The organism is Lunatimonas lonarensis, from assembly GCF_000390185.1.
Lineage (GTDB): Bacteria > Bacteroidota > Bacteroidia > Cytophagales > Cyclobacteriaceae > Lunatimonas > Lunatimonas lonarensis.
In genome coordinates this window covers 1-46,713 of record NZ_AQHR01000080.1, presented here as the reverse complement: position 1 = coordinate 46,713, position 46,713 = coordinate 1, and the positions used below count along the sequence as shown (strand labels likewise).

Below are 46,713 nucleotides of genomic sequence, written 5' to 3'. Positions count from 1 at the left end.
AAAATCAGAGCATCACGCTAATTTATTTTTAAGCTGAATTCCTGACGTGAGGGAGCTAATCCAAAAAAGTAATGTATACAGGCTTATTTACTTCCAAACTGATATCCGTAGGAGTAAGGATGCCGGTGGACTGGTCTCTCGAGAAGACCAACAGCAGGTTGCTGTTTTGGTTTCCCGCCAAAAGGAACTTGCCGTCAGGAGTGATATTGAAGTTTCTGGGCGCACTTCCTCCTGAATGAATGGTTTGAACGTGTTTTAATTTCCCATCTTCAATGGTTTCAAAAACGATCAGTTCGTTCGCATCTCCCCGATTGGATGCGTATAGAAATTTCCCGTCTGGAGAAATCCTAACTTCCGCAGCGCCTACATTTCCTTCAAACCCTTCCTGGAGAAGGCTGTGGGTCTCCAAGTGGGTTAGTTTTCCATCCTCGTACGCATAAACACCAATGGCCGCAGTGATTTCATGTACGAGGTAAAGTCTGTCTCCTGAGGAATTAAAGACCATGTGACGTGGGCCTGCACCAGGTGCTACCCGCAGCCTGAAAACGGGTGATTCCGTTAATGGGGACTCGTTTGTGGCATCAAAATCATACACTACTACCTCGTCCGTACCAAGGTCGGCAATCAGAACCCGGGGTTCACTGGGATGAAAGACCGCCGAGTGAACATAGGGTTTGGTTTGTCTTCTGGGATTGACGCTGCTTCCTGTGTGGGCGATCGTTTGGATAGGTTCCAGCAAACTGCCATCGGCACTTACGGGAATCACGGAGAAATTACCGGCAGAGTAATTGCCAACGATAACGAAACGTTCGGATGGGTCAAGCGTAACATAACAGGGGCCATTTCCTCCTGCGGATACGGTGTTCAGTTTGGTGAATTTGCCTTGCTGTAGCGAAAATGCGCTCACTTTTCCTCCGGATTCACCACCTGTTTCCTCTACACAGTAAACTCTATTTTGGGCTCGATTTATGATAACAAACGACGGGTTTTCCGGTTCGGAGGCCACCGCGTCGATGGAAAGGGAATCTTTTTCGCTATGAAAGGCGACGAGGTATACACCGTGTTCCGGTGCGTTGGTATAGGATCCCAAAAGAAATCGATAGGTTGTGTTCATGGTTTCTTTTTTGGTTTGGGTGACTTCGGTGTTTCCGCTTCCGCAGGCGGAAGCCAACAACAGTATGGCTAGGGTGTAGAAAGAAAGTTTCATAAGTGGTGTCTTTTCTTTGTTCAGCATTTGCCCCATAAAGATCGGGAGAATTTCGAGCGATTTATGAATTGGTTTTGGTGGGTATTTCTGATCGTTTTCGGTTCTACTGTTTTTCCGGCAGATCCGGTTTATCTTCACTCGAAAGCCGGTGGGTTTTCGGATTGTATTTTCCTTTTAGGTCGTCGTACTTTGAATCCTCCCAGAGCTTTACACCGGTGAAATAGGAAGCCCTGCCGATCATATGTGCGCCAACAGGAGCGGTCAACAACATGAAGAGGATGATGGCCAATACCCTGGAGGTGATGGCTGTATCTGTAAAATAAATAGCTGCTGCCCCCAAGATCAGGCCAATCCCAAGAGTGGCCGCTTTTGTAGTTACGGAAATCCGCAGGTAAAGATCCGGCATTTTCACCACTCCGACTGCCGCTAGTAAAATAAACAATGCACCGAGTGAGGTTAGTAAGTAGATGAAGATCTCATTCATTTTTTTCTCGTTTTTCAAGGTAATAGGAAAAAGCCACGGTACCCAGAAATGCGATCAACGCCAGGATCATGGCAATGTCCAAAAAGGAGGGCTGATCTGTCAGGATGCTGTATACGGCTATAATACCGATGCCGGTTGTAAGAAGCAGATCCAAGGCCACCACTCTGTCCGAAAGGGTAGGGCCTTTCAGAAAGCGCACGAATATGATCACCGTGCAAACAGCCAATACAGGTAAAATGATGTAATATAGGTAGTTGTATATCGTCATCTCAATATTTCTAAAAGTCTTCTTTCGAAGCCATTTTTTATATCCTCTATAAATTTGTCCTTGTCCCGTACGTGCATAGCATGTACATAGAGGACTTTCCGATCGTCAGACACATCAAGGCTGAGCGTTCCCGGGGTGAGGGTGATCAGATTGGCCAGGAGGGTAATTTCCAGGTCAGTTTTCGCCGTCAAGGGTATTTTGATAATCCCCGGAGACATAAGATGGCTAGGTGTGATCACTTCATAGGCTACCTGAATATTGGCTTTGACCAGTTCATAAAGGAAGAAGAATATGAAGCCTATCGTTTTCGGACCTCGCTTGAAGTAGGAATCTTCCCTTCTATTGGTACTTATCAGCCACATCAGGATAAAACTCAGTAGAAACCCGAATACAAAATTCTCAAAGCTAAAGGTTCCCGTGACCGCCAGCCAGATAAAGGATAGTAATAGGTTGCTCAAAAAGCGGGTTTTGATCATGGTGCTAAATTTAAGGGTTTTTACCTAAAACTGCATGAATGTAAGGCTCTGGATTCATCAATGAGTCAGCCACAGAGGTAGCAACCTGTATGATGTATTCCGCGCCAAGGCCAATAAAGAGGGAGACAGCGCTAAGAAATACGACCGAAGCAATCATAGCAAGCCGCTTAACAGGCCTGAGCTCATGGTAGTATTTCACACCTTTCTTTGCCGGAAGAACGGCTCCTTCTTTCCAGAAAACACCTGACCACACGTTTGCTATGATGACGAGCGTAAGTAGGCTACCCAATAGGATGAAAGCAACCGCGATATAGTTACCGGAAACAATCCCTCCTTGGATCAGGTACACTTTCGCCCAGAAGCCGGAAAGTGGCGGGATACCGACTAATGAAAACAACGGTATGGCCATCAGCAGGGACAGTTTTGGGTAGGTTTTGTAAAAATCCCCCAAAAGCCGAAGGCTGTAGGTGCCCTTGATTTTGAAAATAATTCCACTTACCATGAATAGATTCGTTTTGACGATGATGTCATGGGTAAGGTAGAAAACGACTCCAATGATGGCTACCTCCGTATAAATGCCCAACCCGGCCATCATAAAGCCGATATGGCAAATGATAAGGTAACTGAAGATTTTTCGGATATTGTTTTGGATGAGAGCACCAATCCCCCCTGAGAGTATCGTAAGCGCCGCAACGATCGTTATTACGGTGATCAGGAATTCATCTGGTATAAATATGAGGGTAAAAACACGAAGAAGCGCATAGATGCCGACTTTTGTAAGCAAGCCACCGAAAATCGCCGATATGGCAGGAGGAGGGGTGTGGTAGGAGGCTGGCAACCAAAAATACAAGGGAAAGATTGCCGACTTGATCCCAAAGCCGACCAAGAACAAAACGGCCGTCACATTGACCAATCCCCGGTTTTCCACCGCTGCCACTTTACTGGAGAGGTCTGCCATGTTTAGACTCCCGGTAAGCCCATACAGAATTGCGATAGCGGTGAGAAAGACAACAGATGCCAGCAAGTTCATCGTTACGTACTTGATTGCACCCTCCAACTGCGCCTTTTCACCTCCGATCGTAATTAGCACGAAAGAGGAAATGATGATGATTTCAAACCACACGTATAGGTTGAAGATATCCCCGGCCAAAAAGGCACCGTTTAGCCCCATTAACAGGAAATGAAAAATAGCAAAGTATCCAAATCTTACCCGGGCATTGCGGACGCTGCCTACTGAGAAAATCGATACGCCCAACCCAGCTATCGCGGTAAGCAGTACCATGAGCGCACTCAATGAATCCGCCACGAAGGTGATTCCATAGGGTGCCACCCAGTCACCCGCCTGCGTGGTAAGAATGCCATTGTTCCAAACGGATGCAAAAAGTACCCCGGAAATAATCAACGCAATAACGGAACCTACCACGCTGATTAACTTTTGCAGGTTTTTCTGTGTCCAACAGAACATAAGGAGAACAGCTAAAAAAAGCTGGAAGATGATCGGTAAAACAATGTAGGGATTACTCATAAATCTTCGTCGGTTGCGTTCATTTCATCCAAATCGTCCGTTTTGACTACCTTATAGGCCCGTTTCACCAAAATGATGGCAAAGGATTGGAGTCCGAAACTTATTACGATGGCGGTAAGTATCAGTGCTTGGGGTAGTGGATCTGCGTATAACCCTTCCAACATTTTCCCGGCTGAATCGATAATTGGAGGGCTTCCTTTGACCACCTTGCCCAGTAGAAAGATAAGCAGGTTTGCTCCGTTGCCCAACAGGATCAGCCCAATAATCAACTTTACCAGACTTCGCCTTAGAATCATATAGACTCCCGCGGCATATAACAACCCAATCAATATGACCAGTAAAATTTCCATCGCTATAGTCCTTCAGAAATGGTAAAAATGATGGTAAGCGTGACTCCAATGACCACCAAAAAAACGCCGGTATCAAAAAACAGGGCAGATCCTACCAATCCGATGACTGGAGTTGGCTCCTCAAACCAAAGGCCCGTCATGAAAGGTAGACCCAAGAGCCAAGGTGCGGCCCCCGCCATTAACGCCAAGGAGAGTCCTACGGGCATCAGGAAACCAGGATGGAACTTCAGAATGTTCTTTGTCTTATCCAGTCCATTGGCAAAGGAATGGATTACAAATGCTATGGACGCTATCAGCCCACCAACAAATCCTCCTCCGGGCAGGTAATGGCCCCGTAGCAGAATGAACACTGCAAAAAGCAACAATAAGGGCAGTAGATAATTGGATGCGGTTCGAAATATGATTGTCTTCATCGTCTATTCTTTTTCGATACTCTTTAATCTAAGTTTAAGCAGGGAAAAAACACCAAGGGCGGCAATTGCAAGCACCGTGATCTCTACCATCGTGTCAAAGCCTCGGAAATCCACCAAAATCACATTCACCACGTTCTTTCCTTTGCCCAACAGGTAGGCATTCTCTGCATAGTAGGTTGATATGTCCTTTTGGACGGTTTCATTCAGTACTTCAAGTGTCAGGATACTGATCAATGCACCGAAAATCAGCGAGAGTATGCCATCCCTCACCCTTGATCGGTTATCCGAGAGTTTCAGGTATTTCGGCAGGTTGTACAAAACCAGCACGAACAGAATCACCGTCAGGGTATCGATCGAAAACTGTGTCATGGCCAGATCTGGTGCGGAGTAGAACAGAAAGATCAAACAAAAACTGTAACCTACCACGCCTAGGGAGGCCACCGCCGTGAGGCGGGACTTGGAAAACACGGTAAAAAATATGGCCGCCGCCATGATAAAAACGATGATTGCCTCATACAGGGTGACCTCCGAGAGCATCCCGGTATTCACGTATAGCTCCACACCCAAAAACAGTCTATAGCCAAGCAAGATGACCAAAAAGCTAAGGATGGTAATGAGGTAATACCTCAGGTAGCCGTTTTGGAAAAAACCTGTCCACTTTTCCGCAAAGGTGACGAAGCCCCTGGCAATACCGCCCATTAGACTTTGGGGGGATAGTGCCTCCAGGCGGACAACGTTGGCGAAAAGCTTTTCAGATGGCTTTAACATCAGGTAGACGCCAATCCCAAATGCCAATGTGCCGCCACTTAGCAACAACACGGTGTTGAACCCATGCCAGACCTTGAGGTGAAAGGCAGGCTGTTCCAACGTAAGTGACGTAAATACCGGGCCCATCAAAGGTTCCGCCAAGCTTGGGATCACCCCGAAAACCAACCCCAAAGACCCTAACAGTAAAGGCGGAAACCACATCGACCATACAGGTAAGTGCACTTGCTGAAAAGCCGAGGGCAGCTTGCCCCAAAAGGGTTTGATGCCGGCCATAAAGCCGGCTACCAGCAAGGCCGAATTTGTTACCAGGGCCATTACCGTCAGCACTCCACCCAATGATCCTGCATGAAGCGTAGCTTCATATATAAGGTCTTTCCCAATGAATCCGAATGTTATGGGTACGCCGGCATTGGAAAGTGCCGCAAATAGCGCGGCAATGCCTACTGGCTTCATTACGTGTCTCAACCCGGACAACTTCGTGATGTCCCTTGTTCCGGTTTCGTGGTCTACGATACCTGTGACCAAGAAGAGGGTGGCCTTGTACAACGCATGCACCAAAATAAATACGCCTGCAGCCAATAGCGCCTCTTCACTTCCTATTCCCAGCAGGAAGACCAATACCCCTAATGCGGATATGGTGGAGTAGGCAAGGATGCTTTTTAGATCCAACCTAAAAATCGCATGGATTGCGGCGTAAACCATTGTAACACCACCCACTACAATAAGGGTACTGTTCCAATAGCCATCCCCTCCCAGGATCGGTGTAAACCGTGCCAGAATATAAATTCCAGCCTTGACCATCGTCGCAGAATGAAGGTAGGTTGATACGGGGGTAGGAGCTTTCATGGCTCCCGGAAGCCAAAAGTGGAAAGGAAACTGGGCTGATTTGGTGAAAGCTCCCAAGAAAAAGAGAATCAGGATTAATCCATACCACTCGCTACCTTGAATTTCAGTACCTAATGCAGAAAGATTCGAGATTTGGTATTCTCCTGTCAGGGCTCCTATTGCTACCATCCCGGCGAGTAAAAACAACCCGCCCATCCCGGTAATGGTCAACGCGGTTAGGGCTGACTTTCTGCTCGCATCACTTTCATTGTTGAACCCGATCAGGAAAAAAGAACTAATACTGGTAAGTTCCCAAAAGACAAAGAGGGTTATGATATTATCGGCCAAAACTACCCCCAACATCGACCCCATGAAAAGGGAAAGATATCCGTAAAACCGGTCGAGGTACACGTGTCCTTTCAGGTAGGAGGAAGTATACAGGAAGACCAAGGTTCCGATCCCTGTAATAAGAAGAGTGAAAAGCAATGAAAGGCCGTCTAAATGGAAATCCAATCCTACACCCAAGCTGGGAACCCATTCCCAAGATGTCTTTACGGTATTTCCGGCACTGACCTGAGGTAAATAACCCAAAAAGTAACAAAACAGCACAAAGGGAAAGAGCGAAATCCAAGCCGAACGGGTACCATTCAAACGCCTGATTATAAATGGCATACCAAGTGCCATGATAAAGCCGGAAAACACCACTAACAGCATGAAGATCGTATTAATAGGTTGGTTTTAAAGCGTTAAAAATAAGAAATAATTTCAAATGGGTGGGGTATATTGAGCAGGTTATTGTCAGTGAAGGATAAATTGATAGAATAAGGAACTGATTTTTAAGAAGCTAGGATTGGGGATTTCCATGGAATTTAAATTTGTAACCGCTAAAGTATGTTAGGAGAAAAAAAATGATCATTTTTGGGTAATTTGTAGTTCAAACCAAACCAAAATTCACGATGTCAAATGCATACGAGACGGAAGTCGCCAAGCGTTTTACCATATACAACAGTCTTTTTTTGGATTTGCCTTTTGACAATATATATAGGACTGGTACCCTTTTGCCAATTTTAACCAGTATCTGTCAAGCGGGTTTCGAAAAAAACCAGACGCCAAAGGAAATCATTCACCGATTTTTTGAGGAGCTGCTTTCAGACAAATCCGACAAGGAACGCCACGACCTCCTTTTCAAGATGGTTCAGTATATTGAAAGGCAAGTGGTACTTTTCGACTCCATCGAGGATGCCGCATTTGAGAAGATCAACGATCTAAAAGGAAAGGGTACCATGACAGCACTGATAGCACGTGCTGAAAATGACCACAAAAAAGCCGATCTGATCGAAAAACTAAAATCCTTCTCTGTTAGGCTTACACTTACTGCACATCCCACGCAGTTTTACCCGGGCAATGTCCTCGCCATAATCACAGACTTGGAGTCTGCCATCCGTACCAACGACCTTGGAATGATAAACATGCTGCTCCAACAGCTGGGTAAAACCGGATTTATCAACAAGGAAAAACCTTCGCCCTACGACGAAGCCGTCAGCTTGTGTTGGTTTTTGGAGAATGTCTTTTACCCTAGTATATCAGACGTGCTTATCCGGATGCTCAACAGACTGGAGATTCCCCTGCATGATTGGGAAAACCCCAACCTGCTTAAGGTGGGATTTTGGCCGGGGGGTGACCGGGACGGCAATCCCTATGTAACCCATGATATCACTACCAAGGTGGCCGATAAACTGCAAAATTCGATTCTCAAGTGTTACTACCGCGATATCCGAAAGGTTAGGAGAAGGCTGACTTTCCATCACGTAGAGCCCTTTTTGATACAGGCCGAACGGGGGATTTATGATTCGCTGTTCGGTGGTGACAAAAAATTCAGCTCAAAGGATGAGCTTCTTGCGTTGCTCTTTGAAGCTAGGGACGGCATCGTAAAATATCACGATGGACTGTTTCTCGATATTTTGGATGCCTTTATATTCAAGGTTCGGGTTTTTGGGTTTCATTTTGCGAGTATGGACATTCGTCAGGACAGCCGCAAGCACGACGATCTATGGGAGGGCATTATTCGGACATCAGAGGGCGAAAAGGCATTGGAGGAATTTTCGGGTATGTCTGAGCAAGAGCAGATCAAAAAGATTCAATCCTACAAAAAATTACCTGGTGTTGATGAACTGCCGGATGACTTTCATAAGGAGATGGTCAGCAGTTTCCAGGTCATCAATTATATCCAGAAAAACAACGGCCCAATGGGCTGCCATCGGTATATAATATCAAACAACCAATCTGCCAAGCACATGCTGGAAGTTTTCCAATTGGCTAAAATATTGGTAGGAGGGCAAAAGGGATTGCATTTAGATATTGTACCGCTGTTTGAAACGATCGATGACTTGGCGTCGGCCCCTGCCATCATGGAGCAACTCTACAGCAATCCATCGTATCGTGCGCATCTTAATCAACGAAACAATAAACAGACCATTATGGTCGGGTTCTCAGATGGCACCAAGGATGGTGGTTATATCCGGGCTAACTGGTCCATTTTAATGGCAAAAGAAGCCCTTACGCTTGCAGCAAGGGAGAAAGGGATAGATCTCGTATTCTTCGACGGTCGGGGAGGGCCGCCAGCGCGAGGGGGAGGAAATACCCACAATTTTTATGCTTCGCTGGGACCAAATGTGGAAAACAAAGAGATACAGCTTACCATTCAGGGACAGACCATTTCGTCCAACTATGGAAAACAAGTAAGCTGCACCTATAACCTAGAGCAGTTGCTCAGTGCCGGTTTGGAAAGCCATTTATATCCCAGCTCTGAAAATAGCCTCACCGAGGAGCAAAAAGCCCTGATCGAAGAAATGGCGGGTTATAGTTACGAGGCTTATAAGGAGTTGAAAGCCCATCCGCAGTTTGTAAACTACTTGGAACACGTCACTCCGCTCAAATTTTTCGGAATGACCAATATTGGATCAAGACCTGTCAAGCGAAGTAAGGGAGGAGGAATGAAGTTTGAAGACCTCAGAGCCATTCCTTTTGTTGGTGCCTGGGCACAGATGAAGCAAAATATTCCAGGTTTTTTTGGTGTGGGAAGGTCAATCGAGGAAATGGAAAAACGGGGCAAACTGGACGAGGTACGTAAATTGTACCAGGACAGCTTGTTTTTCAGGTCCCTATTGGGGAATTCCATGCAGTCGTTGGCCAAGTCATTTTACCCAGCTACAGCGTATTTGAAGGATAGTGAAACCTATGGAGGTTTTTGGAATACCCTTTTTGAGGAATACCAGCGTTCATTGGCCAATATCCTGAAGGTTTCCAATATGGCAAATCTTTTGGAGGATAACCAGTTGAGCAGAGAATCCATCGGTATACGGGAACGAATTGTGTTGCCGCTCATCACCATACAGCAATACGGCATTCAAAAAATACTTGAAGAAGGCAAGGAAGATGCGGCACTTCAAAAACTGATCCTTCGAACCATGTTTGGGATCATCAATGCGGCCCGCAACGCTGCATAAATCCGACATTGCCTACTACCAAAACCTCTCTGAATTATCGGAGAGGTTTTTTTATTTTGCGGAAAAAATTGTGTAGACCGTTTCTCAAAAAAGCGGTAATAAATACCTAGTATTACTATTTGTTCAAAAGTCGTATTCAACCCCTATTCAACACATCAAAAAAAATGGATTTAACGAGTCGATATTCCTTTAGTTTTCCTACCACGATCCGGTTCGGCACCGGTGTAATTGATGAATTGCCCGGGTATTTAAAATCACAGGGATTGCTAAATCCGCTGGTGGTAACCGATCCCTTGGTAAAGGAGCTGGATTTTTTCAAAAAAATCATATCATCCCTGCGGAATGCCGGTATCTCCGTGGAAGTGTGCGCTGAAATGCACAAAAATCCCGTTAAATCGGATGTAATTAAAGGAAAGGAACTATTTGTCAACACGGGCCGGGACGCAATAGTCGGTATTGGAGGCGGGGTTCCATTGGATGTGGCGCGTGCGATAGCCCTAAGTATCAACCACCACCGTGATCTATTTGATTACGATGATTTGATTGGTGGAGACAAATACGTAACCGAACCAATTCCCCATCTCGTGACAGTGCCGACGACATCGGGTACGGGAAGCGAGGTAGGCCGTAGCGCAATCATTGCCGAAGATGACACCAAAAAGAAGCGCATTCTGTTTTCTCCTAGTCTATTGGCGAAAATGGTATTTGCTGATCCGGTATTGACCATGGATTTGCCGCCATTTGTTACCGCAGCAACCGGAATGGATGCCCTAACGCATAATGTGGAAGCATTTCTTGCGAAGAATTTCCATCCACTTTGTAGCGGAATTGCCCTGGAAGGAATGAAGCTGATCAGTAATTCGATCGTACAGGCAACCCATAAGCCCGACTTGGAATCCCGTGCACAAATGTTAATGGCATCCATGATGGGAGCTGTAGCTTTTCAAAAGGGACTAGGGATCGTCCACAGCTTGGCCCATCCGCTATCCAGCCTTTTGGATACCCACCACGGGTTGGCCAACGCCGTGAACCTACCCTTTGGGATGAGGTTTAATTACGAGGGATTCGAGCAGCAGTTTGACCAAATGGCGTTTATGATGGGGCTTGGGGCCGAGGCCGGTGATAAGTTTGTGGATTACCTGTTTTCATTGAATCAACAACTGAATTTGCCTACCCGCCTTTCCGGAATAGGGGTAGAAGAGGCCCATTTGGAAACCTTGGCTGACCTGGCTTTTGCTGATTTTTGCCATCCCAATAACCCAAAACCAGTGTCAAGAGCAGATTTTAAAAGGTTGTACACAGAGGCACTATGATAAAGATAGGAATCAGTTCCTGCTTGATGTATCCTGATCCCGGTCGGCTGGTATTTGGCCCCAAGACCCTAAATTACCTCGAAAAGGATATGGCAAACTTTGTTTGCCAGGTAGGGGTATTGCCCGTGCTGATCCCTACGGTAGAGGATTCTTTTCTTTACCCTATCATGGATCAATTGGATGGGTTTGTATTCCAGGGAGGGACGGATTTGTCCCCGGCATCCTACAATGAAAAGCCGATAATCCCTGGCAAATGGTTAGGTGACCCGACGAGGGATGCCTATGAGCTTAAGCTGATGGAGTACGCGTTTCGACACGAAAAACCCATCCTGGCCATCTGCCGTGGGTTTCAGCTTTTGAATGTGTTTCTGGGAGGAACCTTGTACCAGGACATAGCTACTCAACGCCCGGATGCCATTCTGCACAGGGATGCCGATGCCTATGACCATTTGCGGCACGGTGTTTCCTTTCCCACAAATTCGCTACTTGGGGATATCTATGGCCATGACTCGGGGTGTATCGTTAATTCGGTGCATCATCAAGGCGTTAAGGATCTGGGCAGTGGCTTAGAGGTATTGGCAACCTGCCGCGAAGATGGGCTCGTCGAGGCTGTATCGTATACAAAGAGTACTCCGGGAAAGGTACTGGGCGTACAGTGGCATCCCGAGTTTTCTTACCAAAAACACGATGGTACCCTGGAATCCGGTAAAATCATCGAAATGTTTTTATCTCACGTAAAGGAAAATTTACATGCAAGTCATTAATCCGGCCAATGGGGCCATCGTTACCGAAATCCTCTCTGATAATGCAGAACAAGTAAGGGAAAAAATAGAAAAGCTGCGAAAAGGACAACCTGCTTGGTTTGAGTTGTCGGTAGAAGAACGTCTTGCTATTCTGTTAAAATTTGGAAAACTCGTCGAGGCGAACTTGGATGAGTTGGCGGTGATCCTGACACAGGAAACCGGTAAACCTCTACAGCAATCCATAAACGAAATACGCGGGGCCAACAACCGACTGGTTCATTTGGAGGCAAACGCGCTAAAATGGCTGGCGTCTGAGGATATGGTCACGGAAGGTGCTACCAAAGAGCGTATTGCCTACGAGCCATTGGGCGTAGTGGCGAATATTTCTGCTTGGAATTTCCCCTATAACGTGGGCTACAATGTTTTTCTATATGCATTGGTTGCCGGTAATTCGGTGATTTATAAGCCATCGGAGTTTGCATCCCTTACGGGAATGAAATTTAGGGAATTGCTTTGGCGTGCCGGTGTGCCGGAAAATGTTTTTGAATGCATCTTCGGAACGGGAGAGGTCGGTCAGCTCTTGTTGGAGGCTGATTTGGATGGGTATTTTTTTACGGGATCGTATAACACGGGCAAGTACATCGCGACCCAAGTAGCTCCCAAATTGGTTCCAGTTCAGTTGGAGTTGGGAGGCAAGGATCCACTCTACATTATGGATGATGTTTTCGATGTCAAACAAGCAGCCATAAATGCCGCAGAAGGAGCATTTTACAACAATGGACAGAGTTGCTGCGCTGTAGAGCGGATATACGTACATGAATCTGTTTACGATGAGTTTGTCAATTACTTCGTGGAGGAAGTGAAATCCTATAAAGTGGGAGATCCCATGAACAAAACCACCTTCATTGGCCCACTCACCCGGCAGCCTCAGGTAGGAATTTTGGAGGAACAGGTGCAGGATGCGCTATTAAAGGGTGCCGAGCTCAAGTGCGGAGGGTATTCGCTAGATCGAGAAGGGTATTACTTTGCGCCTACTGTCCTCTCAGCGGTGAACCATCAGATGGAAGTAATGAAAGAAGAGTCTTTTGGCCCGATCATTGGCATACAAAAGGTGGCGAATGATGAGGAAGCACTTTCGTTGATGAAGGATACCACCTATGGACTAACAGCGGCTGTTTTCTCTGCCAACAAGGGACGGGCGCTTGATCTTCTGGATCAACTTTCTGTCGGAACGGTCTATTGGAACTGTTGCGACCGGGTAAGTCCGAATGTTCCTTGGTCGGGTAGGAAGAATTCCGGGTTGGGGTCTACGCTTTCCTACCAAGGCATTCGTGCCTTCGTGCAGCCAAAGGCCTATCACCTCAGAGATTAATGTCCAAAATCGGGTGAGGGTTTCAAATGCCCCACCCGTTCTTTTTACCAAATGGTTACGTCAGGTTTTTAAAAGTTCATTTTTTGTTAATCGCCTTTTCCACCTTGATGTGAGTTTTTATGGTCAAATTTGGCCGTTCATCAAAAACAAAAAAATATTATTCTATAAAACAGAAAATCTACCATTGCAATCGTTTGGGAAAGGTGAAAATTTGTTAAATTTAATCCGTATATAATTGGCCCTAATTTCGGGATTTCTCCAACCCTGCCACATACAGGTTATCCGTATTTTTAGAGAATTTTCTGTTTGCTAAGACCAATTTTTATGTCCGCTTTTCTCTTGCAAGGAAGAATAAGCACTGCCTATTTAAATCTATTTTAACCCTATTTCATTACCTCATTTTCAACCCATTTACTATGAGAAATGTAGTACAAAAAAAAGGTAAAAGGCCGATCTACCAACTGTCGAAAATTTTTCTGATAGGTCTGCTTTTTACAGTTGCGACCAATTTTGGTCTTCACGCCCAAAGCCGGATGGTGAGTGGCAAAATCTCTGAAAGCGGTACCGGAGACCCGGTGCTAGGTGCTTCGATATTGATCAAGGGAACGACCCGGGGTACGGTATCCAATATCGAAGGAAATTATCAACTGGAAGTGCCTGGGCCTGAGTCGGTACTGGTTATTTCCTACATTGGGTTTACCACGCAGGAAGTTACCGTCGGCAACCAAAACGTAGTTAATGTGTCCCTCGTCTATTCTTCTGAGGATCTGAGCGAGGTGGTTGTGACGGCACTGGGTGTGGAGAGGGAAACAAAAGCCCTTGGCTACTCTGTGCAGGCCGTGGATGGTGACCGCTTTACCGAAGCACGGGAAACGAACATGATCAACTCACTCAGTGGACGTGTTGCCGGCGTGCAGGTAACCAATTCATCGAGTGGTATTGGCGGTTCGGCCCGGGTGACGATCCGGGGTGAATCATCCCTGAATATTAACGCAAACCAGCCACTCTTTGTGGTCGATGGGGTACCCATCAGCAATAGCTTGGTAGGAGCGTCGGGTTCCGGAAACTTGGAGGTTGACTACGGCAATGCAGCCGGAGAGATAAACCCCGACGATATCGCCTCGGTTTCTATTTTGAAAGGGCCTGCTGCGGCGGCACTCTACGGATCAAGAGCTGCAAATGGGGCCATTTTGATCACAACCAAAACCGGTAAAAATAAAAAAGGGCTGGGTGTTACCATCAACTCGAACACCACCTTCGAGTCTCCTTTAACCATGCCACAGTGGCAGGACAAGTACGGACAGGGTAATAACGGCCTGTTTTCTTTTGTCAATGGCCGAGGCGGAGGGTTAGCTGATGGGGTGGATGAAAGCTGGGGGCCTGCTATGGATGCCGGACTTTCCATCGCGCAGTTTGATTCGCCAAGAAATGTACCCGGATATAGGGGAGGGGATTTGAATGCTCCTGCGGGCAGTACTATTACGCCCACTCCATGGATTGCCCAGCCAAATAACATCAATGATTTCTTCCAAACCGGTGTAACCCTTTCCAACAACGTTGCCATAGCGGCCGGAAGCGATAAGTCCAATTTCCGGTTTTCCTGGACCAACCTTGATCAGACAGGAATAGTACCCAATACCGATCTGAAAAGAAACACCATTGCGATGAACGGTATGACACAGATCACCGACAAACTTAGCCTAAACACGACGATCAACTACCAGAACTCGGTCAGCGGAAACCGACCCAGCATCAGTTATGGTACGGAGAGCTTGATGTATCTGTGGATTTGGTATGGAAGGCAGGTAAATACCCGTAGCTTGCGTGACTATTGGATGCCAGGTCTGGAGGGTGTGCAGCAGTTCAACTACAACTATAACTACCACGATAACCCTTATTTTACCGTATACGAAAACACCAACGGTCAGAGTAAAGACCGGGTTTTCGGGAACGTAATGGCAAACTACCAGTTCACCGACAAACTTAGCTTGATGGTACGGACTGGCTTGGATTTGTTCAACGATCTACGGGACCGTAGGAGGGCGTTTAGCACGCAGCGATTTCCCCGCGGAAGCTACCGTGAGGACATGGTTTTCTTTAGCGAGCGAAACTCCGATTTTTTGCTGACTTATTCAGAAACCGGAAAATCAAATTGGACCTATACCGTTTCTCTAGGAGGAAACCAAATGGTACAGGAAAACCGTCTGCAGCAGACCAGGGCTCCCCAGTTGTTGATACCAAATATCTACAACTTTACCAATACCGCAGTAAACCTGCAAGTCAACCATTTCACCTCGGAGAAGCGAATTAATTCCATGTATGGATTTGGGCAAATAGGGTACAAGAACGTGTTGTTCCTGGATATCACCGGGAGGAACGACTGGTCCAGCACCCTGCCTGTGAACAGTAACAGCTATTTCTATCCTTCGGTAACCATGAGTGCTGTGATTTCCGATATGATAGAGATGCCATCTGCCATTTCCTTTTTCAAGTTGCGGGGAGCATTTGCAGAAGTGGGAAATGATACAGACCCCTACAGCCTGACGAATGTATTCAATCCCGAAATCGCCTGGGGATCTATACAGGTCAAATCGGAATCAAACCGTCTTACCAATGCAAGCCTGAAACCTGAGCGTACCGCTTCCTATGAGTTTGGAACAGATGTTCGGTTCTTAAAAGGCAGGTTGGGATTGGACGTAACCTATTACGATAACAGAACCCGTAACCAGATCATTCCGATCGAGTTGGACATCTCCACCGGGTATGCCAGTAGAATAATCAATGCAGGTGAGATCCAAAACCATGGGCTAGAGGTAATGGTAAACGGTACCCCTATTCAAAAAGCCAACGGCATAACCTGGAATGTTTCGGCTAACTTTACCCGTAACAGAAGCAGGGTGCTTGAGCTGACCGACGGTTTGGACATTTACTCCATGGTGGGCCGAAATGGTGCCAACATTCAGGCGCGTGTGGGCGAGCGTATGGGCAATATTTACGGAAGGGGATTTGAGCGGGTAGAGGATCCCAACAGCCCCTATTTTGGTCAAATCATACATAATACGAGCGGTACGCCCCTGACAGGTGCTGCTGTAAAACTATGGGGGAATTATAATCCAGACTGGATGTTGGGAATCCAAAATACACTGAACTACAAGCGTTTTTACCTTGGTTTCCTTTTTGATATCCGATATGGGGGCATTGTAGTATCCCGTACCAAGACGATTGGCTCAACCTCCGGTCAGTTGGCGGAGACTTTGCTTGGCAGGGAAAACGGCTATGACCTAAGCGTGGAAGGCAATGGCATCATAAGTCCCGGTGTGATCCGGACAGCCGATGGCTCCTTTATCCCAAATGACAGAAAAATCAGCTCCAGGGATTGGCACAATAGGTACTATGAGCGTAGCAATGTGGAGGCGGCCATGTACGATGCCTCTTTTGTGAAACTGCGAGAGGTGACCCTTGGGGTGAATATTCCGGCGGCGGCCATGAATAAGCTTCCGTTCCAGGAAGCCAAACTTTCCTTGGTAGGAAGAAACCTCTTTTTGTGGACCGAAAACCCACACTTTGACCCTGAGACCATGTCCATGTCTGGAGGAACACTTATTCCAGGAGTAGAGGATATGGCATTTCCTTCGACGAGGAGCATAGGGTTCAATCTTAACCTAAAGTTTTAATCGCTGAACGATGATGATCATGAACAAATTTCTAAAATATAGCAGTTTACTTGCTGCCGTAACCCTGTTTGTAATGACAGGATGTGACAAGGATTTTGAAGAAGTAAACCGTAACCCCAATAGTCCGGAAGTCGTGTCACCGGCTCTCCTGCTGCCTCATATCATACGGGTTGCCTCCAATGAGATAGTAGGGAAATCCTGGGGATTGGGTAATGTAGTGGTGCAGTATTCTGCTAAAATACAGTTTACCAATGAAGATAGGTACAATTGGGGTCCACAGGGCAACCCGTACAGCGTATTTTACAACGCCATGAGGGATGTAAACAACGTGGTAAATCTCGGGGAGGCTGCCGGCCAAAACAATTATGTGGGTGCCGCCTTGGTTATGAAATCCATGATGTACGCGTTTATGACCGACGCCTATGGTGATCTTCCTTTTACGGAGGCTACCAGAGCCAAGGAAGAGATCAACTATCCCAAGTTCGATCGACAGGAAGTAATCTACCAGGGGATTTTGGCTGATTTGGCTAGGGCCAATCAATTATTGGGATCCTCCAGCGAGACCATGGAAGGTGATATTCTCTTTGGTGGAAATGTCCTAAAATGGAAAAAGCTTGCCAATTCTCTTAGATTGAGGGCATTGATGAGGTTGTCCAAACGGATTGACCCATCTTCGGCCATGCAGTCAATTGTTGCAGATCCTTCCGGCAGCCCCATCATTACCGGAAACGAAGATAATGCAGCTCTGCAACATCTAGCAGATGTGCCGAATCAGCACTACCTTTTTACCACCCGTTCAGGATCCTTCGATGAATACCGACTAAGTACCACATTGGAGCGGGTGCTCAAGGACTACAACGACCCTAGACTCCATGTGTATGCACAGCCTACGACGGATTCAAGGGCAGGACTGGTTGGTAGACCACAGGATTACGCTGGCGTGCCAAATGGACTTGCCGATGAGGATGCATACGGTTATTCTCCCACCGGCGATCCCACAAAAGGAGGATCCAACTTCATTTCAAATATCGGTTTGTTGTTTTCCTGTCTACAGTGTTCTCCGTTCGCCTCACCAACCGGCTTTCAGACCATGTTGATGAGCTACTCGGAGGTGCAATTTATTCTTGCGGAGGCCAGGGAAAGAGGCTTCATTACAACCGGAAATGCCGAAACCTATTACTTAAATGGAATTCGTGCCTCCTTTGATTATTATGAGGCTAGACTGAGGGCTGCCAATCTGAACCCCATCGCAGACGTGACCCAGCCTGCTCCCGACTACTATCTTCAGGCACCAATAGCCTACACAGGCTCGCAACAGGAAAAGCTGGTGAAAATAGGTATGCAAAAGTGGTTGGCTTTGTTTTTTACCGGTATGGAGGGTTGGTATGATTGGCGTAGAACCGGCATCCCCACGGTAACTCCAGGCCCTGCGGCGTTTTTTGACTCTGTGCCCAGGAGGTTTATGTACCCTACCGGTGTACAGGCCCTCAATCGGGACAATTATCAGGAGGCGGTCGCGAGACAGGGTGCAGACGTAATCACTACGCGTGTTTGGTGGGATGCGCAGTAAGCTGCCGATCCTATAAATTGGTGTTTGATTTGGCCATGGGAAAATTCTCATGGCCATTCTTACATAGATGGTGTTGAGGCAATGGGTTACAAGTTGTACCTTACACTGCTTTTTCTACCCTAGAAAATAAAAAACATTAACCATTGTATCGAATGAAAGATTCAAGGAGAGACTTTCTTAAAAAAGCAGCAGTTTTCACTGGTGGAGCCGGTTTATGGTCTTCCTTTCCTGCTTCCATCCAAAAGGCGATGGCTATCAATCCGGAAACAGGCTCCACCTTTATGGATGCAGAGCACATTGTCGTGCTGATGCAGGAAAACCGGTCTTTTGACCATTGTTTTGGCAAACTGAAAGGTGTTCGAGGCTTTAACGACCCGCGCGCCATTCGATTGCCAAATAATAACCTGGTATGGATGCAGAGTGATAAGGATGGAAATACCTTTTCTCCGTTTCGCTTTAACATAAAGGATACAAAAGCCACCTGGATGAAGGACATTCCCCATTCCTGGGAGAATCAGGTAGACGCCAGAAACGACGGAAAGTACGATGGATGGATCGAGGCCAAACGCTCGGGCAGAAAGGAGTTTGCGCACGTTCCCATGACGATGGGATTTTATGAGCGGGAGGATATACCCTTTTACTATGCATTTGCTGATGCGTTCACGGTTTGTGATCAGCATTTTTGTTCTTCGCTTACCGGTACCACGACCAACCGGAACTACCACTGGACCGGTAAGACACACGGTAAACCGGGAGATAAACCAAAGGTGCGAAACTCAGACATTGGCTATTCCAAGGAGGTGAATTGGAACACCTTTCCAGAGCGGTTGGAGGATCATGGCATCTCTTGGAAGGTGTATCAGAATGAGGTAAGCCTTACCACAGAGCTTTCCGGTGAGGAAGAATCCTTGCTGGCAAATTTTACCGATAACAACCTGGAATGGTTCACCCAATTCAAGGTGCGTTTTACGCCAGGACATTATGCGTTTCTTAGAAAGATGGAGGTACAACTGCCCGCAGAAATACAGGTTGCGGAGCGGCAGCTTCAGGAAGCGCAGGGAAGTAGCCGGGTAGATCTTGAAAAGATGCTATCCGAAAAAAGGGAGCAGTTGGCTAGCGTGACCGAAGCATTAAAAGCCTGGAACCCCGAGTCCTTCGAAAAGCTTTCGGATCGTGAAAAATCCCTGCACCAACGGGCGTTTACCGTAAATAACATGGATCCAGACTACCATGCTACGGAAACACTTACTTACGAGTTTGAAGGTGAGAAGCGAGAGGTGAAGATTCCGAAGGGAGATATCTTTCACGAGTTTCGAAAAGACGTGGAATCCGGTAAACTTCCCACCGTGTCTTGGCTAGTGGCCCCCCAGAAATTTTCTGATCACCCGAGTGCACCTTGGTATGGTGCTTGGTACGTTTCTGAGGCATTGGATATTCTCACCCAAGACCCGGAGGTGTGGAAGAAAACCATCTTCATTCTCAATTACGATGAAAACGATGGGTATTTCGATCACGTGCCTCCCTTCGTACCTCCCAAGCCCGGAGACCTTTCCACGGGACGCATGTCTGATGGACTGGATGCCACCGGCGAGTATGTGACGCTTCAACAGGAGTTGGATACGCCCGGCATGAAGCCGGAAAATGCAAGGGAAAGCCCTGTTGGACTTGGATACAGGGTGCCTTTGGTCGTAGCCTCTCCTTGGTCCCGGGGTGGTTGGGTCAACTCCGAAGTATGTGATATTACTTCTGTAATCCAATTGATGGAGGTAATTCTTTCTAAAAAGACCGGAAAAGAGATCAAAGAAACCAATATCAGCGAATGGCGAAGAGCGATATGCGGTGACCTTACCTCCGTTTTTAGGCCCTATAACGGAGAAACCGTAGAGATTCCTGATCTAGTAAATAGAGAAGAACACGTTAAGTCGATTTACAACGCTAGTTTTAAGAATATTCCGGATAACTTCAAGGCCTTAAGCAAATCAGAGGTGGGTCAACTGAACGTAAATCCAAGCTTGTCGCCATGGATGCCCCGGCAGGAACCTGGAACCAAGCCATCGAATGCCCTGGCTTACGAACTGAATGTGGACGGACGCATGGATAGTATGAGAAAAGAGATGGTAGTTGATTTTGTTGCCTCCAGTCGCCTTTTTGGCAAAAAGGCACTCGGTGCGCCGTTTCATGCTTATGTGCGCAATTTCGAAGGAAGAAGTGGTTTTGAACCCCTCTCCGTATGGTCTTTTGCGGTTAAAGCCGGGGATGGAATATCCTACGCTTGGCCATTGGATCGGTTTCCCGGCAAAATGTATGAGATAGATGTGCTGGGGCCTAATGGGTTTTTCAGAAAGCTAAGCGGGGATGCAAACGATCCGAGTTTGGATGTGAGGGCTAGCTATGAGCGAACCAATCGTTTCAGCTCGCAGGGAAAAGTGAAGTTGGATCTGTTCAACAACGGTGACCGGCCATTGGAGTTGCTGGTGAAGGACAATGCCTATTCGCTAGGGTCCGGGAATTTGGTAGTCGCTGAAAGAAGTTCAGGCGTATTGTACATTGATTTGTCAAAAAGCCATGGGTGGTACGATTTTTCAATTACCGCTCAAGGATTTGACAAATTTACAAGACAATATGCGGGAAGGGCCGAGTTTGGGTTCCCTAGCCGTACTGATCCGTACATGGGGGGTATAGACAACCTACAGATGAGCTGATAATAAAGCGATTGGTCCATACGGTTCCATTATGAATCCACCATTTCGGTCATTGAAGTGGTGGATTTTTTTATTTTTTTGATAAGTTGAATTATTTTACCCGCCTAATATATCTATCTTTAATGGTGATTGGGGGCGGTGGATTGTCCAGCCTCCATTTTTTTCTGAACAGTCCCTTCGGAGCGAATGGGAGAATGAAGAAGTTGCGAATGGAGACGGTACGTTGTAGATGCATGTAAATCTATGTTGAAATTTATAAGTTGTGATTGGGGTACTACGTCCTTTCGCCTAAAGTTGGTCGATGCGTCTGATCTAAGCGTACTGGCTGAGATGTCGAAGGAGATGGGCGTTGCAAAGGTTAATCGGATGTTTCTGGATGGAGGATTGACTGATGGCGTTTCTAGGCTTGAGTATTTTAAAGCGGTGCTGGCCGACGGACTCAGGGAACTGCAGGGATTGGCCAAAGAGGAACTTGCCGGCTTGCTAATTATCTGTTCAGGGATGGCTTCATCCAGCATTGGATTAAAAGAACTCCCTTTTGCGCTCCTCCCTTTCAATACCTCGGGTAAAAATCTCTTCATGGATTTCATGGGAGTGACCGATGATTTTCCCAATTCACTGATTTTATTGTCGGGTCTGAAGAATGAACGGGATGTGATGCGAGGGGAGGAGACCCAACTTATCGGGATTATCCAGGATTACAAAGCGTTTTCCGGAGATGGGCTGTTTGTTCTACCCGGCACTCACTCCAAACATATATGGGTTAAAAACAGCCAGATTGTTGATTTTACCACTTTTCTTACCGGCGAATTGTTTGAGGTGTTGGGTCGTCACAGTATTTTGGGCGCAAGTATTTCTCCTAATGAGGATACGGAAAATCCCGACCACGTCAGGGCATTCACTTCAGGCGTACAAGACGGTTTCAATAGACCATTATTGTCCCGTCTTTTTAAAGTTCGCACGCAAGATTTGTTCGGTGTGTATACGCCTTCGCAAAATTTCCATTACCTAAGTGGGGTGCTAATTGGGAGTGAATTAAAAAGCCTCGAGACAGAAGCCGATATACCCATTTACCTCTGTAGCACCTCCAATGTCTTCAATCCATATAGGATGGCATTTGAGATCCTTGGTATTCCGTCCATTATCATTTCAAAGGAAATGGTGGAAAAATCAGTTGTCTCCGGTCAATTCAAAGTATTCAATCAAAATATGAACCATGAGAGAAGCATTTTCCTGGGAAGCTTTTAACAAAATGCCCCTTGTGGGTATTCTTCGAAATATGCCCACCGAGAGTTTGGAAGAGATCGCCAAATGTATGATCAAGGCGGGTATTTCCACCATGGAAATTACCTTCAATTCTCCAGGGGCTTTGGCGTCTATACGAAAAATGGTCGATACCTATGGAGATAGATTGAATATAGGAGCCGGCACCGTTTGCAACCTAAACGAGATGCACCAGGCATTGGACGCAGGTGCACAATTTATTGTTATGCCCATCTCTGACGATGATGTCGTAAATTACTGTGTAATCCATAAAATTCCCGTTTTCCCGGGAGCCTACACGCCCACCGAGATCTACCGTGCCTGGCAAATGGGAGCTACGATGGTTAAGGTTTTTCCTGCCGGTACCTTGGGTCCTACCTATATCAAGGATGTTCTGGCCCCACTTAATGAAATCAAGCTGATGCCCACGGGAGGGGTGACGTTGGAAAATTTGGGGGATTACTTCAAAGCAGGTGCGTCAGGTGTGGGACTTGGCACTGGACTGACCCCGAAAAATCTTGTCTTGGAGAAGGATTGGAAGGGGTTGGAAAAGCTAATGTCGAATTTTGTCAGGATGTACAACAAAGTAACCCTCTAAACACGCTCACCTTAATTCAGTTTCGGTAAACCCTAACCCACTCATGGATCAAACGCTTTATCTTTTCATCATCACATCCCTTTCGATTCTTTTGCTGTTGGTGCTGGTGATGAAGGTGAAAGTACATGCCTTTATTTCCCTATTACTTGCCAGTACTTTCGTAGGTCTGGCGTCAGGTATGCCCTTTATGGCCCTAATCGCCAACCTTCAAAAAGGGATGGGGGACATTTTGGGTTTTATCACCATTGTAGTAGGCCTTGGAGCTATTTTAGGGAAGCTATTGGAGGTCTCCGGTGGTGCCCAAACGCTTGCCTTTTATATTATGAAGGGTTTTGGGGAAAAGAGAACGACTTGGGCACTGATGCTAACAGGTTTCATCGTGTCAATTCCGGTGTTTCTAGATGTGGGTTTTATCATTTTGATTCCCCTGATTTATGCCCTTACGAAGCGGTCGGGACTGTCCTTGCTTCACTACGCCATCCCTTTGCTTGCTGGCATGGCGGTTACCCATGCATTCATTCCACCTACTCCCGGGCCAGTGGCTGTCGCTGAGATCATTGATGCCAACTTGGGCTGGATGATCATTTTTGGCATCGTGGTTGGCTTGCCCTGTTCGATTATAGCAGGCCCCCTGTTTGGAAAGTATATTTCCCAAAAAATCCATGTACCCGTACCATCCCATATAGAATTTAAGGAAGATACCCAAGAACCACGTAAAAGTGATTTTTTGATGATTGCCTTTGTCATTACGCTTCCTTTGGTACTCATTCTAGTGGCTACGACCAGCAGCATGTTGGTTGGTTTGGATTATTTGGATAGCCGGCATTTCCTAGTGGCACTGGCTCAGTTTGTAGGGCATCCCTTCATGGCGCTTACCATCGCTACGCTGATAGCTTCTTATTTTTTGGGATTCAAAAAGGGCTACAAAGCAAAGCAATTGCTTGAGTTTTCTGACAAAGCCCTTGCCCCCGCAGGCCTGATTATTGTGATCACCGGCGCAGGGGGGATGTTCAAACAAATACTGGTGGAAAGTGGAGCAGGAGAGGCCTTGGCCCAAGTTTTCATTAATTACAACGTTGCGCCAGTGGTGATGGCCTACATCATAGCAGTTATTATCCGGGTAATACAGGGATCCGCAACCGTAGCCATGGTGACAGCAGGTGGTATGATGGCACCCGTATTGATGGGAATGGATTATTCGGAGCCCATGAAGGCCCTCATCGGCATAGCCATTGCCTCTGGTTCCTGTATTCTGTCCCACGTGAATGACAGCGGGTTTTGGTTGGTAAAGAAATACCTCGATATTTCCGAAAAGCAAACACTACAGACTTGGACTGTCATGGAAACTATAATTTCCGTAAGTGGTTTTTTGATCGTTTTATTATTGACCTTGATCATAAACTAGGTATTCCAAATGGTGAAATCCGGTGAAATTGAGCCTACCAAGGGAGGACAGGCAAGACGAAAGCGGCAAATAATGAGACGATTGTGTGCTATGCGACCTGCCAGAGGGCAGGGATTCCCTGTCTGCCGATCTATAGGCAGGCATCCCGATATCCAGGGATAAGTTGTAACCATTGAAAATCAACCATAGAAACATGAAACTATATCGAACTACAAAAGGAATCATTGCCGAGCAGGCTGGATACTATTTCCCGATCAATACTTCAGCTGATTGGGATACCTATGTCAATGATGACAACCTGTACAAAAAGCTCAAACAAGATATTTTGGAGGCCAATCCGATGGAAGAGGGGACTGAAGTTTCGTCGATGCAGCTTTTGGCACCTGTAAAGAACCAGGAAATCTGGGCGAGCGGGGTCACCTATTACCGGAGCAAACTTGGACGCCAGGAAGAAAGTAAGGATAGCGGAGGTGCCACCTTTTATGAGCTGGTTTATCATGCGGATAGGCCGGAGTTATTTCTGAAGGCCCTTGGGCACCGGGCGGTAGGGCACGGTGAGAAAGTCCGCATCCGCAAAGACTCCACTTGGGACGTCCCTGAACCCGAACTAACGCTGCTTGTAACATCTTCGGGAAAGATCGTGGGTTATACCATTGGAAATGATATGAGTTCAAGAAGTATAGAAGGCGAAAACCCGCTTTACCTACCCCAAGCAAAGATTTACGATAAATCGGCTGCCGTTGGTCCCTGCATCTTGGTTACCGAAGAACCACTTTCCCAAAGTACCCAAATAACCCTAAAGATTGTTCGGGATTCGGGTGTTGTCTTTGAGGATTCTATTTCCATTTCCCAAATCAAGCGGAAATTTGACGACTTGGTAAGGTATTTGTTTTTGGAGTATTCTTTTCCACACGGAGCCCTACTTATGACGGGGACGGGTATTGTCCCGGACAGTAGCTTTACGCTGAGAAGCGGTGATGAAATCAATATTTCAGTAGAAGGGATAGGTACGCTGACCAACACCGTTGAGTAACAAATCACAGAAAAATGCAAAGGCTCATCCCTGCCTTCTTTGGCGTTCCTATTCTGCTGTGTATTGCACTGACCGTTCAGGCACAGGTGACAGAAGAAACCTACCGTAAGGCTTCCTATTTTTTGAGCGGAAATCTTCAAAAGCAGGTGTTCCATATGGAAGTCTCACCCAATTGGTTGCGGGATTCTGCCGCATTTTGGCATGTAACCCAAACCGAGGAAGGAAAGCGTTTTTTCGTGACAACCATATCCGAAAAAACAACCCGAGAAGCTTTTGACCACAATAAGTTGGCCCATCGCTTAGCGGAAGCTTCGGGCGAGGAAATTAGTTCGGATGATTTGCCGTTTAGCCGTATTCAGCCCGGCAACGATGGTTTGATTGAATTTAGCTGGAGGGGTCACCGGTGGAGCTACGATCCCGATACGGATGCCTTGGAAAAGACTGAAGAGCCCAAGGTTTCCTCCGGCACTATCCTTTCACCCGATGGTCGTTGGGAGGCGTTTTCGAAGGATTACAATCTTTACGTTCGGGATGTAGGGACAGGAGTGGAAAGGAGATTGAGCTCTGATGGAACGAAAGAACTTAGCTATGCCAACCGATACGGGTGGAGCGATCTGATGAAAGGCGAGCAGGGGATAAGGCCTGAAAATTTTCACGCGGTTTGGTCGCCGGATTCAAAGAAAATTCTCACTGGACTCCACGATACTCGGCTGGCAGAAAAGATGTTCCTGCTGGACTATAGCCAAGACGACCGATATCGTCCCGAGCTGTATGGGTATTTTAGAGGTTCGCCGGGGGATACCACGGTTGTCTATGAAATTCCAGTAGTTTTTGACCTCGAGTCAGGCCAAAAAACCGTTTTGCCCCATTTAAAAAGTCCCCATTTCATGCCTGCGCAGTTGCGCTGGGATTCCAAGGGAGGCACTATCTACGGAATATTTTATCATCGTGGATTTAAACGGTATGATGTTATAGAGGTGGATGTAATGAGCGGGAAAACGAGGATCGTACATACCGAGAAGCAGGATACCCATATAGATTACCAGCATTTCTTCAGAAAAATTGGTCAGGATCGGTTTTTGCTCGGTTCGGAAAAATCGGGTTGGCGACATCTATACCTTTATGACTGGCAAAGTGGCAGACAACTCCAACAGATAACCTCCGGAGAGTACCCGGTCACAGATGTGGTTCACGTAGACAGTGAAGGGGACCTTGTCTACTTTATGGCTTCAGGTAAGGAATGGGGACGAAATCCTTACTATCCGCATCTTTACAAAGTGAATATGAACGGGTCAGGATTGAAGCTTCTAACTGAAGAAAATGCGTATCATGAGGTTTCGCTTTCTCCTGATTCAAGGTATTTTGTCACCAATTTTTCCACTGTAGATCAGCCAACGCAATCCGAGGTTAGACGGCTGGAAGATGGGTCTAAGTGGATGAAGGTGTCCGAAGCAGATGCTTCCCATGTATATTCGCGTGGCTATAAATCGCCAAGAGAATTTACGGCGATGGCAAAAGACGGTGAAACCCATTTATTTGGTATCTACCATATACCCTCTGATTTTGATCCTGCAAAAAAATATCCCGTTGTAAACTATAGCTATACCGGTCCCCATACGGCCATTACCCCCAAGACTTTTAAAGGGGCGCTTTTAGGGCTTCAACAATCCTTAGCAGAGCTTGGGTTTGTGGTTGTTACGGTAGATGGCCTAGGTACAGCCGGTAGATCCAAGAAATTTCAGGATGCTTCTTATCGAAACTTGGGCGACGGAACCACGGACCATGTACTGGCCATTCGTCAACTTGCGGCAAAACATACTTTCCTGGACTTGGATCGGGTAGGAATCTTCGGACATTCTGCAGGCGGGTACGATGCAGCCCGAGCGATGTTACTCCATCCCGACTTTTTTAAGGTTGGGGTTTCTTCTGCAGGAAATCACGATCAACGGATGGAAAAGGCCTGGTGGCCAGAAATGTATATGGGATATCCTGTGGGTGATTTTTATGAGGAGCAGTCCAATGTCCGAAACGCCGGCAACCTAAAGGGAAGATTGCTCTTGGCTCACGGATCCATGGACGAAAACGTAAACCCCTCGGGTACGTTTAAGTTTATAGAGGCATTGGTAAAGGAAGGGAAGGATTTTGACCTGTTTATTTGGCCAAGTAGGAACCATAGTTTTGGCCGGACGGATGGCGACTACTTTACCAAAAAGCGATGGGATTACTTCATTGAACATCTACTGGGGGAGAAGCCACTGCTTCACTATAAACTGGTAACGAAATGAAGTGAATCCCAATTTGGTGGGATGGGGAAGGTTTGGCTGGCAGCATCTTAGAAGGCAACTTTAGGAAGTTTCGTGGTACGCCGCCAAAAAAATTGAGGCTATCTGGATACGATAGCCTCAATGCATGCGGCTTATTTTATGGACTTGATAAGCTGTTCGTTAAGACGGATATAATCCGGGTTGTTTTCCTTGCGGGCCATTTCCATACTTGTTTGGGCCGATTTTATCGCGGCGTCATTCAGTCCAAGTTTCTGTTCAATTTTGGCTTTTAGGTGGATTGTCCAGTATTTGGGATCGGCCTCGACAGACTTGGTGACCCACTCCAGAGCTTTCGATAAGTCTTTGCCGGTGTTGAAATAATACGTGGCGGCTTGGAAGTATACCCCTGGGTTGCTTGGTGTTTTATTGATCACTTGATCCTCAATTTGCTTCATTACGATGGCATCTACTTCCGTTTCTATGCGAAAAGAAACCTCTGATTTTTCCCACTGTAGACGAATTGTAGTCCCTGTATCAGTAATATTGTTAAAACCAATTTCAAACGTTTCAACTGAGCTCTTCAGCTTTCGCCGAGGTACTTGTATGCGAAAGACGTCGTCCTTTGGGTCGTAGCCAATGGCACCCCAGAGCGAGGTGTTTCGGTAGAAGATAAGGGTCCAAGTTGAGCTACCAGGAATACTGTAAAGCGCGTATTTACCCGCTGGTAACGACCGTCCTTCTATGGAAACATCCGTGGAAAATTCAAACGTGGTCGCTGAATTGGCACCGGTGCGCCACACCTCCCCATAAGGTACAAGTGTACCAAATATCTTTCTGTCTCTGACACTAGGTCTGCTATATTCCAAAGAAATTTGCGTCAAACCGACCAATTGGGTTGTTTTTGAGGGAGGACTCGCCTGAGGCATTTGGATTTGGGCCTCCGCGATAGTTATAAATAGGGCAAAGCAAGTTGTCAGAGAAAGAAAATATTTTGTAAACATATGGTTTATTAATTATATTGGTTCTTACTTAATCACTTAGTAGATAAAAAGCCTTCACCCGTAGCTTTCCGAGAGTAAATCCACGGGCTAAAGTTATAGAAAAAGAAGGCATGTTCCAGTAAAATGGAACAGTAAGTTAAGTTTACGTTTGCGGGGTTGATTTTTGAGGGTGTTAGTTTTTATATTGAATAAAACTTTAGAGTTAATTTAAAGACCTTATCATTTAATGAGTATAGCAATAGTCGCGCCATTTAAAGAGGTGTCGGATTGGGTTCGAACATTCCAAAAGCTCGATCCTTCACTGAAGTTGGAAGTATATCCGGATATAGCAAGGCCCGAAGAGGTAGAAACGGTAGTTGTGTGGCAACACCCCCATGGAATTTTGATGGAATACCCTAATCTAAGGCTTATATGCTCTATGGGTTCAGGGGTTGATCATATCGTAGCAGACCCAAATTTGCCAGAGGGAGTTCCCGTAACGCGTATCGTAGATCCCCGTCTCACCTATAGCATGACCAACTATGTCATCATGGGAATTTTAAATTACCACCGGCAATTCACCAGGTACCAAGAATATAAAATCTCCAGAACCTGGGATATGAGCGATCCGGAAATTGATGTGTCGGTTGGCGTGATGGGGACGGGTCAATTAGGGGGAGACGTATTGGATAAGCTCAAGGCAATAGGCATACCGGCATTCGGTTATGGCAACAGTCCAAAGCCCGAATTTCGACATCCCTATTTCTATGGTGACCAACTGGATACATTTTTGGAAAAGGTCAATGTCGTGGTCTGCTTACTGCCTCTTACTGAAAAAACAGAGGGTTTTTTAAACAAGGATTTGTTTAGCCGGTTTACTCCCGGAACCTACCTAATAAATGTGGCTAGGGGCAAGCACCTGATCGAAGAAGATCTAATGGAGGCATTGTCCGAAGGATGGGTGTCTGGCGCACTGCTGGATGTATTTAGGCAAGAACCCCTTCCGGAAAACCATCCCTTTTGGAATCATCCGAAGATTATGATTACCCCTCACATCGCATGTATTACCATGTATGAAGCGGCAGTTCCCCAAATCCTGGACAACCATCGAAGAAGGAGGGGCAATCAGCCATTATCCAATCAGATCGATGTAAACCAGGGATACTAAATCTATCAAACCTATGAAGCCTTTTACTATCCTTTGCCCCACAGACTTTTCCGAGTGTTCCTTAAACGCCATTGAGTATGCAGCTAGGCTCGGGGAGTACCATAGGGCCATTTTGGTTCTTTTTCATGTACCCAGTATAGATGACTATCGTAAGCTGATGGGGCCATCCGAAACCGACCACTGGCACAGCTTTGCGGCAACCAAGATCAAAAACCTGGCAGATACCGTGAAGCAGGAGAGTCTGAAGAATGGGCTGATCGACTGCCTATCGGTAATCAAAGAGGGAAAGACGGTTCAGACAATCTTAGATTATGCGAATGAGCAAAGGGTGGACATGATCGTAATGGGTACCGAAGGGGTGAATGACTTCAAACAAAATTACATTGGCACCAAGACCAGCAAAGTGGTGGAACAGGCCGCTCAGGATGTGTTCATTATTCCACGAAAAGTGTATTTTAAGAAGCCACGAAAGTTTGTTTATGCCACTGATTACTTGGAAGAAGACAAACTGGCCATTCAGAAAGTAATTTCACTCGCGTCCCATTACAACAGCGAGGTTGATGTAGTACACGTAGGCACAAAAATGAGAACCATCGACCGGGCATTGCATCAGGCGATGGTCGGCGAAATCAGTCCATTTATCAAATACGAAAAGGTAAATTATGTTCTAAAAGCCTACCGCGACGATCCAGGTCTTGGGTTGGAGAGCTACCTCATCTCGGCCAAGGGCGATGTCCTGTTTACGCTAAGCAAAAAGAAATCGTGGTTTGAGAGCCTTTTCACCAAAAACCTTTCCCGGAAAATGTCCTACTTTATCAACAAGCCCCTGTATGTGATCAAGACCGTTTAAATCCGTTTCTGACGAAATTCCAAAACTCATTTCTAGCCTCACCATTGGATAGAAGCTCTTTACAGGTATCGACTACATAGGAGAAAGACAACTTGGTGTCCCTTTTGTTTTCATTGATGTATGCAGGTGTAACCTTTGTTCTGGTGTGGCTGTCTTTTTCACTGGATTCCATGCTTGGCTTCATGGGTTTATAGCCGATCAACTCATCCGCCTTGGCGAAGCTTTTTTTGGATTTAGCCCGATAGCCAAGTTTTTCCTCTACGATACCTTTGTTGTTCAACGAAATGGCATCCTCGGGATCCAACTCGATGGCGATTTCATAATCAGCCAAGGCACCGTTTAAGTCACCCATCCGATCTTTTAGGAATGCGCGGCTTGAATACCTATAAGGGTTTTTGGGTTCCAGGTTTTGAGCTCTGTCCAATTCCGCGAGAGCTTCCTCGTTTCGGCCCATTAGGTGCAGCACAACCGCACGGTCGCTGATTAGGTCGCAGTTAAAGTTGTTGCCCCGCAAGGCAGTGTCAAAATCCACCAAGGAATCCTCAAATCGCCCGAGCCTCGAATAGGTACGCGCCCGGTAAGTTAAACATTCCACATCGCCTGGAATCGAAACCAATACCTTTTCGAAAACTACTAGGGCCTCGTCAAATTTGCCCTCTTTGTACTTGGATATGCCTTGATCTACTGTTGCCACCTTGTTGTTTGTCTTTTCCTGTCATACTTACAAATAATCATTCGAATTTGTTTCCTTGGGGGAGTGTTTTTTATCAAAAGACAGGTGTGATTTATACTGTAAATCACGGCTGAAATAACAACCAATCCCCAATTTTAGCTATCTTTGACAACTTATTTGTGTATTCATGCCCAGTACTCCTGAAAGTGTTTTTAAGGATCTAAAAAACGGAAAATTTGCCCCCGTTTATTTTATTCAGGGTGAAGAACCCTACTTTATCGACAAGCTGACCCACTACATCGAAAACCATGCTATACCGCTTCAGGATAGGGGGTTTAACCAAGTGGTAATGTATGGAAAGGATGTAAACCTGAGTACCGTAATCACCAACGCAAAAAGGTTTCCCATGATGGCAGATCGGCAGGTTGTCATTGTAAAGGAGGCCCAACTGATAGAAGATCTTGGTAAGGAATCAGGCGATAACCTATTGATCAGTTACCTGAAAAATCCGCTTCCAAGTACCATCCTGGTTTTCGCTCACAAATACAAAACCGTCGATGGGAGAAAGGCACTTGGAAAGGAACTGGACAAGCACGCCGTATTGGTTAAATCCGACAAAGTGCCGGAATACAAGCTTTCCCCCTACATCGAAGAGTACATCCGGGAAAAGGGCTTCTCGATTGATCCCAAAGCATCTCAAGTCCTGGCTGAGTCTATAGGCAGTAATCTAGAAGTGCTGACGAATGAAATAGACAAGATGCTGATAAACTTTCCGGATCCGGTAAAGATTACAACTGACCACATACAGCGGTACATTGGAATCAGTAAGGAGTACAACACGTTTGAGCTTACCAAAGCGTTGAGCTTTCGTGATGTGGTAAAAGCCAACGCAATTATTCAGTACTTTGCCCAAAACCCGAAATCTAACCCGTTAATACCCATTATCACGGTGTTGTTTATCCATTTTAATCGTATCTTACTGGTGTATGGCAATAAAAACCTGGGTGATCGGGAGCTCGCCGGTGTACTTAAAGTGAATCCCTTTTTTGTAAAAGAATACGTGACAGCTGCAAAAAATTACTCATTAGGCAAGGTTATTGATATTATCGGATACCTAAGGGAGGCGGATATTCGTTCCAAAGGAGTAGACACTTATATGGAATCCTCTCAGATATTGAAGGAACTGGTTTTCAAAGTACTGCACTAAGCCCGAAAAGCATTTATGAAGATAAAATTAATCGTTTTTTTTGTCGTCGTTTTCCATTTGAAAACTTCGGCCCAGTCCACGCTATATCAAAACAGCCCGGAAAAGCAATTTGATGATGCGTTGGAGCTTTACCAAAAAGACCAGTTTTCGGCCTCTAAAATTGAGTTTACCCGGTTACTTGCCCTATCACTTCCCGAGTCGAGGAGAGTAGCCTCTGAATACTACATCGCTTCATCTGCCCTGAAGTCCGATAACCCCGACGGCCCTACTCTGTTGGAGAAATTCATCGTTGACCATCCAAAGGAAACGTTGATGAATGTCGCCGCGGAAGAACTGGGGGATTTTTATTTTTTGTCCCGTAACTATCCCAAGGCCATTGAAAACTATCGGCGAATCAACGATGATTTCTTGTATGGAGAAGATAAGGCAAAGATTCTCTTTAAGACCGGGTATGCCTTTTTCATGGTCAAAAATTACAGTGAATCGATAAACTATTTTGAAGGAGCGAAAAGGTTTCGAAGTGACTACTTGGCGGATGCCTATTATTACGCCGGCTATGCGTATATGATGCAACAGCAACATGAGAAAGCTATTCGGGATTTTAAGGAAGCGGAAAAAGCACAGTCATACGCTGGAAAGGTGCCCTACATGCTGGCTTCGATCTATTATAGGCAGCGTCAGTACGATGAGTTGATCGCGTACGCCCCCGGTATTTTATCCAGACAGGGTCTGGAGCGTAAAGAAGGTATTCAATTGCTTCTCGCCGAGGCCTATTTCGAAAAGCGAAACTACGAACAGGCCGCCATCAACTATGCTGCGTTTACGGCAGCCAACAAGGGCCGCCTTACCCGGGAACAGCAGTACAAAGCCGGTGTAGCTCATTTCCATGTAGGCAGGTACACCGAGGCCAGCAATTATTTTAAGGAAGTCGCAATCGGGAACGACAGGCTTGGCCAGGTATCCAGCTATTATTTGGGGCATTCCTACGTCAAGTTGAACAATTCCCAATTTGCATCCAACAGTTTTAGTGCGGCATATAAAGCCGACCACGACCCAGCGATCAAGGAAGAGGCACTTTTCAACTATGCAAAGGTCAACCTAGAGCGAGGCAGCTTTCAAGATGCCGTTAACGCACTGGATACCTATTTGGATGTCTACCGTAACGGGCCGAGGGCGAGAGAAGCAGAGAGTTTGTTGAGTGATGCGCTGATCAATACAAACAATTACCTTCGTGCCATTGAGCACATGGACAGGATGCCAAATAAATCCGACCGGATCAAAGCCGCCTACCAAAAGGTGGCTTTCTACCAGGCAATGGTTTATTTCCGGGACGGTAAATACGGGAGTGCACTACAGATGCTGAATAAATCCCAAACCTATCCGATAGACAGGAATCTGGCGGTTCAAAGTCAGTTTTGGAAAGGGGAAACCCATGCGGCAAATGGCAACATGGACGAAGCCATTAAAGCCTACGAGGGCTTAATCGCCATGAGGCCGAACGCGCAGGATCCAAGTCTTATCAAAACCCACTATGGGTTGGGGTATGCCTATTTTAACGCCCAGCGGTATCCGCAGGCAGAAGCCCAGTTCAAAGCCTATACCGATAAGTTGCGTAATAGCAGGGATAGGGAAAACTACAACGACGCCCTGGTTCGACTTGGAGATACTTACTACGTGCAAAAGAAATTCCGGGAAGCGTTGGATACCTTCAATCGGGCCATACGGGAAAACAGTCCATACACTGACTATGCCTACTTCCGTGTGGGCGTGATCCATAATTTCGAAAACCGCAACATCGAGGCGATCGATCAGCTGAACAGGGTAATCAGTGGATTTCCAAACAGTCGGTATTACGAAGACGCCCTGTTTCAGCGTGCCCAGATTTTCATGGAGATGACAAGGTATCAGGAGGCAAGGCAAGGATTTACGGATCTGATAAATAACAGAGCCAATAGCCCGTTTATTCCCTTTGCATTGGAAGGCCGGGCAGTGGCCAATTATTCCATGAGGGACTATGATGGTGCGATCAGGGATTACAAGGCGATATTGGATGGACATCCCAATGCCCCCAACGTAGAATCCGCATTGGTAGGCCTTCAGGAGAGTCTTACCCTACAGGGAAGGGCAGGAGAGTTTTCCTCCTACCTTGCCAATTACAAACGATCCAATCCGGGCAGTGCTTCTCTTCAGGGGCTTGAATTTGAAACGGCCAAAAACCTCTTTTTCAACCGTTCCTATTCGGAGGCCATACGTGCATTTGAAAACTTTATCCGAAGTTACCCCAATGCTTCTCAGGTTCCTGAGGCGCAGTTTTTCATTGGCGATTCCTATTTCCGTCTGGGTGACAAAAACAAAGCACTTGAATACTTTTACCTTGCTGAAAAGACGCCGGAGGCATCTTTAAAAAACAGATCTATCCAGCGAATTGGTACGTTGGAGTTCGACCGGGGAAATTATGCGGAAGCCATTCGATTCCTGACAATCGGCCTTCAGCATGTAAGAACAAAAATCGAGGAATACGAAGCATTGAGTGGCCTTATGGAGGCCCATTACCGCGTCAAGCAATATGAATTGGCGGTTGAGTATGCGGATAGAGTAGTCGGAATGGGGGACATCACCATTGATGCAACCCCCAAAGCCTTGTTGGTCAAAGGGAAATCCCTTAAGGAAATGAGCAGGACAAACGAAGCCCGTGCGGTCCTCAAAGAACTGTATTCCGACTTCAAAACGGTACAGGGAGCCGAAGGTCTTTACCTAACGGCACTTTGGTTGAACGAGGATCAGCAATTCGCACGTTCGAATGAGTTGATTTTCGACGAATCCCAGCCTTTTGGAGTTTATGATTTTTGGTACGGTAAGCAGTTTATTCTGTTGGCAAGAAACTATCTTAAATTAAACGAAACTTTTCAGGCCAAGGCCACTTTGGAATCGATCGTAGGGAATTCTACGAATGAACAGGTAAAAGAAGAAGCCAGGCAGCTATTAAGAACGATCAACTGATTATGAACCAAGCACTCAAATTTCTTATACTCATCGTTCTATGGGCAGGATTAACGGTTCCTGCCATGGCTCAAGATAATACACGTGGAGCCGAAAGGGGTGAAATTCGCGATACGGAATTTATTATTCGCAAAGACCGGGTTCTTACGTTGCCAAACCAGCCGAGAATCAATGAGCGTCCGCCAACCCTTCCCGCGGTGAATAGCCAGGCCAGTTTCACGTATTCCGTAAAGGATTTTTTCCTTGATATGACACCGGTGGATTTGGATACGCAACCCTTTGTAAAAAATTTCCCTAAGCCGGCTTATGAAACCTATCACAGCTTTGCCAAGCTCGGATATGGAAACTACCAGTCTCCATTGGCGGAGATCCAAATAAACAACCTGAACAGCGAAGACCGCTCCTATGGGGTGAAACTGAAACATCAGGGGTTTTACCAGGGGCCTGTAGATGGACCAAATTCAGCTGAAGACCACACCGAAGTAAAAGCAAACGGTTCGCTGTTTAGGGATGACATGGAGATTTTTGGCGATCTGGGATATGAAAGGGATACCTATAATTTTTATGGATACTCGGAAAATATCGTAGCTGTAGGCTCCCCTTTTGAGCTCGGACAATTATTGCACTCAGCCTATGGACGATTGGGTATTCGGAAGATAGAACAATTGGATGTATTCAACTACCAGGCTACGGTAAATCTACGTCTTTTTAACGACAACTACCTTGCCCGTGAACATGAAGCAAGTGTCACCGCTCTCGTGGGATTTCGGGCCAACGATGAATTGGACGGAGGCATAGAGACAAACCTACATTTCACCTCGCCGTCTGATGCTACGTATACTGCGATCAACAGAAATTATTTTAAGCTGCATCCCTATGCCCGCTATCAAACCAAGGGGCTTCGGATAAAAATCGGAGCCAATGTCATTCATGAAAATGACATTGTACCTAATAAAAATAGGGACTTTCACGTTTTTCCGGTAGCTAACGCTTCCTTCCATCCTGTGCCGGCCTTTGGAGTTTATGCATCCTATGCGGGCGATGTAATACGAAGAACCTATCACGATTTTGTCAGGGAAAATCCCTTTCTGGGTCCAAGTGATCAACTCAGAAACACCATCCAGAATTACGAAGTTGACCTGGGTGTGTCCGGAAATATCTTGGAGGAATTAAACTATAAAGCAGGGGTGAAGTATGGTAATTTCTCAAATATGCACTTCTTCGGCAATAGCGCGGGTGACAGTACCCGCTTCCAGTTGATTTACGACGACATCAGTCGGGTATTGAGTTATCACGTAAGTGCAAACTGGAACTACGAAGGAGTCTACCGGGTGGATGGTGAAATTAATTACTATCAGTACACATTGACAGACTTAAACAGCCCATGGCATCGTCCGGAGTGGGAGATCAAGGTGCACAACACCCTCTTGCCCGATCCTAAATGGATGATTCAGTTAAATGCCCATTTGTTGGGAGGGATATCAGCGATAAATCTCGCCACAGATACTTCTACGACCTTGAAGCCCATCGTCGATTTGCATGCAAAGGTGGATTACCGGATTACTCCGAGGTTTTCGGTGTTTACTATGGGAAACAACCTGTTGAACCAATCCTATCAACGTTTTTGGAACTATCCGGTACGAGGTATCCAAGGAATAGGGGGTGTTACGGTGAAATTTTAATGGGATGGATCTAAAATGTAAATGGGTATATTTTGAGGTCAAAATTGGCTATTTGAGTGATTTGCCGTAGCTTAGCGTATTCAAACAGCTTACTATTTTTGATATGTCGGACAACAAACCCTCCAACCCTCAAGATTCCACTCCCGAAGACGATGATTTCGGCTTGCCTACAGGCAGTTTTCAGCCTCTAGCGGCCCACGACGATCCAAAGGAGGAGGAACATGATGCTGACCCTAGTGCTGTAGCTCCCATCGTCATCGAGGAGTCGGAAGCAGTGGCTGTTCCCGAAGGCGGGGGATCCACGGAGGAAAAGACATCTACAGGGTCTACCCGGGTGCTGGTTCTTATTCTCCTGTTGATTACAGGCTTGGGTGCCGTTGGGTATTTTCTAGGCTATTTTGGAGCAAAGGACGATAGACCATCTCCGGTGGTGGAAGAGGTTCGGGAGGACGAGCCTGTAAACCCGGAGGAGATCGACGAGGCGGGCATCGCGGTAGTAGACCAGTCGGGTGCCGATGTTTTGGACACTGAATTAAAGTTGGTTGAAATCACATCAAAAGGCAGTTCGCCACGTTATTTTGTGGTGGTTGGTAGTTTTATTGATGATGACCTGGCGAGGGATTACGCAAAGAAATTAAATCAAAGTGGACTTAAAACGTATTTGATACACCCCTATGGAGATATTGACTTTTTCCGGTTAGCTGTCGAGGAACATGCGAATGTGACGGAAGCCCTCACGGTCATTGAACAAGTGCAGGCAGATTTTGAAGAGAATTTATGGGTTTTGAAATATTAAAATGACATTATTACAGACACTTTCAACTGACAACGAGTTCGTTGTCGACACAGTAGCTTCCATGGGAAAATCAGGCTCTAATATAGAGCTGATCGATTTGCTTATCAAAGGTGGATATATGATGATACCCTTATATCTGTTGTTTGTTCTGGCGGTGTATATCTTCGTGGAGCGGACCATCACCCTGAAGAAGGCCTCAAAAACCCCGAAAGGACTGATGGATCAAGTAAAGATGATGGTGCAGAGTGGCAACGTACAACAGGCCAAGCTGATATGCCAGGGTGAAAACACGCCAGTGGCGCAGATGATTTACAAGGGACTGGAGAGGATCGGCAGCCCCCTTAAAAACATTGAGGTCGCTATCGAAAACGTAGGAAAGATCGAAATATACAAGCTGGAGAAGAACCTGGGTCTTTTGGCCACGGTATCCGGAGCAGCACCTATGATCGGTTTCCTCGGAACGGTAGCCGGGATGATCCGGGCATTCATCGGCGTGGCTCAGGAGGAAGGAATGGTTTCCCCCAAGTTGCTCTCGACCGGGATTTATGAGGCAATGATCACTACTGCCACCGGATTGGTGGTAGGTATCGTGGCTTATTTGGGATATAATTACTTGGTAACTCAAGTGTCGAAGTTGATCCATAATATGGAGTATTCCAGCATTGAGTTTATCGACATGCTCCAAGAAAAGAAATAAAAGGCAATGGCGCTACAGTCAAAAAATAAAATCGAAGCGGCGTTCAGTATGTCGTCGATGACGGACATTATATTTCTGTTGCTGATTTTCTTCATGCTCACCTCGTCCTTTATTACGCCCTCCGGTCTACCGGTAAATTTGCCTTCCAGTGAGACATCCGACATTGTGATGCAGGAGGTAACGGTAAGTGTAACCAAAGACCTGAGGTTTTCGGTAAACGACAGGAGGGTTGCCCGTGAAGAAATAAAAAGGGAATTGGAAGCGTTGTTAAGGGATAAAAAGGGCCATGTGGTTCTTCACATAGACAAGGAAGTTCCGGTGGAATACCTCGTAGAAATCGGCGGTATTGCTGCTACCTTGGAGGCAAATGTTTCAATCGCTACAAAACCATATAGGTAGTTCATGAGGGCATGGGAGACAGATAGGGAAAACACGGTAAATCGCAGGAAAGCGATGATAATCACGTTTATCATCAATGCACTTGTGATTACTGGTTTGTTTTTTATTGTGGTTTGGCGACAACCTATTCCGCCAATCCCGCAGTTTGGATTGGAATTGAATCTGGGCTTTACCGATAGTGGATCAGGAAATGTACAGACCCAGGCACCGCCATCTGAGGCAAGGGAACAGGCAGTAGAGGCACCCGCTCCGGGAGAAACTGCAACGCAGGTGACGCAGGCTGCGGTCCCCAAAGCGGCCCCTGAAACCTCCGTAGCCCGACCTGCTCCGGCCCAAACCCAACGGCAGCAGGAGACCAGGTCTCGCGTGGAAAGTCCGTTAAAAGGCGCAGAAACCACATCGGAAGCTGCTAAAGAAACCCCCAAACCCACGCCAAGTCAACAGCCTCCCGCTACCAGTCCAGCTACCGCAGAGGCCCCCAAAACCGAAACGAAGGCTGAGGAAAAGCCGAAGGTGGATCCAAGGGCCATTTTTGGGGCAGGAGGAACAACCGGTACCGGTAACCAGCCCAGCGCAGGCAGTAACCAGGGAAGCGCTAGCAGGCCGGGTGATGAAGGGAATCCCCAAGGGACAGTAGATGGTCGTTCAATTCTTCAATCCGGACGCGGAAATGCAGGCGATGGTGCAGGCTATAATCTTGAACTTGCTGGATGGGATTTTGCATCCAAACCCAATATTCAGGATAGGGTATCTACCCGAAATGGCCGTATTGTCTTTCGAATCACCGTAGACCAAGATGGACGCATCCAACAGGCAATCCCTTTAGAATACAATGTATCCAACGAGGTACTAAGTTACTACCGAACGGTGGTAAACCAACTATCCTTCAAACGACAAAGCGGGAATCCGACTGCTGATTTTTCTACCGGACGTATCACGTTTGTCATAAAAGTTGATTGATCCAACTACATGAACTACCAGGAGACCTTGGACTACCTGTTCCATGCGCTGCCTATGTTCCAACGAATAGGTGCGGCCGCTTTTAAGAAGGATTTAGGTCCCACTTTACAGCTATGTAAACACCTAGGTGATCCCCAAGATAGGTTTAAAAGCATACATGTGGGAGGAACCAATGGCAAGGGCAGCACTTCCCATTGCCTGGCCTCTGTACTCCAAGCACAAGGGTATAAAGTGGGTCTCTATACCTCTCCCCATCTCAAGTCATTCACCGAACGGATTCGCATAAATGGTCAGCCCATCTCCGAGGAAGCGGTTGTCGATTTTGTCAGGGATAACATGGAGTTTATGGAAACAATAAAACCCAGCTTCTTTGAGATGACCGTGGCACTGGCTTTTGACTACTTTGCAAAAGAACGTGTCGACGTGGCGGTTATCGAAGTAGGCATGGGGGGAAGACTCGATAGTACCAATGTGATCAGGCCAATAATGAGCATCATCACCAACATTGGGTACGATCACATGGAATTCCTTGGAGATACGCTACAGGAAATCGCGGTGGAGAAAGCCGGCATTATTAAATCCGGCATACCGATCATTATTGGAACTTCCCAGCCCGAAACAGAGGAAGTTTTCGTTAAAACCGCTGCTGAAAGGGAAGCTCCTATTTATTTTGCCGACAGGGAAGTAAAGGTACGCAGAGGTACGTCTTCTGGTCAGGTCCAAACCGTGCCTTACGTATGGGAATACGAATTGGTGCAGTCGGAAATCCATCTTGGTCTGACCGGTGATTACCAACTAGCAAATCTGCCGGCAATCCTTCTCGCCTGTCGACTTCTTCCTGCCTGGGGTTTTCCGCTCGATGAATCTGCCATTACCCGTGGTCTTAGGGAGGTAGTCACAAGCACGGGGCTTAAAGGCCGGTGGCAAAGGATGTGTGAAAATCCTTTAACCATCTGTGATACAGGCCATAATGTAGATGCATTTGAACTTATTGTTAGGCAACTGAGGCAAATTTCGTACCGACGGCTTTGGATGGTAATGGGAATGGTCAAGGACAAGGATGCGGGCAGTGTGCTTGCCTTACTGCCTAAGGATGCCAGCTATGTGTTTTGCCAAGCCTCTATTCCAAGAGCGATGCCGGCAGCGGAACTGGCCATGCATGCCAGAGGATTTGGCCTTAACGGTAAAGTCGTGGAAGATGTAAACGAAGCCTTGGAATGGGCAACCAAGTCCGCGCATTCCGAAGACCTGATTTTCGTTGGTGGCAGCACATTCGTGGTTGCCGAATTATCTGAATTATAGTATGGGAAGAAAAAAGTTGGAGCGGTTCCGTCAAAATGAGGAAAACCGTAACGTAGTGCAACCTGGGAAGGACCTTTACGAGAAAATCAAAGGTTGCTGGAATGATTTTTTTGGCAACGATCATCCGATCACCGTGGAACTTGCCTGCGGCAGAGGGGAATTTACCGTGGGACTTGCACGTAACTACCCCAATCGAAACTTTATCGGGATGGATATCAAGGGGTCGCGAATATGGAAGGGAAGCACGATGGCAATTCAGGAAAACCTGCCAAACGTAGCGTTCCTGCGAGGGCAAATCGAACGGTTGGAGGATTTTTTTGGAGAAGGGGAGATTTCCGAACTATGGATTACCTTTCCAGACCCCCGTCCAAAGGATAGGGATGAAAAGCGGCGTCTGACTTCTCCTAGGTTTTTGGAAATGTACGAAAAGCTTGTCCGTAAAGAAGGTGTGGTTCATTTTAAGACCGACAACACCGGTCTTTACGAATACACCCGTGAAATACTTTGCGAAAGAACCGAGGTGGAGTTGTTGAAAGATACAGATGACTTTTATGCCTCAGCTTGGAGAGACGAGCATTTAGGAATCAAAACACGTTATGAGAAAATGTTTTCCGAAAAAGGCGAAACCATCAAATACATTTGTTTTTCCGTACGTTAGTCGGCACAAACCACCTATTGGTCATCATCCAATGCTTCCAATATTTCCGATAGTTCATCAAAGTCCTTTAATCCGGGCTTGATCTCGTGTCCTCCCCGGAGGGAAATGCCCATTACATTTGTTTGTTCCAATACATCGGTTATGGTGTCGGCTTGCAGTCCAAAGCCCAGAAGGACCTTTCCATTGGCCGCGAGGTCACGAATTGTTGCTGCCACGGCATCCGTAAGTTCTGGTAAGGAATTACTTTCCAATAAAAGGATAACGTTTTTGTCACTCCAAGCTGCCCATTCATCAATCAATCCGGCTAAATCAGGCATTCCTTCCACCGATTTCCTGATTATGAATTGGTATCCTGTATTTTCCAGTATGTGCAGGCAAGAGGCCTTCTCCGCCTGGACGTACGTGATACCGGGATATCGGCCTAATGTTTCGCGGATTTTTTCCGGGTCGGTGGTTTTAAATTCCGCTACAAACTCCGGCCCTGAAAGCCAAGAGGTGATTTCCTTGAACTGATCTGGACTTACGTATTCCGGGTCGTCGGCTTCCACACAGAAACCTATCAAATCCACATACATCCCTGCGCAGTACCTGGCGTCGCTAAGGTTATTTACATTACTGATTTTTACAAAAGTTTTTAGTGCCATTTTCGCTTTTATTGTGTACTTTCCAATCTCTTTCCGTGGTCAAAGATAGTTGAATTGAAAATACCATTTTGTATTCCAGTGGACAGAAAAACTGCGGACATGAAGCAGGATCAGGCTTGTGAAATGGGAGGTTGTCGGCAAAATTGATTGATAGTTAGATGCATAGGTGGATACAGGGTTTCTTTTTGGCAGGGGTGGTATTGTTATCCATATCCTGCGATTGGACGGAGCGGGAGAGTCCCGAACCTATGAACCCTCGGTTTTCCCCCCTTCAAGTGGGAAGGTTTTGGGTCTATGAGGTAGAGCAACGGGAGTATTTTGGAGAGGCTGATTTCGAGGATTCCCATTTTTTTTACCGGGATCAGATAACCGAGGAACTTACAAATGCCCAGGGTCAACCGGTTTATCGTGTGGTTCGCCAACGATCGGTCGATAGGCAGCAGTGGGATAATGAACTGGCCTACAGCCTCCGGATGGATGAAAGCAGATTAGTCAGGTGGATGAACAATAGCCAGCATATTCTATTGATATACCCGGTGCAGCCCTTGCGTCAATGGGACGCTAATTTGTTCAATCCCACCGGGCCGGAGATTTTTGCCATCGAGCGGATCGGAAGCCATGCCATGGGAGAACGGGTGTTTCCCTCCGCGGTTTTGGTCAGGCATATGGAGGACGACGATTTTATTACTTTTCGGGATAACCGGTACGAAGTTTATGCCGAAAATGTGGGATTGGTAGAGAGTTATTCAGAAGTTTTCACCTATTGTTCCAGAAGCGCCTGCTTGGGACAACAAATTATCCAAGCAGGCCGTTTTATACATCTGAAACTATCTACTCATGGTATCTTCTAGCCGATCGGTTTTTCTACTTCTATTTACCGTTTTTTTAACCTATGGAGGCTATTCTCAGGATAGGTATGCAATCCACTATCATTACAAACCTACCGAGAGGTATAGCTTAGACCGCCCGGGGGAGCTACTGACCGAGGCTTCTCTGCTTCGAAGAGACAGGGAGAGAATTCGATTGGACAGTACCGATCTGCCTGTAGCAGATAGCTATATTGCGGCTGTTGAGGCAGAGGTAAGTCAGGTTCTCTATCATACCCACTGGCTAAATGCATCGGTAGTTGTGGCAGATGAAAAGGCAATGGCCACCATCAGATCTTGGCCATTTGTGGCAGAAACGGTGCTGATCGGTAGAGGGCCGGGCATCAGAAGCTCAAAAAATGGAAGAAAAGAGGTAAGGGTGGACAGTGCTATGGATAGCCCAGCCCATCCTTATCAGCCCTACGATTTTCAAAACGAGCTATTGGGCATACCTCAGATGCACCTTGACGGATATACCGGGGCGGGTGTGCGTGTTGCGGTTTTTGATGCCGGCTTTCACAATGTGGACAATATCCCTGCATTCAAGCACTTGTTTGAGCAGGGAAAGATTATTGGCACTCGGGATTTTGTGGATGTGGGATCAACGGGCGTTTTCAAGTCCGATACCCATGGAACGGGCGCACTTTCGCTAATCGCTGCCAATGATAATCGCTTGGTAGCAGGAGCCTACGATGCATCGATCATCCTGTGTATCACCGAGGATATGTCCACGGAATTTCGGATTGAAGAGTACAATTGGATCAAAGCAGCCGAATATGCGGACAGTCTTGGTGTGGATATCATCAATAGTTCCTTGGGGTACAATCATTTCGATGATGTGGATATGAACTACGGCAAGGACGATATGGATGGCAAGACGGCTATTATTTCGATCGGTGCGTCGATAGCCGCCAGTAAAGGGATATTGGTGGTGACCAGCAATGGCAATGAGGGAAACCTAAGCTGGCGTACAGTCACTGCACCTGCCGACTCAAAAGACGTATTAGCTGTGGGAGCCATATCCACCAGCTTGGAAAAAGCGGGGTTTAGTTCCGTAGGTCCTACGGCGGATGGCCGCATCAAGCCGGATTTGGTGGCCTATGGTACTGGGGTCAATCTTTGGAGGTACACTTCCGGTCCCAGTTTTTCCAGTGGAACCTCCTTTTCCGCTCCGCAGGTTGCCGCATTGGCCGCAGGTCTATGGCAGGCCAATCCGAATTTAAAAATGGCCGAACTTAAGGAACTGTTGATCCGAAGCGGCCATCAGGCGGAAAACCCAAACATGGAAATAGGCTACGGAATCCCCAATTATGAACGTGCCATGTTGGGCAGAGATGAAGATAGCCAGCCGGTAAGGGAACTGATTGTTTCGCTTTTCCCGAATCCATTGGAAGGGGACAGACTGTTTGTGATGAATTTTCCGCCGCAGGCGAACGGAGTTCGGTTGATTTCCAGTGCAGGTAACTTGGTAAGCCAATGGACACTGGGCAATTCGGAGCTGAGAAACCCCATGGAGTTTCACGTGGGGGATATACTTCCAGGATTGTATATTGTTGAATTTCAGTCCACTAACTGGGCTCAACGCCATAAGTTGCTGAAAAGGTAAGGAATTAGCTATTAATTTGACTTTTTTTGCCTTCCGTAGTATGCGCTAAGCGCGGTTTTTACCGCAGATGCATCAATCTCTTTATTTAAACCAAGAATTATGAGACCGTTTATCGCTCCCTCCGTACTGGCGGCAGACTTTGCCAATTTGCAACGTGACGTTGAAATGATCAATGAGTCAGAGGCCTCGTTTATCCACGTAGATGTGATGGATGGGGTTTTTGTTCCGAACATATCGATGGGCATGCCAATTGTAGAAGCCATCCACCGATATGCGAAAAAACCGTTGGATGTACACCTTATGATCGTGGATCCGGATCGATACCTGGTTCGTTTTAAGGATTGTGGCGCTGCCCACATCACAGTCCACTACGAAGCCTGTAATCATTTACACAGGACACTCGCTGAGATAAAGCGACTGGAATGCAAAGCAGGTGTGGCATTAAATCCCCATACCCCCGTGGAATTCCTCACAGATATTATCCAAGATGTAGATTTGGTCTGCATCATGTCGGTCAATCCCGGGTTTGGGGGACAAAAATTTATTGAGCATTCCTACAAAAAAATCGAACGCCTGAAAAAGTTGATAGTTGAGACCGGATCGAGTACCCAAATTGAAGTGGACGGGGGTGTTAGCTTGGAAAACGCCCCCTTACTTCTGCAATCAGGAGCGGACATACTGGTGGCTGGTAATTTTATCTTCACCTCTAAAAATCCAATCGAAACGGTAAATAAACTAAAAAATATAGCTTAAATTCAACTTTGAAACCGCTTGAATAACTTTTGGCGTATTTCTTGATGTTAAACTTGTGATATTATCGGAAATATCCGAAATTAGTAATCAAGTTTAATTAAAATGGATACATATATGAAAAAATTACGTTTGCTAGCGCTTCTGTTTGTAGGCTTCCTAAGTTTCAACGCCTTTGCCCAAGATGGAGCAGAAGAAATTACAGAGGAAGAACTGATGAAATTTGCCGTTATGGAAGACTCCGTTATGGCGTTTTTCGAGCAAAAGAACAACGAGCTCATAGATCTGATTCGGAACAACGAGGTGATCGATGGGGCCGGGCGATACAATGAAATCAAGGCAGCGTGGGATAACGATGATAAATTGGCTGAGATAGAGCTAACAGACGATGAAAGGCAAGCCTACGAAGATATTTTGGCCTTTATGTCCTCTGTTCAGGATGAGGTGAGGGAATTCAAGATCGATCTGATCAAAAACGATGAAGTACTTGGCGTCGCTACGTTCAACAAAGTCAACAAGGCGATGAAAGAGAACCCTGAAATAAAAGAGAAAGTAGATTCGCTCCAAGCGGAACTTAAGGAAAAACGTTCCGAAGATTCCGAAGTGAGTGCAGACAGCTGATAGGCTGGTGTCGATTTACCATAGATCAAAAAAACCCTCATAAACAGAGGGTTTTTTTGGTGTGCCGTGCATGTTAACTAACTAGGTGGTGAAAG

General features: G+C 46.4%; 38 protein-coding genes. 27 read left to right on the top strand and 11 right to left on the bottom strand.

The features are described from left to right. Window positions 1-55 precede the first annotated feature (55 nt). The 8 genes from ADIS_RS12725 to ADIS_RS12690 all read right to left on the bottom strand — a co-directional run bounded on the left by ADIS_RS12725 (window position 56) and on the right by ADIS_RS12690 (window position 7,030). The gene (locus tag ADIS_RS12725) at window positions 56-1,207 is read right to left on the bottom strand and encodes a lactonase family protein (RefSeq protein ID WP_010854944.1); all 1,152 of its coding nucleotides are present in this window, start codon (window positions 1,205-1,207) and stop codon (window positions 56-58) included. A gap of 103 nt (window positions 1,208-1,310) precedes the next feature. Continuing rightward, complete coding sequence (gene mnhG, locus ADIS_RS12720; RefSeq protein ID WP_010854943.1) at window positions 1,311-1,691, bottom strand: monovalent cation/H(+) antiporter subunit G; 381 nt, start codon at window positions 1,689-1,691, stop codon at window positions 1,311-1,313. Continuing rightward, window positions 1,684-1,959: a cation:proton antiporter gene (locus tag ADIS_RS12715; RefSeq protein WP_010854942.1), complete on the bottom strand. Its 276-nt coding sequence runs from the start codon at window positions 1,957-1,959 to the stop codon at window positions 1,684-1,686. Before ADIS_RS12715 ends, mnhG begins: the two co-directional genes overlap by 8 nt. Continuing rightward, window positions 1,956-2,435, bottom strand: coding sequence for a Na+/H+ antiporter subunit E (locus ADIS_RS12710; RefSeq protein ID WP_010854941.1), 480 nt, complete (start codon window positions 2,433-2,435; stop codon window positions 1,956-1,958). Before ADIS_RS12710 ends, ADIS_RS12715 begins: the two co-directional genes overlap by 4 nt. Before the next feature lie 10 nt (window positions 2,436-2,445). Then, entirely contained in the window at window positions 2,446-3,960 is a 1,515-nt protein-coding gene (locus ADIS_RS12705) for a proton-conducting transporter transmembrane domain-containing protein (protein ID WP_010854940.1), read from the bottom strand. After that, the gene (locus ADIS_RS12700) at window positions 3,957-4,310 is read right to left on the bottom strand and encodes a Na+/H+ antiporter subunit C (RefSeq protein ID WP_010854939.1); all 354 of its coding nucleotides are present in this window, start codon (window positions 4,308-4,310) and stop codon (window positions 3,957-3,959) included. The genes ADIS_RS12705 and ADIS_RS12700 overlap by 4 nt, the downstream gene beginning before the upstream one ends. 2 nt (window positions 4,311-4,312) lie before the next feature. Next, complete coding sequence (locus ADIS_RS12695; protein WP_010854938.1) at window positions 4,313-4,723, bottom strand: Na+/H+ antiporter subunit B; 411 nt, start codon at window positions 4,721-4,723, stop codon at window positions 4,313-4,315. Window positions 4,724-4,726: 3 nt separating this feature from the next. After that, window positions 4,727-7,030 carry a putative monovalent cation/H+ antiporter subunit A gene (locus ADIS_RS12690; RefSeq protein WP_010854937.1) on the bottom strand — a complete coding sequence of 768 codons (2,304 nt, stop codon included), beginning with the start codon at window positions 7,028-7,030 and terminating at the stop codon, window positions 4,727-4,729. A gap of 242 nt (window positions 7,031-7,272) precedes the next feature. On the opposite strand from ADIS_RS12690, the gene ADIS_RS12685 reads away from it, so the two are divergent. From ADIS_RS12685 to ADIS_RS12625, 12 genes are all read left to right on the top strand, one after another. Continuing rightward, a complete protein-coding gene (locus tag ADIS_RS12685; protein ID WP_010854936.1) occupies window positions 7,273-9,822 on the top strand; it encodes a phosphoenolpyruvate carboxylase in 2,550 nt (849 codons plus the stop codon). 164 nt (window positions 9,823-9,986) lie between these two features. Further along, on the top strand, window positions 9,987-11,135 hold the full coding sequence (locus tag ADIS_RS12680) for an iron-containing alcohol dehydrogenase (RefSeq protein ID WP_010854935.1): 1,149 nt from the start codon (window positions 9,987-9,989) through the stop codon (window positions 11,133-11,135). Further along, window positions 11,132-11,899 carry a gamma-glutamyl-gamma-aminobutyrate hydrolase family protein gene (locus ADIS_RS12675; protein ID WP_035805882.1) on the top strand — a complete coding sequence of 256 codons (768 nt, stop codon included), beginning with the start codon at window positions 11,132-11,134 and terminating at the stop codon, window positions 11,897-11,899. Before ADIS_RS12680 ends, ADIS_RS12675 begins: the two co-directional genes overlap by 4 nt. Continuing rightward, window positions 11,886-13,250: an aldehyde dehydrogenase family protein gene (locus tag ADIS_RS12670; RefSeq protein ID WP_010854933.1), complete on the top strand. Its 1,365-nt coding sequence runs from the start codon at window positions 11,886-11,888 to the stop codon at window positions 13,248-13,250. Before ADIS_RS12675 ends, ADIS_RS12670 begins: the two co-directional genes overlap by 14 nt. A gap of 416 nt (window positions 13,251-13,666) precedes the next feature. Continuing rightward, window positions 13,667-16,924 (top strand): SusC/RagA family TonB-linked outer membrane protein, encoded by a 3,258-nt coding sequence (locus tag ADIS_RS12660; RefSeq protein ID WP_010854931.1) that lies wholly within the window; start codon window positions 13,667-13,669, stop codon window positions 16,922-16,924. Between the two features lie 19 nt (window positions 16,925-16,943). Further along, window positions 16,944-18,494 carry a SusD/RagB family nutrient-binding outer membrane lipoprotein gene (locus tag ADIS_RS12655; protein ID WP_155907437.1) on the top strand — a complete coding sequence of 517 codons (1,551 nt, stop codon included), beginning with the start codon at window positions 16,944-16,946 and terminating at the stop codon, window positions 18,492-18,494. A gap of 152 nt (window positions 18,495-18,646) precedes the next feature. Continuing rightward, window positions 18,647-21,196, top strand: a complete 2,550-nt coding sequence (locus tag ADIS_RS12650; RefSeq protein ID WP_035805879.1) for a phosphocholine-specific phospholipase C — start codon at window positions 18,647-18,649, stop codon at window positions 21,194-21,196. Window positions 21,197-21,439: 243 nt separating this feature from the next. Then, entirely contained in the window at window positions 21,440-22,444 is a 1,005-nt protein-coding gene (locus ADIS_RS12645) for a 2-dehydro-3-deoxygalactonokinase (RefSeq protein ID WP_035805877.1), read from the top strand. After that, the gene (locus ADIS_RS12640) at window positions 22,413-23,057 is read left to right on the top strand and encodes a bifunctional 4-hydroxy-2-oxoglutarate aldolase/2-dehydro-3-deoxy-phosphogluconate aldolase (protein WP_010854927.1); all 645 of its coding nucleotides are present in this window, start codon (window positions 22,413-22,415) and stop codon (window positions 23,055-23,057) included. The genes ADIS_RS12645 and ADIS_RS12640 overlap by 32 nt, the downstream gene beginning before the upstream one ends. A gap of 43 nt (window positions 23,058-23,100) precedes the next feature. Further along, on the top strand, window positions 23,101-24,462 hold the full coding sequence (locus ADIS_RS12635) for a GntP family permease (protein ID WP_010854926.1): 1,362 nt from the start codon (window positions 23,101-23,103) through the stop codon (window positions 24,460-24,462). A gap of 193 nt (window positions 24,463-24,655) precedes the next feature. Further along, complete coding sequence (locus ADIS_RS12630; protein WP_010854924.1) at window positions 24,656-25,495, top strand: fumarylacetoacetate hydrolase family protein; 840 nt, start codon at window positions 24,656-24,658, stop codon at window positions 25,493-25,495. A gap of 14 nt (window positions 25,496-25,509) precedes the next feature. Next, window positions 25,510-27,780, top strand: coding sequence for a S9 family peptidase (locus ADIS_RS12625; RefSeq protein ID WP_010854923.1), 2,271 nt, complete (start codon window positions 25,510-25,512; stop codon window positions 27,778-27,780). Window positions 27,781-27,911: 131 nt separating this feature from the next. Here ADIS_RS12625 and ADIS_RS12620 read toward each other — a convergent pair whose 3' ends face one another. After that, window positions 27,912-28,760 (bottom strand): DUF2911 domain-containing protein, encoded by an 849-nt coding sequence (locus tag ADIS_RS12620; protein WP_010854922.1) that lies wholly within the window; start codon window positions 28,758-28,760, stop codon window positions 27,912-27,914. Between the two features lie 226 nt (window positions 28,761-28,986). Between ADIS_RS12620 and ADIS_RS12615 the strand changes: the two genes are divergently transcribed. Continuing rightward, window positions 28,987-29,907, top strand: coding sequence for a 2-hydroxyacid dehydrogenase (locus tag ADIS_RS12615; RefSeq protein ID WP_010854921.1), 921 nt, complete (start codon window positions 28,987-28,989; stop codon window positions 29,905-29,907). A 13-nt stretch (window positions 29,908-29,920) separates the two neighbouring features. Further along, window positions 29,921-30,757, top strand: coding sequence for a universal stress protein (locus ADIS_RS12610; protein WP_010854920.1), 837 nt, complete (start codon window positions 29,921-29,923; stop codon window positions 30,755-30,757). Here ADIS_RS12610 and ADIS_RS12605 read toward each other — a convergent pair. Continuing rightward, window positions 30,744-31,451 carry a tetratricopeptide repeat protein gene (locus ADIS_RS12605; RefSeq protein ID WP_010854919.1) on the bottom strand — a complete coding sequence of 236 codons (708 nt, stop codon included), beginning with the start codon at window positions 31,449-31,451 and terminating at the stop codon, window positions 30,744-30,746. The genes ADIS_RS12610 and ADIS_RS12605 overlap by 14 nt on opposite strands. Window positions 31,452-31,617: 166 nt before the next feature. Between ADIS_RS12605 and holA the strand changes: the two genes are divergently transcribed. The 9 genes from holA (at window position 31,618) to trmB (ending at window position 42,131) form a co-directional block, all read left to right on the top strand. Next, window positions 31,618-32,637: a DNA polymerase III subunit delta gene (holA, locus tag ADIS_RS12600; protein WP_010854918.1), complete on the top strand. Its 1,020-nt coding sequence runs from the start codon at window positions 31,618-31,620 to the stop codon at window positions 32,635-32,637. Window positions 32,638-32,652: 15 nt separating this feature from the next. Continuing rightward, window positions 32,653-35,637: a tetratricopeptide repeat protein gene (locus tag ADIS_RS12595; protein WP_010854917.1), complete on the top strand. Its 2,985-nt coding sequence runs from the start codon at window positions 32,653-32,655 to the stop codon at window positions 35,635-35,637. Window positions 35,638-35,639: 2 nt separating this feature from the next. Beyond that, the gene (locus ADIS_RS12590) at window positions 35,640-37,319 is read left to right on the top strand and encodes a TonB-dependent receptor (protein ID WP_035805875.1); all 1,680 of its coding nucleotides are present in this window, start codon (window positions 35,640-35,642) and stop codon (window positions 37,317-37,319) included. A gap of 103 nt (window positions 37,320-37,422) precedes the next feature. Next, a complete protein-coding gene (locus ADIS_RS12585) occupies window positions 37,423-38,115 on the top strand; it encodes an SPOR domain-containing protein (protein ID WP_010854915.1) in 693 nt (230 codons plus the stop codon). Between the two features lies 1 nt (window position 38,116). Further along, window positions 38,117-38,812: a MotA/TolQ/ExbB proton channel family protein gene (locus ADIS_RS12580; RefSeq protein WP_035805872.1), complete on the top strand. Its 696-nt coding sequence runs from the start codon at window positions 38,117-38,119 to the stop codon at window positions 38,810-38,812. A 6-nt stretch (window positions 38,813-38,818) separates the two neighbouring features. Further along, window positions 38,819-39,211, top strand: a complete 393-nt coding sequence (locus tag ADIS_RS12575) for an ExbD/TolR family protein (RefSeq protein WP_010854913.1) — start codon at window positions 38,819-38,821, stop codon at window positions 39,209-39,211. 3 nt (window positions 39,212-39,214) lie between these two features. After that, window positions 39,215-40,171 (top strand): hypothetical protein, encoded by a 957-nt coding sequence (locus ADIS_RS12570; RefSeq protein WP_010854912.1) that lies wholly within the window; start codon window positions 39,215-39,217, stop codon window positions 40,169-40,171. 9 nt (window positions 40,172-40,180) lie between these two features. After that, window positions 40,181-41,473, top strand: a complete 1,293-nt coding sequence (locus ADIS_RS12565) for a bifunctional folylpolyglutamate synthase/dihydrofolate synthase (protein ID WP_010854911.1) — start codon at window positions 40,181-40,183, stop codon at window positions 41,471-41,473. Window position 41,474: 1 nt separating this feature from the next. Continuing rightward, window positions 41,475-42,131: a tRNA (guanosine(46)-N7)-methyltransferase TrmB gene (gene trmB / locus ADIS_RS12560; protein ID WP_010854910.1), complete on the top strand. Its 657-nt coding sequence runs from the start codon at window positions 41,475-41,477 to the stop codon at window positions 42,129-42,131. 14 nt (window positions 42,132-42,145) lie between these two features. On the opposite strand, the gene ADIS_RS12555 is transcribed toward trmB, so the two are convergent. Continuing rightward, window positions 42,146-42,775, bottom strand: coding sequence for a phosphoribosylanthranilate isomerase (locus tag ADIS_RS12555; RefSeq protein ID WP_010854909.1), 630 nt, complete (start codon window positions 42,773-42,775; stop codon window positions 42,146-42,148). Window positions 42,776-42,933: 158 nt separating this feature from the next. Between ADIS_RS12555 and ADIS_RS12550 the strand changes: the two genes are divergently transcribed. The 4 genes from ADIS_RS12550 to ADIS_RS12535 all read left to right on the top strand — a co-directional run bounded on the left by ADIS_RS12550 (window position 42,934) and on the right by ADIS_RS12535 (window position 46,618). Further along, window positions 42,934-43,626, top strand: coding sequence for a hypothetical protein (locus ADIS_RS12550; RefSeq protein ID WP_010854908.1), 693 nt, complete (start codon window positions 42,934-42,936; stop codon window positions 43,624-43,626). Beyond that, window positions 43,613-45,247: a S8 family serine peptidase gene (locus tag ADIS_RS12545; protein ID WP_010854907.1), complete on the top strand. Its 1,635-nt coding sequence runs from the start codon at window positions 43,613-43,615 to the stop codon at window positions 45,245-45,247. Before ADIS_RS12550 ends, ADIS_RS12545 begins: the two co-directional genes overlap by 14 nt. Window positions 45,248-45,346: 99 nt before the next feature. Further along, window positions 45,347-46,000 (top strand): ribulose-phosphate 3-epimerase, encoded by a 654-nt coding sequence (gene rpe, locus ADIS_RS12540; RefSeq protein WP_010854906.1) that lies wholly within the window; start codon window positions 45,347-45,349, stop codon window positions 45,998-46,000. A 114-nt stretch (window positions 46,001-46,114) separates the two neighbouring features. Next, window positions 46,115-46,618, top strand: a complete 504-nt coding sequence (locus ADIS_RS12535; protein ID WP_035805870.1) for a hypothetical protein — start codon at window positions 46,115-46,117, stop codon at window positions 46,616-46,618. The last annotated feature ends 95 nt before the right edge of the window (window positions 46,619-46,713 follow it).

What these genes read in the sequence shown, in the direction of transcription:
- ADIS_RS12545 (WP_010854907.1), top strand. Translation starts at nt 43,613, where the DNA reads ATGGTATCTTCTAGCCGATCGGTTTTTCTACTTCTATTTACCGTTTTT.
- ADIS_RS12705 (WP_010854940.1), bottom strand. Translation starts at nt 3,960, where the DNA reads ATGAGTAATCCCTACATTGTTTTACCGATCATCTTCCAGCTTTTTTTA.
- ADIS_RS12630 (WP_010854924.1), top strand. Translation starts at nt 24,656, where the DNA reads ATGAAACTATATCGAACTACAAAAGGAATCATTGCCGAGCAGGCTGGA.
- ADIS_RS12565 (WP_010854911.1), top strand. Translation starts at nt 40,181, where the DNA reads ATGAACTACCAGGAGACCTTGGACTACCTGTTCCATGCGCTGCCTATG.
- ADIS_RS12640 (WP_010854927.1), top strand. Translation starts at nt 22,413, where the DNA reads ATGAGAGAAGCATTTTCCTGGGAAGCTTTTAACAAAATGCCCCTTGTG.
- ADIS_RS12570 (WP_010854912.1), top strand. Translation starts at nt 39,215, where the DNA reads ATGAGGGCATGGGAGACAGATAGGGAAAACACGGTAAATCGCAGGAAA.
- ADIS_RS12595 (WP_010854917.1), top strand. Translation starts at nt 32,653, where the DNA reads ATGAAGATAAAATTAATCGTTTTTTTTGTCGTCGTTTTCCATTTGAAA.
- ADIS_RS12675 (WP_035805882.1), top strand. Translation starts at nt 11,132, where the DNA reads ATGATAAAGATAGGAATCAGTTCCTGCTTGATGTATCCTGATCCCGGT.
- ADIS_RS12590 (WP_035805875.1), top strand. Translation starts at nt 35,640, where the DNA reads ATGAACCAAGCACTCAAATTTCTTATACTCATCGTTCTATGGGCAGGA.
- ADIS_RS12680 (WP_010854935.1), top strand. Translation starts at nt 9,987, where the DNA reads ATGGATTTAACGAGTCGATATTCCTTTAGTTTTCCTACCACGATCCGG.
- ADIS_RS12550 (WP_010854908.1), top strand. Translation starts at nt 42,934, where the DNA reads ATGCATAGGTGGATACAGGGTTTCTTTTTGGCAGGGGTGGTATTGTTA.
- ADIS_RS12575 (WP_010854913.1), top strand. Translation starts at nt 38,819, where the DNA reads ATGGCGCTACAGTCAAAAAATAAAATCGAAGCGGCGTTCAGTATGTCG.
- ADIS_RS12725 (WP_010854944.1), bottom strand. Translation starts at nt 1,207, where the DNA reads ATGAAACTTTCTTTCTACACCCTAGCCATACTGTTGTTGGCTTCCGCC.
- ADIS_RS12635 (WP_010854926.1), top strand. Translation starts at nt 23,101, where the DNA reads ATGGATCAAACGCTTTATCTTTTCATCATCACATCCCTTTCGATTCTT.
- ADIS_RS12645 (WP_035805877.1), top strand. Translation starts at nt 21,440, where the DNA reads ATGTTGAAATTTATAAGTTGTGATTGGGGTACTACGTCCTTTCGCCTA.
- ADIS_RS12555 (WP_010854909.1), bottom strand. Translation starts at nt 42,775, where the DNA reads ATGGCACTAAAAACTTTTGTAAAAATCAGTAATGTAAATAACCTTAGC.
- ADIS_RS12710 (WP_010854941.1), bottom strand. Translation starts at nt 2,435, where the DNA reads ATGATCAAAACCCGCTTTTTGAGCAACCTATTACTATCCTTTATCTGG.
- ADIS_RS12625 (WP_010854923.1), top strand. Translation starts at nt 25,510, where the DNA reads ATGCAAAGGCTCATCCCTGCCTTCTTTGGCGTTCCTATTCTGCTGTGT.
- ADIS_RS12685 (WP_010854936.1), top strand. Translation starts at nt 7,273, where the DNA reads ATGTCAAATGCATACGAGACGGAAGTCGCCAAGCGTTTTACCATATAC.
- ADIS_RS12690 (WP_010854937.1), bottom strand. Translation starts at nt 7,030, where the DNA reads ATGCTGTTAGTGGTGTTTTCCGGCTTTATCATGGCACTTGGTATGCCA.
- ADIS_RS12650 (WP_035805879.1), top strand. Translation starts at nt 18,647, where the DNA reads ATGAAAGATTCAAGGAGAGACTTTCTTAAAAAAGCAGCAGTTTTCACT.
- ADIS_RS12670 (WP_010854933.1), top strand. Translation starts at nt 11,886, where the DNA reads ATGCAAGTCATTAATCCGGCCAATGGGGCCATCGTTACCGAAATCCTC.
- ADIS_RS12615 (WP_010854921.1), top strand. Translation starts at nt 28,987, where the DNA reads ATGAGTATAGCAATAGTCGCGCCATTTAAAGAGGTGTCGGATTGGGTT.
- ADIS_RS12695 (WP_010854938.1), bottom strand. Translation starts at nt 4,723, where the DNA reads ATGAAGACAATCATATTTCGAACCGCATCCAATTATCTACTGCCCTTA.
- ADIS_RS12535 (WP_035805870.1), top strand. Translation starts at nt 46,115, where the DNA reads ATGAAAAAATTACGTTTGCTAGCGCTTCTGTTTGTAGGCTTCCTAAGT.
- ADIS_RS12715 (WP_010854942.1), bottom strand. Translation starts at nt 1,959, where the DNA reads ATGACGATATACAACTACCTATATTACATCATTTTACCTGTATTGGCT.
- ADIS_RS12660 (WP_010854931.1), top strand. Translation starts at nt 13,667, where the DNA reads ATGAGAAATGTAGTACAAAAAAAAGGTAAAAGGCCGATCTACCAACTG.
- mnhG (WP_010854943.1), bottom strand. Translation starts at nt 1,691, where the DNA reads ATGAATGAGATCTTCATCTACTTACTAACCTCACTCGGTGCATTGTTT.
- rpe (WP_010854906.1), top strand. Translation starts at nt 45,347, where the DNA reads ATGAGACCGTTTATCGCTCCCTCCGTACTGGCGGCAGACTTTGCCAAT.
- ADIS_RS12585 (WP_010854915.1), top strand. Translation starts at nt 37,423, where the DNA reads ATGTCGGACAACAAACCCTCCAACCCTCAAGATTCCACTCCCGAAGAC.
- holA (WP_010854918.1), top strand. Translation starts at nt 31,618, where the DNA reads ATGCCCAGTACTCCTGAAAGTGTTTTTAAGGATCTAAAAAACGGAAAA.
- ADIS_RS12700 (WP_010854939.1), bottom strand. Translation starts at nt 4,310, where the DNA reads ATGGAAATTTTACTGGTCATATTGATTGGGTTGTTATATGCCGCGGGA.
- trmB (WP_010854910.1), top strand. Translation starts at nt 41,475, where the DNA reads ATGGGAAGAAAAAAGTTGGAGCGGTTCCGTCAAAATGAGGAAAACCGT.
- ADIS_RS12620 (WP_010854922.1), bottom strand. Translation starts at nt 28,760, where the DNA reads ATGTTTACAAAATATTTTCTTTCTCTGACAACTTGCTTTGCCCTATTT.
- ADIS_RS12655 (WP_155907437.1), top strand. Translation starts at nt 16,944, where the DNA reads ATGAACAAATTTCTAAAATATAGCAGTTTACTTGCTGCCGTAACCCTG.
- ADIS_RS12610 (WP_010854920.1), top strand. Translation starts at nt 29,921, where the DNA reads ATGAAGCCTTTTACTATCCTTTGCCCCACAGACTTTTCCGAGTGTTCC.
- ADIS_RS12580 (WP_035805872.1), top strand. Translation starts at nt 38,117, where the DNA reads ATGACATTATTACAGACACTTTCAACTGACAACGAGTTCGTTGTCGAC.